Raw genomic sequence first — 52,896 nt, 5'->3', positions numbered from 1 at the left:
GTCTGAGTATGAAGCTGATATGGCCCGAAACATCAGGGCTGCGGTTGCGACAGACAGCAATGCAAAAAATATTGCCTTGGTTGGAAACTTCCATTCTCGTCGGATTTCTGATGTTAGTGGATTGAAGGTCGTTCCAGCCGCTAGTTTATTGAGCGATCTGAAGGTCTTTTCATTCGTCTCGTCTGCCCTAGCAGGTGAAGCGTGGCAATGTCGGCAAGATGGCTGCGGAGTTCAGCAATTGACTGGGACAACAGAGCCTCCAAAGCGCGGCGTCCGCGCCTTCCCAACCAATATGTCCGGTTATGATGGCGTGTTTTCAGTCGGAACCCCATACACTTACTCAAAGCCCGCGGAGTAGTTTCATAGTTGTCTTGCCTTTCCTGACTTGGCTATCAGGAAGCAAGGCATGCAGCATTCTGGATGGCATTAGACCCGCATGGCGCTTCTATTGGTTGAAGTAAGTCGCCTGGCTGACGCTAGCTTTGCGATGTATCTGTACCTCCCGCGCTCCTTCGTCGACTCGCTTTGCTATAAACGCCTGCTCAGCGTTCTTCAGCTTCAATGGTTTGATTCCAAAGCTATTCATCCGGCCAAGGATAACCAGGGCAAGAACGCTCCAGTTCAGATTAGTCCAAATTTCAATCAGTAGGGCAAATACGTCGTTTGGGCGATTGAACACCTTCATCAAATTTGTTGCTAGGCGAGAGGTACTTTGAAGCCTTTAGAGTGAGCATACCGCCGATGAAGTCTCTTCATCAAAAGTGAATTGAGTTCGACTAGAAGGATACAATTCCCAAATTGCCTCCCTGTCAGCGGCGGTTTCAGGAAACCACAATGTCCCGAACTGAACGCCCTTTAGGCAGTTTAGAACATTGCTGCGACTTGGGATGACCATTGCTCCCCTAACAAGGGGAAGCTGGTGACGCTTTCGCATTTCCGTCAAATCATACCACCCTGAATGAACATTTAGGGACATCGCTGCAAGCTGGTGCATACCACTATCCTTACGGAGACCGTCGATGCTCGCTTTCAAGACTTTTTCCCGATCAGAATCAGCGATCTGAGAGGTTGTCATGATTTGCGCTCGAAGCTCATCTTCCGCCTCTTGTGATGCTAAGGCAGGTGCTCCGTGAAGCCCTAGAACGGAGAACTAACTGATGGAAAGCGTATTCGCGGCAGCGGCAATGTAGTTTGCGCAGCTCGACATACAAAAGCCTTCAATTTGCACATTGATACCCCACTTCCGTATATACATTCCGGCCACGATCGCCGGTGTCGTGATGCCGCCTTGCGATGTGATTTGAAGGGTGTCATTTGGACCTAAACGATGAGTCGTCAAACAAGACGGGAGTAGGTCAGTCGACCCTTCAAAAGTGAGCCACTTACTTCCACCTTGAACCCTTACTTCGCATTTGCTGTTTGAGTTTTCGAAGGCCCTTTCAAGCAGTTGCCGCAGCTCGCTTCGCCTCGAGTCAGATAGCGCCAATCTTTCGATCCTATCTTGTGACCAAGCCCGCCCCATCGAAGGAGGCCATGCAGTTATCGCAGCAAAGAGCCCGATAAGGTGCGCGGGCAAATTCCAATGACTTCTTCTCATAAAAATCCGATCAAAGGTCTTACAGGTGTCAGCGCCTAGCTCAGTCTTGAGATCGTCGCGTAAGTAGATTCGGCTGATTATCGAAGCGCATCTTTTGATCTACTCAGTCGGATGTAGCTATCTTGGACTATCATCCGCCTTTGCATCCAGCTGCCTTGGAGTATTTCTGAGCAAGGAATCCAGTCGAATTGAAATCTCGCTGTTGAAGCGTTTATCGCTTGGTTGGCTCAACTTCAAATCCTCGGAGTCTTTTGAATACTGGAGGGTGCGCGCGGTTTTTCCCGGCATTTGCCCTTTAAGTGCTTAGGCGATCCAAGTGGAGGGCCATTTGAGGTCGGCACTTACTCAAGGCCCACATGAAGCAAGGCAACCTTAACAAACGCCATGCTTTACCCAGCGTTATCGTGGCGGGGATTATTGTGAATAAGATAGAGGAGCAGTTTGGCGCGGCGCATTCGGAAGAAGTTAGCCCGGTCTCCAGACTCGCAGCACTGGAGGTTTCAGGCAGTTTCGACTTCATCGAATTTCATATTTTATGATGAATTCGTATTTTGAGTACGAATTGAGCGTTCAGAATACAAAAAATCCGAGATGAATTTGCTGGTTCGAGACTTGTCACTGAAGGGCGTCGGCAAGCGCCTTCGAGGCGCGGTGGCAAATGTTCCCCGGCACTTCGCTACTTTGCTGATCCGACCACCTCTTTGGATGGAAACATTGACATCAAGTTGTCGGCGAACGCCCGATCCCACTGATCGGGATTATGGCCATCGCTAAACCATCTTGCCACGACATCGCCTCCTGAATTCTGGATAGCACTGGTGGCTAGCTGTGAATTTACCAAAAAGGTCTCTTCATAATGACCGGCGCTAATTCGAAATTTTGACTTCATTACTGGGTTAGCGAAAGTTCCGAATTCTGGATTTGTCCCCGCGATTGACATCGGCCATGAATGCCCAAAGATGTCCGGGCGCTCAAGAGCCGCATTTAGTGCCAGAGCACCGCCTTGCGACGCGCCTGTAACCACCCAATCTATTCGTTGTTCAGACGCGGAGAACCGGTCGATCAACATTGGCCGCACCGTTTCTACCAGAAAGCTCATGTACTGTTTGAACGTACTATCAGGTCTATTGGGACTATAGTCCTGCGCTCTCGCAATATGTTGTGGGACGGCCCGAGGTGGACCTACTATGCCATCATTCCCGGCAACTACCCCAACCAAAATGACTGGCCGGATCCTCCCATCTTTCACCAATGCTTCGGAAATCGAAGCAAAGTTTTCAACATCACCGCCTTCGGAAATCACGACAGGAAAGGGATAATCTTGATCTTCGCGTGGAGGCACATAAACAACCACCGACCTCGTTTCATTGAGTTGCGGGCTAAAAACCTCATAACGCTCAATCTTACCTTTTAAGGTTTCGACTTTAGCTGGACCAGCCGGAGCGAGGTCGCCGCGGTATGTAAATGAGGTGCTGGGAGTAGGATCCAAACTTCGACTCGTTTGTTGGGAAATGGTTGCATACCGAAGCCCCTTTAGTCGAAGCCGCATCACCCAAAGATCGGTACCTTCAAACCGACGCCATACTCCATTTTGGATGCTGCAGCATGTTTCCGGCCCTTGAGAAACGCCCCGCATTCTGATGATTTCAGGATCGTCGACTGGACCACGCTGGAAGATTGTAAAGCTTTCGCCGTTAACTTTAAAAGCTATATCACGATCCTTGAGTGCGCGACGAATGTCAGTGGATGACACGTCGGTTGTTGGAAGGTTGCAGAATCCTCTCATCGCATTGAGCAGCGTCCTAGCATCGGCGGTCAGGTTGAGTGACGCTAAACGGTCTACATCAGCACACATCCTTTCCCCGGTCGGAGCCTTTGGTAACATCGCCCGCAATGCCAAGGTATCAATTTCCGGCTCTATTTGGCTTGATTGAACGGGATTGGTTCGAGGGGCCTCAACGGGTGGCTTCACTTCACGACTGGTCTGCCAGTTAGGGGGCAGCGGCTGGGATTGACCCAATCCTGCAAGGCAAACGTTTCCGAGTACGGCCAAAAAGGCGGCTAAAGACAGGGACGCTTCCAAGTCACTTCCTCGATCAAGCAAAGGCTATATTAAACTTTAAGTCGGCTGCAATTTGAACGAAGAGTCAAGCGTTGGGGGGCAAATTGGTGATTGCCTCAGTTGGTTAATACACAGTGGCCGAACGCAAAGGGCTGCTTCAGAATTGCCGTTGAACTCGTCCAACTGTTTAGTCCAAGCCCCGTGTTCGACCTGCCGGAGGCGAGGTCGAGGGGTGGGGACGGGACGCGCCCCGCGTCCCGACACCTAATGGTGCGCCGGAGCGCAATGGGCGGGTCAAGGTGGGCAGAGCCCCCTTCAAGAAGGTTGCCTTGACGCGCCCAAACGCTCTGGCACTTGGCGATGATTGGCAATGCAAGAACTTACCGCCCATATTGGCTGGTATTGGCATACAGGCGATCCAACGCCCAAGCATCAAGCGCCGTGACAAGGTAACGGACAAGCCGGGGGCCATATTTGATGAAGGGAGGGCCTTCACCGGTAACGCGCCAGCGGTTCAACGTGTGCTTGGAAATCTTTAAATGGGCGGCGGCATCTTCGACTGTAAGTAGTGTGTCGGTATTCATGGGGCTAATCCTCCATCAGGCTCGACAAGCATCGCGGAACTGCGATCTCGCCAGACCAAGAGAACTCATAAAAACCAAACTAATCCAGCATGTTCACCTAAATCGGGAAGCTCAAAAAGTACCAATGATCCACCTGATATCCACAGATGGATCGATCGGTTTCAATCTGTTCCAGCACGCACCAGCTTAACCAAGTATGCCCCGCAATATCCCATCGCTACAATGCTCGCGATTGGGGAATCTAGAGGGCCAGTAGGCACCCAACCGCCCAATCAGCTGCATAAAAATTCTGCGCCAAAGAAAAAATCAACTGATCCGAGCGGCGATCCAGTCCGATAAATCAGCACGGCGATAGCCAATAGCCCGTCCACCTAACCGAACAAAGCGAGGCCCAACACCTTCGGCTCGCCACTTCTTCAGCAAGCTCAATGACACCGAAAGAACCAATGCTGCTTCTGCGGGCCGGACGACTTCGGAGGGTAGGGTGCCGAGGCTCTTGCGCGGGACTGGTTCGACTTTGGCAGATCCGGTGGAGTGCTTGTGAAAAGCCATCGGTTTCGGAATTTGGCTGGGCCGAACAGGCAGGGCCTTCTCGGCCTTTGGCTTCTGGCCGAGCGCCAAACTCTCGCCAAACAAACCAAGCTGGCGCTGATCCACATCCGCCCTGAGCCGTTTTCCCATCAGACATCTCCGCACTTAGAGATGGGGGTGGAGCAAGTTTTGGGCCAAGTTTATGGGTCAGTGACGTGGTGTTGGTAATTACTTGCTACTATTTAATGGCTGAGATGCAATTGTTAGCGTTGGCGATATCATCCGTCCTTAGGACGGATGATATCGCCAACGTTTGAGAGAGTCAACCCACCACGGGTGGCTGGCACATCCTCTGCGCCCTTGACAATTACCATGGTGACCTATACAATATGTCCTTAGGACATATTGTATAGGTCACCGAGTTAAATGGCAGAAGTGCTTCGCCCATTTCAGCAACGAAAGCGGATGACCCTTGTCGCCGATACCCTCGCCCGCGCGCTCAATAGTCAGTCCAAGCCCGTACTTTCTAACTATGATATATTCCGGGAGTTATGGGTAATCTACAGATCTGGAAAGGTAAAATACTTACGGGGCGACACACCGAGCCGTGACCTTTTCCGGCGGACACGTATCTTATTACGCAATGAGGGGATCATTCGCCAAGATAATGACTATAACTCACATTGGCGATTGGTAGATAAGCCCGAAGCATCAGCGGAAGATATAGTTTGCTCGGTCGATCCTTTCTGCCACATTGCCCATCTATCTGCGCTCCAACGTTACGGACTTACCAATCGGCGCCCTGAACATCTAATGCTAGTGGAGCCCACGCCAGTGCTGCGGCGGAAGCTATTCCGAGAGATGATGGACCGTGACTATTGCGACGTTCCGGAATATCCTAGCATCGACATTGAGCCAGCCAAGGCTGTGATGCATCCACGAAAGGTTCGTGGTCGACCAGTCTGGATCGACACGACCAAGTTCTCATCTGATCAGGTTCAAATAAAGGGGAGTTTGTCGCGGATCGCCTCTATTGGCCAAACTTTCCTCGATACAATAGACAGTCCCGATCTCAACGGGGGAATGTCCCATGTCCTAGACATTTGGGCGGAGCATGCCAAAACCTATCTTGAAGAAATTATTGAACGCATTACTCGCGCTGAGAAGGGCATCTGCAAAGTTCGCGCAGGTTACATCTTGGAGGAGCATATCGGCATCATCGATCCGCGCGTCTCGGCATGGGCAAGCTTCGCCCAACGTGGCTCCAGTCGCGTGCTGGACCCCGGCAAGCCGTTTGCTACAACATTCTCAGAAAAGTGGATGTTGTCTCTAAATGTCTAAAAGTGTCAAAATAGGGAAACGGATAGCCGTTGATATTAGCGAGTGGATCGAAAAGGCCAAGGCCGATCCCCAGGCGCATCTAGAACGCCAGATTACTGAAATCTTCCTTGCAGCGCTGGCTATGAGCGAGCCGTTCGCAAACGAGATCTTCCTCAAGGGCGGGATTTTGATGGGAGTAGTCTATAAAAGTCCTCGCCAGACCGGAGATATAGACTTCACCGCCATCAGCGAACCTAGCAAAGAGATGGCCGAAGCGTTTAAAACCGAATTGAATCGCGCCTTTCCAAGGGCAGCGGCAATACTTGGATATCCAGACTTGGTTTGCAATGTTCAGTCTTCACGCTATGAGCCAAGCGCGAAGTTGTTCACTAAGGCAACAGGCCCACTTCTTGCACTGCGCGTCGGCTATGCAAGGCGCGGTTCTCCTCAAGAGCGGTTGTTTAACTCAGGGAATGCAACCCATGTTCTGGATGTGGACATCGCATTCCGAGAGCCGGTCAATGCTATCCAGATTGTTAGTCTAGGTAACGAGGGAATGACGGTCCGCGCATATTCGTTGCTCGACCTGATTGCGGAAAAGCTGCGTGCATTACTCCAGCAACCGAAGCGTAATCGCAACCGCCGCCAAGACATTTATGATATCGCATGCCTACTAAAACAATTTCCGTTAGATTCCGACGAACGCGCCCAACTTTTAGCGCTGCTTCACGAGAAATGCCGAGCCCGCGACATTGAGCCGACACGCGAGGCGTTAAGCCATCACGAGGTGCGAGACCGCGCTGCAAAGGACTGGAATACACTTGGTCTTGAGCTTGAAGATTTACCCGACTTCGATAGCTGCTTTGAAATCGTCGATGGCTTTTACCGCTCGTTACCGTGGCAGTGAAACCGAACCCAAATTGCTTTTGAAACACTAAAGGTATGGTTTAAGCTGTAAGTTCTCATTTCAAAGCGTTCTCAGAATACAGAGCGTGAATTCTAGGCCTAAATTACGCGCAAAGCAGACCCCCTACCTTCCCAACCCATACCCAAGGCTTAGGTCCTGCACCACCTGCACGGCACCGCCGCGCCCGAGGCTACTGAGGCTGACATTGTCACCGATATTGATCGCGCTCTCGATGGGTGTAGGGACCATGACCACGTGATTGCCCATGCCAGAGGCACGTTCCAGGAGTGCGACCCGGCCAGCGTGTAGCTCCTCAAACGATCCAACCCGCCAGCCGTCATAGACGGTGTGACCGGGGGCGGTGAGGGTGCCTCGCCCTTGCTCAGCGAGGGTTTCGCTGAACGCATTAATCTCGGCTGCTTGAAGGGCATCCTTTGCCCCGTCATGGAACGAGAAGACCCCGTCTTGATCGCAAGCCCCAAGCCCTGCCCGAACATGATCTTGCGCCCTTGAGGCAAGGGCCTGATCGATGCGACCATCACCGGTAAATAAGCGCTCCTCGCCATGACCGATCCGGTCTAGCTCCCGATCAAGCGCGGTAAAAGCCGTTGCCTCTAATTGCTCTTCGAGCGGGTGATAGGAAAGACGAGAGAGTTGGCCTGCCTCATCGACATGAACCCATGATCCCTTTTGAAGATGATCGACCAAGGGCGACTTGGTGTTGACCATGGTTTTGGTCTTGTTGCCGGTATCAAGGATCAGGACAGTATTGCCGCTGGAGCGATGCTCAAGGCCGACAACCTCACCAACCACTTCCTCACCCCGTTCATGAAGTTTGGTCGTGTTACGCGTCTTGGTGATATCGACGCGTGACCTCTCCGCTAACGTCTCAGTCCAGCCATCTTTGAACGCCATCACATTGCGGCGCACCTCTGTGGCAAGACCGCGTGCCTCCAGCTCGCGCGTCCGAGCACGAAGCGCATTGCCCCAGATGGCTTGATCAGGATCTCGCCCGCCCAGATCTTGGAGGCGAACCTCTCCCCGTCCATCAAGCTCTGCCGCAAGGGCCTTATCCAGACGACTAAACCCCTTGGCATGGATATCCCGGTCAAGGGCCATACGCTCATCGAAGATCGAGCGCTCTCCAAGTTCTGCCGTCGCGCGTTCCCGTGCCTGATGGCGAAGACCATGAGCGAGATAATCGCGGGGGATACGTAACTCATGACCTTCACGGGTTCTGCCTCGTAAGATGACATGGGCGTGGGGATTATCCGTATTCCAATGATTGATTGCGACCCATTCTGTCCCAACACCGAGGTCGCTTTCCATCTGGCCCATCACATCCCGCACATATTCCTGAAGATCTTCCATGCGCGAAGCACTCTCTGGCGCGATCATAATCCGGAAGTGGCGCGGGTCTTCCTGGGTCCAGTCATCAAGCTCGCGGGACAGGCCCTCAACCTTATCCCGATAAGCATCATAGAACTGTCCCTGCTCGTCCTCACGCGCTGCCCCGTCCCGACCAAGATAAGCAGCATGGGCTGCAAGCTTCGCACTACCCGCGCGATGAGCCGAGAAGGACACCTTGATCACAACGCGTTGGCGTCTGTCCGAGCTAAACCCTCCACCAACCCGAGCGCCACCCCGGAACGAAACACCTGCCCCACCAATCGCTTTACTCAAGCGGGCACCCAAGGCCCCAGACCGTGCATCCCCGCGACGCCCGACAGCAAGGCGGATGTTCAACTCCTCAGATCCGCGCTCTGCCATGCTTGGGCTCCTGAATGACCATGCGTTGTCACGCCATGTGACACACAAGGAAGTTGTGACTTGCCACCAACAACTTCCATAAAACATAGCACATACAGGCCCTTGAGCAAGTGAAAACTTGCTCTTTATCTTGCTGTATTCAAATATTCGTGCTTATATTGGTCGTAACTTCAAATGGATACAAGCTATGATAAAGCATTATACTACAATACAATCTGTGTGTAGAAGTTTCTGGCTGCAAATTCTACATGGCGACAACTCGGGCTGGGGCCAAAGTCTTGTCTGGTTGCTCAAATCGAGCGCCATTATGTTGGTCTGGCTTGAGTTCCTCACACTTTTTGCAGCTTGGCCCGGAACAGTTCCGCATGAGGACTTGGGACCAGTGTGGCTGAACCTTCTGGGCATAGAGTTTCGGGCACCTTGGGCGGGCATCGCCTATGTCTTTGCACCCGACGGGCGGACAGGTGGCTGGCTTCTGCTAATGCGCATATGCGGCGTAATCCTGACCCTGCCGGGGATAGGGCTAGCCCTTCTCTTCGCGGGGCCTTTGCCCAAATGGCCAAAGAAGCGCGACCGCTATGCCTACGGTGGGCATTTGCTCGATCAGGCTCGGTCATCAGGGGTCATTGTGGGTCACGCGAAAGCCTTACCTTGGCAGAAGATGCCAGACCTTGTCAGGCTTGGTCCGTCTACGGACATTCTGGTTCTTGGCTCGGGGCCGATGGCAACAGGCGTGTTCCAAGCAGCGCTAAAAAGCTTTGATGGCGCGATCCTGCGCTTTGGTAAGGAAAGGCTCTTGGGGGGCCTGATTGATGACCGTGAGGTCTTGCGCGTGGCTGAAGGCGCTATCGCCAACTTCCCGCTTGATCCGTTGCGGCAGGTCCGTACCGGAGTTCTGGCATGGGGGGATGTCTGGGCGATGCTGTCGCCGTGTGGCTTCACAGAGCGCCAGCGACTTTTAGCAACGGCCCTTCTGGTTCATGGGCTTGAGACAGCTCCACCCTATGAGCGGACCTTTGTCGGGGTAATGGCAAAGCTTCCTAGCCCCGATCAGCTCTATGCGCGTCTCCATGGTTGGCTAGCCGGGACAGAGATCTTGAAGCCTGCCGCCTATGATCAAGTGACAGCCTTGCTCGCCTTCTGGGCACAGTCTCAAGAGCAAGTGGCTGGGGATCTAGCGCTCATCCCCGAGCGCTTGTGGACCACGCAGAAGGGGTGGAGCTTTAATCTGGGCTGGGCAACCCTGCCTACACTGGCCAACATCTGTGAGTATGGCCCTCGCGTTCTCTCCATCGAGATTAGGTCTCGGAACAAGCGGGACGACCTAGACCCTGTGAGTCTGCCCATGATGCATGCGATCACGCAGCTTCGTATCTTGTTCCGCGAAGCCCTGACGTCTGGCAATCGCCCTATGTTGATCGCCCTAGAGCCTGACATGCCCGATGATCTGGCTTGGATGATCAAGGCGGTCCATGCTGATCTCAAGCGAAGCGGGGTATCTTTCCTCGTGCACGCGAGAGCGCCAAGGGACATTCGTGCTGCCTTCAAGCTGGGTGTCCAAGAACCCATGTGCTCCGTCTTCGATACCGTCATCATGACAGAGCCTGACTACATGACCTTTATCGAGGTGGTGGATAATCGCGCGATCTCAAGCGAAGGGGTGAGGCATGTTCGTCTTGGTGAGATCCTGATCGCCGAAGCTGGTCGTCAGCCGGTTCGGTTGCACCCGGCTGAGCCCGATATGCTTGCGATGGCTTCCTATACCCCGACCGAGCCAGTCCAAAGGCCAGAGCCTTGGAGTGAGCCTGCGGTCACCTATCCGCTGGGCGCAAGTCTGCCCAAGCAGGTGGTGGTGAAGATACCCAAGCAGAAGGTGACAAAGCGACAGGAGATAGTGCCTGTCGCTGTGAGCCCGAACGCACCACCCAAAGCGTCAAAGTCCGAGCCGCTGGTGACCAAGGATGATCTCACTTCGGGGACAGCGCGGCTGAAGCGCGCGTTGGCGAAGCGCACTGGTGGCACGTCCTCTAATCAAGCTCGCCTGATTTGAGGGCACACCCATGACCACACGCAAACAACTCACCCTCCACCTCGATGACACCACAGCCCGCGCACTTGACCACGAAGCCAAGCTGCGCGGCCTTACCCTCTCACGCGCCGCCAATGACGCTCTCAAGCGCGTCCTCATCCATGACCGAGCTGACGCCATCGCCGATACCATCAAGGCGCGGCTTGATCGATTGGATCAGCGCGATCTGGCGCGGGGGCGGGAGTTGGCTATCCAGCGCGAAACCCTCCTCGCGTTCGTCCGCGTCTGGTTCGCCTATGCAGGGCCACTCGAGCGCAACGATGACGATGATCAGGCAGAGGCGTTGTTTGATGCGTTTCTTGATGAAGTCGCGCGTGGGGTGCAGGGGTGAGGCCTTGGATGTCGGAGAATTATGGTCAGTTTCCCCCCGGGCGTCGCCAGTAATGGTATGGTCGGGGTCTTCCTAGAACGAGAGTTTTCTTGCCGAAGCCATAGCCTTCTGAGAACTTGGTCTGGTGTATGAAACTGAAGTTTCCAAGGCCTAGTGCTTCGCGCCCATACATTCGCTTTAGGGCAATCCGCTGCGGGCAAGCCAATTATCATACAGAGCTCGCCGCCAGCTTTTCCAGTTGGGTGCCAACATCAGCCCTTGAAGGCTGTTATCTCTATTTCAAACTTCAGCTCGGGATAGGCGAGACCGGCAACCTCTAGATATGTTGCAGCGGGACGAATTTCGCGGAAATGCTTGCCAAATAGCGGTGCTAATCGGTCGTGTATGCCAGCTTCCGTCACATAATAGGTAACTCGAACAGTGTCTGCGAGGTCGAAGCCCGCTTCATCCAATGCACGCTTGACCGTTTTGAAGGCATTAGCGATTTGAATCTCAATATCGCCGGGTATTTCCTTTGTCTCAGGATCAGAACCGGTGGTGCCTGCGAGGAAGCACCAAGGCCCAACTACAACGGCGCGGCTATAGCCTGCAATTTCCTCAAGTGCTCCCCCAAAGGAGATATTCCGCCGCATAGTTCTCATTTTTCCCTACCGAACAATTAACTCAAGCGGCTCGATCGCGAGCCTTAAGACTTTGGAGATATACCTAATCTTACTCATACTTCTCGGCAAAAGCCAGGGCAAAGTAAAGACAGCGAGAAGGGCTCATGAGGCTCACTTGAGTATGCCGCTTTGAGCGTTTCCAAGCAATATTTCAGTTTTTTCAAGAGAGGCGATTAGGCCAATCACAATTCAGATGGCTGCTTCATTTTGGCACTCGCGCTTGGATGCTGCTTGGTCCGCGCTCGTTCAACTGTTAGCGTCTTCGAACAGGTCCCCTTGCTTTTTCAACCAGCTTCGCAGCGCTGCGACTTTAGGGGACGTCGCCGCACTTGGCAGGCTAACGAGGTGCCATCCTTGGTTGAGTTGCATCGTCGGCAACACGAATGGCCGAACAAGTAGCCGGGTGCGTAGATCATGATCAACTAGTACACTACGGCAAAGACCCAGGCCTTGACCGGCGATCACAGCCTGAATCACGGCCGCGGACGAATTGATCCGCAGTCCCCTTTCTGCATCCACGCCTCTCGCGCCAGCGGCAGATAACCAGTCAGACCAGCTGGGGAACTCTCCGCCGCTCGCTGAGACACTGGTGTCGTGGATTAGATCATATCCCCGAAGATCATCAGCGGTCCGGAGCGGTGGCCCGTTAGTGAGGAGTGCAGGGCTGCAGACAGGAAACACTTCTTCATTCAGCAGCTTTTCAGAGACCATTCCAGGCCAGTCGCCATCGCCATAGCGGACCGCAAGGTCGACTCCAGCTTTTGCCAGATCAATGAGACGCTCACTTACGTCGAGCCTTAGCTCAAGCTCAGGATGCGCGGCCTGAAAATCGTCGATGCGCGGGAGCAACCACTTGCTAACGAAAGCGGGTGTAGCTGTGATTGTCAGCCTACTGCTTGGGTTATTCTCACTTAGGCGATGCAATGCAGCAGCAACCCGGTCGAAACCGGCTTGAAGATCGGGCAGCGCCTCGTTCGCACGCTCCGTCAGCGTGAGACGGGTGGGCCCAGCGTTTGAACGGTGAAACAGAGTTAACCCAAGCCAATCCTCAAGAACTCGAACCTGTTGGCCGACGGCTGCGGGCGTTACGTTTAGCTCGCGGGCCGCTGCAACATAGCTGCCATTGCGTGCAGCGGCCTCAAATGCCTTCAATGCGTTTAGATAAGCTAGACCGCGCATTGTCACCCAAAAAGAAATTCTTGTGCGCTAGCATACAACTTCTCATTTGCTGAGCAAGAGTGTCGCTGGCATCAGGACCGCCGTGGCGGGGATGATCGCCAAGTAGGAGACCAGACGATGCATGCACAAATCATTACTTACAAGCTCAACGGCATATCGAACGCTGAGTACGCCGCCCGTATGGTCGAGCCGGACGCACCAATTCTAGCCGAGGTGGCAGCTCTACATTCGAAGGTATGGCTAGCTAACCCCGAAACAAATACGTTTGGCGGTTTCTATCTTTGGCATTCGCGCGCAGATATGGAGGCTTTCATGGCCTCTGAGTTAGTGGCAAAAGTCGTTTCCCGCCCGTTCTTGAGCGATATTGAAGTTCAGGATTTTGAGGTGCCCGAGGCACCGAGCAGAATCACACGCGGCCTTGCGGCTGACTGACAGGGAATCCGCCCTATGGTCTAGGGCTGAAACTTCATCGACATTCGAATCAAGGAAGAGCAAATGACATCTCAACTCGAAGGTAGGACCGTGTTGGTCGTAGGAGGCAGTAGCGGCATCGGCTTCGCAACGGCTCAACTATGTGCCATGCAAGGAGCCAGCGTTGTAATTGCGGGGCGGCGCGGCGGGAAACTCAATGACGCGCGTAACATGCTTTCGCGGCACGGCGATGTAGTCTCGTGGCAGGTAGACTTAAGATCCCACTCCGAAGTGCAAACTTTCGCAGATCGGATCGCGGAGGAATTGCCAAATGTGGACGGGCTGGTTAACGCGGCTGGCGTTTTCAACCCTAAGCCCTTTCTTGAGCATACCGGCGAGGACTATGATGGATACCTTGACCTGAACCGCGGCTTATTCTTCGTTACACAGCAGGTCGCGCGCAATATGTCTGATTCCGGCAATGGCGGCTCCATTGTCAACATCGGCTCGTTCGGGGGACAACAGGCAACGTTGGCCACACCTTACTCCGCGTACGCTATGCAAAAGGCTGGGCTCCACGTTCTCACAAAAGTACTTGCGCTGGAACTGGCGGGAACGAATATCAGGGTGAACACAGTATCTCCGGGCATCGTCGAGACTTCAATCTATGAAGCCTTCATGGAGAAGGAAGAGATTCACGCGAACTTGCAAGGGTTGAACGGGTTCCACCCAATCGGACGCGTTGGCCAGCCGCTCGATGTAGCTCAAACTGTTTGCTTCTTGCTTTCGCCGGCGACCGCGTGGGTGACCGGCGCGAATTGGGATGTGGACGGCGGGATCATGGCGGGCCGCAACTGAGCGCCTCAATTACTTCAAGAACTAGGAGACAATTATGATGCAGGATTGGTCAGTATACCGGAAGCAATTGGCAAGCCGGGTTGGCGAGATTGCGAAGCTCAGCCCCGACACATTACGAGGTGAGCAATTATTGGCTGGTGCCGGCCAAAAAGCGGATCACCTCGGAGCGAAGACAAGAGAGTTAATCGCGCTGGCTGTCGCCGTGACGACCAGATGCGACGGCTGCATCGCTTTTCATGCGGAGGCGGCCGTGAAGCACGGTGCCACGAGGGAGGAAGTCGCCGAAGCGTTAGGTGTGGCGGTAGCACTCAATGCCGGGGCAGCTCTTGTGTATTCTGCTCGGGCCTTGGACGCAGTTGAAGCAAGTTATGTCGCCTAGAGTTGAGCTTTAAGCTGCCATTTGGAGCAGAACTATGGGCAAGCGGGTAAGTTAGTGCAGAACTTAGATGCGGACACGCATTCTAAGTTGCGAGTTTCACTGTGTACTCGGTGGTCCTGAAGTTTAGCCTCTGGGTGAATATCCTAGTGCGCTAAGAGTCAAGAATGTCTCCATATTCTGACTTTTGCCTCGACCGTGCTCGATTGAGGGGTTGGCGAGACAACTTATTACGAATGCAAAGGTCGCGCTCATGGAATGTGAGGAAGTGAGTCGAACGGCTAAAGTCTACTTGGAAATCGACCCTAGGTCCCGGGGCGCCGTTGGCTACACAGCATCGGCGACCGGGGGCGGGTAGAGATTTTGTGCCGATCAGATTTCCGATTGGCTTTGTAGTCCCGTGAACCAAGTTGCCGCATGAACGTCACGCCCCAGATGTCCTGTCGGACAAGAGCCGTTCGGTGGACGCTTCTGCGGATTGGGTCCTTAGGCAAGGCATGGCCCAGCAGCTACCCTCCGGGGGCAAGTAAACAGCGTGGCGGGTGTCGGGCAAAAGCTAAGTTGGCATGATGCAGCAAGCTATCGCTAGTTCGGGCCTTCGCTGACGGGAAACGGCCAAGCTTGGGGCATCAACCCACTGCGCAAGCGCTAAAAAAGAGCGGTCCCCGAAGCTCGATACGCTTCTGCCCTGACCCTTAGTTCTTGCAGCCTACTTGTTGAAAGCCGCGCATTTCCGCGCTGACTGTCCAAAAAGGCGGGTAGCCGCCCTCAAGATATGTTCCTGGCTCGCAACCGCTGATTTGCGCCTAACATTTCGGCCCGTCGCCAACCGCCCAACATCTGCAGCCATCAATTTCCAAATTTGGCGTTTGGTTTACTTCACGCCGATTTTTTCAGTTAACAGTGCTGATTGAATTTTTCTTTAGCGGACAACGGTCGGCCTTTTGAGATATGCCTGTGGGTTTATGACCCACCGTGGCAGATCGCAGCTTTGGTTGAAATGAAAAGAAAACTTGGTTCGGACGACTATTTGGAAATTCAAAAATGAAGCTGCTTTAACCATAATTCCAGACATTTATTGGCGCTATTTGCCAAAGTGGTGCTGAGAGAGGCATTTTCATCGCGTAAAGCACATACGTCGAGTTCTGCGACCGATAGTTCAAAAGCATGTCCAATCAACCATCGCTCGAAGCCGGGACCACCGGCTTCGGGATGAAACTGTACCGCCAGCACATTGGGGCCATACGAAAAGGCTTGGTTCGAGCAAATCTCTGTCGACGCCAAAAGTGTTGCGCCTTTTGGTAAATCAAAGGTGTCGCCGTGCCAATGCAAAACTGGGCTCTCGGCAAATTGGGCTAGGCAGCTCGCCTTACCATTCTCCGTCAAAATGATTGAGGCAAACCCTATCTCTTTGGCGGGGGCCGGATAAACACGCTCGCCCAAGGCTCGTGCTATCAATTGCGCGCCAAGACATATGCCAAGTGTTGGCTTGGATCGGGCCAGTCTCTCATGTAAAATCCCCACTATTTCGCTCAAATGCGGATAAATGTCATCCTCATAGGCACCAATGGGGCCACCGAGCACGATTAGGAGGTCAGCGCTTTGACCGTCAGCCAGACAGTCGACTCCGACGTCAAGGTAGCGAGTATTGTAGCCAAACGCGCCCAGAACTGGAGCGAAGGCACCAAGGTCTTCAAATCCCAAGTGGCGGATTGCGATCGCGGTCTTGCTCGGCATCGTTACTTTACTCCGTGGGGACCGCACACCCTGCGTCGTCGCAGTTGCTTTGGCCCGTCTCATATAACCGCTCATGAGGTTCAAGAATTAGAGACATAATTTCAGCCCCCAACACAAGGTCAGCTTCAAATCCGAACTTTTGTTTGCGCAAATTGCCGCGTCGATCAATCAGGATTGTGGTTGGTGTACCTTGTAGCCCATAGCTAGCCATGGTTTGCGGAAGCCGACCCGACGCATCGGGGGAATCGATGCCGACGGGAAAGTCAATTTTATACTCGTGCAAGAAAGCGGCTAGTGTCTCTTTGCTACCTTGGGCGTTATGATTTTCGAACACGCTGTGAAGGCCGATGACGGCAATGTCGGCGGGATTAAATGCTTGTGCAACTCGCATTGCTTGGGGCAGGGCGTGGCTTACACACCCGGGACAAAGCATCTGAAACACATCGAGCAGAACAACTTTGCCAAGCAAGCTTTCTTGGGTGATGGGGTTCCTTGTATTCAGCCAGTGCGAGATTTGCCATGGTTTGGCTAGTACGAGGCGCATGGGTATAAACTCCTATGAACGCAAAGATCCGCAGCGACGCATAACTGGCATCGCTGCGGTTTTGATTTTAGCGATTTACTTTGCCCGGCAATGACAAATTGCCTGACGCCACATCAAACACGTTTACGACGCACAAGAGCGGCGCATGAGCGCTAGCATTGACGCGCAAGCCAGCTGTCACGCCGTCAAAGCCGGCGGCTTCGACAACGGATATGTCATCGAATGGTACGCGAACTTCCACGGTGTCTTGACTGATGGACGGCTGCCAACCCGGGCTATCAATCAGAATCGGTGCACCAGGCCAAGTACGGGGTAAGCGGGGCTTTGTTCCAGCGGGAATATCTATGACCTTCAAGGCACCGGGTCCGCAGACTTCATCAGGTCCTAAAACCACCCAATGCATATGCCACAAACCGCCATCATTGCCTAAGTTACCATCGCGATTTTCGTCAAACAACGGGGTGTCATCAAAGTCAGGATGTGATGTCACTGCCAGTGCTAAAATGCCGCGATCACCCTCAAAGCCGACTTCAGCCGGATTTATAGTTGTGGGCCAAACGTAAGAGAAGACCTTGCTGCCGGCAAACTTCCCTGTTGAGGTCGGCTTCACGCTTCCTGCGCGGCCTGTGACTGCCATGTGGAAGATTGCAACATTGCCTTCGGTTTTGATTTTGGCATGGACGATGTCAAATGGAGCCAAAGCTTCACGGGTGATAGGAGCCGTTATGCCGCCGGTGTGTACATGGTTTGCATGACTATTGGATTGGGGCTGTGGCTGGGCCTGCGGGCGCGTATGGGCGTTTGCGTTAGTGGCGCACAGGCCAACCAACAGCGCCGCTGATAAAATTGAGGCGCGCATAATCAGCTACCTTTTACCTCAGCCATTGAGGCACCAAAATTGATGTGAAACGGTGTGCCGTGAATCACAAAGGCAGGCACAGACACCACGCCAGCCGCTTCAGCTTCGCCAATACGCGCCGGACTCTCGGCGAAATTGACGACCTCGACGTCAAAACGGGCTGGATCAAGTGAACCCGCGAAAGCCTGTTCTGCGCTAACGCAGACTGTGCAGCCCGCATGATAAAAAATTGCTTTGGTTTTCATGATGCTTCTCCATTGATTGATATTAGTATCGAGTCGATACATTTATCTAGCCGCGTGCAGGGCGCTTGTCAATATGGTATTTGGTCGATACAATATCAGAATGACAGTAAGCCGCGACATCGACATTCTGAGCCGCTTTGCACGCATTATTGCTGCGGAGGGTTATACTCATGGCTTGCAACCCGTTCAGTGGCAGGCTCTGCGGTTCCTCGATACGGCCAACCGTTTCTCGCGCACCGCCAAGGGTTTGACCGCGTGGCTGGGGCAGACGAAGGGCAGTGTCTCACAAACCCTTATCGCGCTGGAATCGAAGGGCTTGATTGAGCGCGAAATCGATTGTGATGATGCGCGCGTCTTGCGTCTCAATCTGACCAGAACGGGTCGCGCCTTACTGGCGGATTCACAAACAGGTTTGCCAGAGCGAATGCTGAGCCATTTATCAAGTGGCGAGCACGCACAATTTATAATTTTTGTTCAAACCATGCTGCTGGCTGAGTTGCACAAAAGCGGCGGCACCCCTTTTGGTCTCTGCCGCGATTGCCGCCATTTTATAAGTGATAGCAATGGGCGACACCATTGCGCGTTACTCCAAGTTCAACTCAATGATCTCGACGCTGAAATGATCTGCATCGAACAAGAATCGTCTCTGGTTGACGCTTGATCGCAGGCCGCCCACTTGCCTTAAGCTCGAGAAATCTGCTTCCCCCTTTTCGCCATCTGAGACATTCTGACTTTGGATAAAGCTGGCCGTTTGCCCGCTTGTTGCGGGTCAGAAGGTGGCCGGCGATTAATTCGGCCATATTGAACACGCCGTGGCAGGCAACCGCCCCGAAAAGCCCAAGATTATTGCGAAATCGCAGAAAAACTGACATTATACTGATTATGACAGAGCCAATCGCAGTCTTTGTACTAGCCTCCAGATGTCTCGCGCCGAACAAATCTGCGACCAAAACAATCCTAGGCCAAGGAAAATTACTGCAAAGAGTTCTAATTCCAAATGGTCCAAATTTCAGGTGGCAGAGCAATTCTACTTGGGCGAAGTTTGTTGAGGCGCTTTCATTTGAAGTTTGACGGACCAGCCAACGAGTTTTCACTAACGTTGCCGTAACCTTTAGCCAAAACTTCCTCCTTTCTCCACAACAACTTGCTGCCCGCTAAGTCGAAGGAGGCTGTCGCAACCACTCTCTTTACGACAAGGCAGATCGAGACACCTTGCTATTTTGTAGTGAGTCATGCCCATCGGGTTCGGGGACGACATCGATACACCAAATTCTCTGCGCGATTACTCATTAATTGATTGCAGCATTTTCTTGTATTTGGTGCCTGTTTTGGGGTCCTCGCCGTTAAGCTCAAGTGCTTTGAGGTGATATCTGTGTGCCATATTCAGGTCTGGCTGACTTCCTCGTCCAATTAGAAGCATCTCGGATGCAGCTTCACAGCCTGCAAAATCTCCGAGTTCACACCCCTTGCGAAACAATCCCAACGCGACTCCAAGTTCGCTTTGGGTAGTGGCATCGGAACGGTTGATAGTGGCGGCCCAAAAACTGCAACCAGCACCATCACCTAAATCGCAGGCACGCTTCATATACTGAACGGCTAGCTCCTTGTTGTCGCTAACCTTGCTCGTGTAAGCGTTGAGGCCCGCCGAGAAACAATAGACACCATTACCAGCCATACACGCTTCATGTGCATCCACTTTGGGCTTCTTAGCGTCACAGGAAATCAACATAGGCATAAGCGCCAAAAGCATCAAAAATGGCATCTGCTTCATTTAAAGTGCCTCCTCGGTAAAGTTAGTTAAGCAAGCAAAGATTGGTTCGGCAAACCGAACGACCGCTTCAATGCGATCGGGTGCTATCAGCTGCCGTACCCAGCACTCAAAAACTTCGGGTTCATTGGCATGGTCTAAACGATTCAAATAGCGACTAATGACCATTGTAACTAGATCTTGTCTGGCCATTATCGATGATGGTTTGAGGTTCCCGATAATGATGGCTGGCTTACCAGTCTGCAGGGCGGCCCTGAAACGGATATTTTTCTCAACTTGATGGTAGGTGATCTCCCCGCCCCAATTTCTGAAAAAGCGATGAGTCGCTGATGCATCACACAACAGTTTTGGGCTGATGCAGAAGTATATGCATGGATCATCGAGTTCATGGCGCTTTTCTTCTGCGCCAATGAAATTCATCATGGCTTGCTTCGTGGAGCTCTCTGTAAACTGCAGAGCCCCTATCTTTTTATCGAGGAACTGACGAGTTGGAAGTTGCAGGCCATTACTTAGGATATCTGCAATTTCGACGTCCGTAATCCGCGTGCAATGAAAGCATTGAATTGTGCAGTCCTCAATGATTCTTTCGACCTCTTCAATTAAGGGCAAATATGGGATAAATTGCTCCGGGAATTTTAAAAGTTTTGGAGCTTTGTAAATCAGGCTAACCGAATTTAGTTTACGGGCGAGTTCTACATTTTGATCCAAGTAGTTGAGTAATGCATCGGGCCAAGTTCGAAAATCGTCAAAATTTATGCTATTCATGGTTTTATCCAAGTTTCGCGATGAGGCAGCTTTCTAATTTGCGGGTCGTGAAAGAGCCCGCAGAGCTCGCTAAATTCTGTAGGTGACTGCATAAGCTAACTCGAACAAAGTATCGATAGCACCAAGATTGGCAACCGTGACTTGGAGCTTCTTGGCGACCGCCAACTTTTTGTTCTCTGTTAGCCCTAAGACCAGACGACAGATTTATCCACAGCCGCCTTCATCTACTGAAGTCCGCGAACCTTGGTAGCAAATTGGTAGCAAACCCAAAATAGGTATCTACTTCGACCTATTTCGAAGCTTGGTCCCTGCTGTAACTAATTGATTTTTAAGAAAAAACTGGTGCCGCAAACAGGATTCGAACCTGCGACCCCATCATTACGAAAAGTCGGGTCTTGGTGTTTCCGCTGATGGGCTGGTCTTTCCGCAGTTATCTAAACCATTGTTTAAAATTGATTTATGCCGACTCCGGGCTTTCCCGAATAATCGGGAGGCTTCCATCTTTTCCGCATTTGTGGTGACTATTTGGTGACTCGTTCTGAGGGAAACCGAAATGCCAAAGCTGACGAAAGCAATCGTTGAAGAGGCACTGGCCAAAGAAACCGCGTATTTTATTTGGTGTGATGGCCTGACTGGCTTTGGCGTTCGTGTCCTGCCGACTGGTTCGAAGAAGTTTTACATCGATTATCGAAATGCTGACGGCGACCGTAAGCGGATGAAGATTGGCGACTTTGGCCTGATGACGCTGGATCAGGCGCGCAAAGAGGCGACAACGAAACTCGGTGACGTCAATCGCGGAGGCGATCCAATCGAAGAGCGTCGCGCCAAGAAGAACGAAAAGACTATTGCAGAACTTTGCGATCTGTATCTGTCCGAGTCATCGAAAGGCACACTACTAGGACGGCGCGGCAAGCCGAAGAAAAAGCTGAGCCTTGAAGCTGACGAGACCGCCATTCGTGCGCACATAAAGCCTTTGCTTGGAAAGCTGCGAGCCGATGCTTTGAAGCGCCGCGACGTCTATCATTTCATTAGCGACATCACCGACGGGGAAACCGCCGCCGTCATCGTCACCGGCAAGCTGCGAGGCAAGTCTATCGTGCAAGGTGGGCCGAGCGCAGCATTGCGGGCGGTCAATGTTCTGAGTGGCATCATGTCCTTTGCGGTCGACCGTGAAATCATCCAAGCAAACCCCGTCCTTGGCGTCCGGAAACCCGCACCCGGCAAGCGTGACCGCCGCCTGTCGCCAGACGAATATGCGCGCCTTGGCGCTGCCTTGATTGAAGCGGAAAGCGAACGCTGGTCGGATCAAGGCATTTGGGGCTGCAAGCTGCTTTGTCTTACTGGCGCGCGCTTGGAAGAAGTTATGGCGCTGAAATGGTCTGAAGTGGACTTCGACCGGAAGTGCTTAGTTTTAGAAGACTCCAAAACGGGCCGATCTGTTCGCGCTTTAGGCCAGCCTGCAATCGAACTGTTGCAGGCCATTCGGCGGCAAAACACAAGCAATAACTATGTCCTTGTTGGAACTCTGGCCGACTTCTTTTCGGGATGGAAGGGCTTCAAAGCGCGACTTATGGAGCGCGCCAAGATTGAAGGCGCGAGCGCTCACACTTTGCGGCATAGCTTCGCATCAGTTGCGGCTGATATGGGATTGGCCGATTCCACAATTGCGGCACTGCTTGGCCATTCGTCAAAGACCGTCACCGGCGGCTACATCCATCGCCTTGACGCCACACTGAACGCTGCCGCCGACCTAGTCGCTCGCGAAATTCAAAATCAGATGACCGCCAAGAAAGATCAAGAGAAAACGTAGGAGCCTTCTAAAAACTTGGTTACATTGGTTACACTGGTTACAGCATTGAAAGAATTGGCTTTTGTTGTAACCAAACCTCTATTTTTCTTGGTTATATTGGTTACAACATTGTTTTTAATAGTAAAAATCAACCTGACTGTGGAAGTCTAATAAAAGGAGCCTGAAAATGGAAAAGCTGACGGAAAAAGTAGAGGTAATTGGCGATATGATGTTTCACGAACTTCCCGAACGCTACTGGCTTGAAGTCACCGGTAATGCCTTGGAGCCAACATTCTCAAACGGGTGCAAGGTGCGCTGCGAGCGCGACGCTAGACCAGAAAACGGCGATTTTGCGACCGCTTACATTCTTCAGCGTGGCGAATTGAAACAAGTCTTAGGAAAGGTCATTTTTGGACTACCAAAAGAGTTTGAACTTCCATTTGAGGGACATCCGGGCGACACTGTTCGGCCAATGGTCGTAATGGCGCAATCAAACCCTGCCCGACAGTGGTCCCTACCCGCCGAAAAACTGATGGGCCTTCATAAAGTTTCTGCGATTGCGGGCGAACTATGACCGAACCAGCCTGCATTGAATCCGAACGCTGGGCGAAGAAGTTAAAGCGATGGGAACGCGAGCACGACAAAGCTGTAATTGGCGCTCTAATCACTTTGCGGGGATACACTGCTAGCGACTATTTCGAAGAAGTTTCCAAGATGGGCTTCCAGCCCTGCGCAATCGCCAGCCGATCTAAACCAATGCGGTTCATCGAGAGGCCGCCCCCAATGGGTGCGGCTTACGACCGCGCCAGATATCGACTATTGACGCTGTGGGCTTGCGCGCATCGTAACCTAATAAACGCCGAAATAATTCAGCGTGAGGCAATCTTTGTTAACACTAGGCGCGGGCCGTGGGATACCCGACTAAGGCATATTGGCATGAACTGGCCAGCTGCAAGGCGGTTTCGACTGCCGTCATTTTGACTTTCTGAATAGCGACATAGGAGTTTACAAATGAACGATTCCGCAAAATTCACCAAGTTGGATTGGGTCGAACTTACCCCCGCCGACAAAAAGGCGCTTAAGATTTTTGCCAACTATGCGACAGATTTTGAGCCGCTCGCGAAGCTGGCGGGCGTTGGCCAAAAAAGCATGGATGAGCTTATCCGCAAGGAGCTTGCGGTGGAAGGCGAAAAGTCCATCCACGGACGTAGATTCAAGATTACAGAAAAGGGCTGGCTCGCGCTGAGTTGGATACAAGGGCGGCGAATTGAGCGCTTCTAGCTGAATCAAGTTTAACCGCATTCCTAAGATACCTGACGGGCGCACAGGGGGCGGCAGAAAGAAAAATACAGAAACCCCACAATATGGGGTTTACAAACCCCATAACGCGGGGTTATAGGAACCCCACAAGATGGGGTTTTGAAAATGGACAAATCTGAATCACCTGAGCCTCGCTCTCTCCACGACGTGTATGCGGAGGTAAAGGAACGCGCGGCCATTTGGGAAACGCCACAGTTTACCCTTGCTGACGTGAGTTTGGTCACGAGGGCTACACCAAAGGCAATTGAGCACTTTATCAACCCAGCTCGCGATTTGGTGCGCCTTCGTGGCTCACACGTAAATCCCGGTTCTGGGAAGCGTCGACTATTCACCGGCGTTCAGGTTGTGATGATTAAAGCTGCTTTTGTTGTGAGCTCGTTGGGCTTCCCGCAAAGATGGTCGCCTACGCTTACGCAGCTAATCGAGCGTCGCACTGACTTGATGAGCATGATGAATGCTGAAACCGAGGAACAAGTGCTAATCACTTATCCCGCCGAAGAGGGTAATGATTGGATATTTACAATTTGGGGCAGCTCGAACCTTGAACGCCCCCAAATTCCCACAGGGTTTATCTTTCTAGAGATGGATCGACTGATTCTTGAAACAAAGAAGCAACTTGAGGCAATTGTTTCAGGCGTCGAACCACCTTCGTTTCGTCCGCCTGAGCCACCAAAATTTGAAAACCCTTACTCACCAAAGGTGAATTTCTTCAAAGCGTGGTCAAAAGACGAATTGGGGCGCTGGGTTTATGTTGGCCTTAATCATGAGGAAACATTGATCCTTCTGAAGAGCCAAGACTCGCATCTTGAAGGCGATGAGCTTGTCATTGACTTCAATCCTGCCGAAGAATTTTATGATCCAGAACTTCGCCGCCTTCGTGTGGAACTGCGAAAAAAGCATGAGCAAGCCCGCGCCGAGGTGCTCGCTGCGTTCTATCGCCAGCCCGACACCTCATAAGCCGCACGCTGAACCAAAACTCTAATCTTCCCCAAAAAAACGGAGCAATCCAAATGATCGAAGAAACCAAGGCTTCCGAGCCAACAAACGAACTTTGCCTGCCGCCAGCCCTTCGCAAGCCGCGTTTGCGTCGTTGGGAGGCAAGCGAATATTTGACCATTGTTTACGGCATGACCGTCGCAACTGCGACGCTCGCAAAGCTTGCCTCAATTGGTGGCGGTCCGCTTTTCCAGCACGCAAATCGCACGCCGTTGTATCCAAAAGTCGAACTGGACGCTTGGGCGCTGGAGCGCCTTGGCGTGCTGAAGCGTTCGACATCAGACAAGGCGGCTTAACATGGGCGCGCAACAACAAGCGACTTCGCGAGCGCATGAAGTTTCGATTTGCCGTTGTCCGTCTCTAGGCGGTTGGCTGGTTCTGAGTGTCAGCCCGCATCAGGACTCTTCCGGGCTTCATGGTCGCTTCAAATCGCGTGCAATCGCTTCTTGCGTTGCTGACGCTATCGCCGGGCTTCCCGGTTATCGCCGCTCTGAAACTGACGATGAGAGGACCGCCCAATGAATGCGTTCACACCCGTTGCACCCCGCCTCGCAAAGCTGCTGCCAATGCTATCTTCAAGCCACGATGGTGAAAAGCTGGCGACTTTGGCGGCTATTTCGCGCGCATTGGAAAGCGCTAACTTAAGCTGGCACGACTTTGCGGCACACTTATCGGCTGAAAGCCAGATTGAAGAGGCCAGCCCGCGCTTCACAAATCTTGACCTTAACGGGCCAACCCATGCAATCGCCCGTTGGTGCATCAATAATCAAGCGGGCGAACTCAATGCAGTGGAAGGCGACTTTCTGCGCCGTTTTGCCTGCAATCCACATTGGACCGCGACACCAAAACAACGTGCTTGGCTTGTCCAGATTGCCCTGAAGATTGGGGCCTAAAATGACGATCTTCAGCTACGCCCCTGCGCCCGTGTCAAAGCCAATCAACTTTGCGGCCATTAACGCCGCCGCGCTGCCGCATTTGCACGTGCTCTGCCAGCGTTGGCTGCCTGATGGCAAACTCTGCAATTCCGAATGGGAGGCGATCAACCCAACGCGAGATGACCGCAGCCCCGGAAGCTTCAAGGTCAACATTCGGACCGGAAAATGGTCCGACTTTGCGACCGGCGACCGTGGCGGCGACGTCGTGTCGCTGGCCGCATTTTTGGGCGGAATCCGACAACACGAAGCCGCCTTGGAACTCTCAAAAATGTTGGGGATCGAAACATGAAGCCGCAAAAACTGTTTGAGCCGCTGACACCCGAAGAGCGATTGGCCGCGCCGCCTGTCGCAAACGATTCACCTGACTCGACCGTGATCTGGCCAGTGCCGCCTGACGCGCCAGCGATGCAATGCAAACATCCGAAGTATGGCACGCCAAGCCAGTCTTGGGCTTATCGAAGCGAGGCTGGCCAGCTGCTTGGCTACATCGCGCGCTTTGACTATTTTTCTGAAGACGGCAAGCCAGCGAAGATTTACCAGCCGATCACATTTCGGGATTTGGGCAACGGAAAACGCGACTGGCGGTCTAAGGGCTTCCCGACGCCGCGCCCGCTCTACAATCTTGACCAGCTAGCCGCTCGCCCTGACGCGCCGGTCATGATCTGCGAAGGCGAGAAAGCCGCTGACGCTGCCGCGATCCTGTTTCCTGACTTTGTTGCCACAACGTCGCCGAATGGCTCTAACAGCGCGGATAAAGCCGACTGGACGCCGCTGAAGGGCCGTGACGTTGTTTTATCGCCCGACTATGATGCACCGGGACAAAAATTCGCTGACGACGTTTATGCACATTTGAAACAAGTCGGGGCCGCGTCCATCAAGCTTTTGTCTGCCGACCGGCTGACGTTTAATCCCGCAGCTGGCTATGATTTGGCCGACGCTCTTGCCGATGGCTGGACGGCGGAGCGCGCCGCTGAAAAGCTGACCGATCCTGCTTTTGTGCGGCTGTATCTGGACCAGATTGGACGTGCTGCGCTTCAGGACGATCTTGAAGCCTTGGCCGGATACGAACGCGGCGAAATGCCAATGGAAGCGATAAAGGCCGCCTTTGAATGGCCGTTTCGGCTGACCAAAAAGGGCGTTGAAAAACGGATCGAAAAGAAAGACCCCGACACTGGCGAACTCGAACAACGCTGGCTTTGGTTTTGTTCATATCTTGAAGTTGCTGCCGATACGCGTTCGGGCGAAAACGATTCTTGGGGCCGCCTTTTGCTCATACGCGACCGCGATAACCGGCTGCACGAATGGCCCATGCCTATGGCGATGCTTGCAGGTGATGGCTCTGCTTATCGCGAGCGACTTCTGTCGCTTGGCCTGACGCTCTTGCCAAGCAAATGGGCGAAAGACGCGCTTGGAGAATACATCCAAACCGCACGCCCGCCAGAAAAGGCGCGTTGTGTTTCTCGCCTTGGTTGGACCGGTCGCACTTTCGTTTTTCCAACTGAAACCATCGGAGGCTGACACATGGCCGAACGCATCATTTTTCAATCCGCGAGCAATAACCCTAACCCTTTCAAACAAGCTGGCACACTTGAAGACTGGCAGGCAATGGCCGCGCTTGCCGTAGGTAACTCACGCCTTGGGCTGGCGCTTTCAGCGGCATTTGCGGCAAGCCTTCTCTATCCAACCGGTATGGAAGGTGGTGGCTTTCACTTTCGGGGCAATTCATCATCGGGCAAGACAACACTATTGCAGGCGGCTGGTTCTGCTTGGGGCGGAGGCTCTAACGGCTATGTTCGCACTTTGCGCGCAACCAGCAACGGGCTTGAAGGCGTTTGCGCTTTGCACTGTGACAGTCTGCTTTGCTTAGATGAATTGGGCATGATCGACGGGAAAGAGGCCGGAAACGTCGCTTACATGCTGGCAAGTGGCGTTGGCAAAATGCGCGCCGGCCAACGTGGCGAAGCGCGCCCGCCAGCCGAATGGCGCATCTTGTTTATTTCATCGGGCGAAATCAGCCTTGCCGACAAAATGGCCGAAGACGTGCGCGGCATTCGGGCCGCCGCTGGCCAGCAAGTGCGCGTTTTGGATATTCCTGTTGACGCTGGTGCGGGCTTAGGCGCTTGGGAGAACCTTCACGGCTTTGCGAATGGCGACGCATTTGCCCGACATATCAAGGCGGCTTCGCTGGCGAATTATGGTCATGCTGCCCGCGCATTTCTTGTCGCGATCACAAAAGACTTCGATAACATCGCGCCGCAGCTAAAAGATGATATGGACGCCTTTTACCGGGAAGCCTTGCCGCTCAATTGCGACGGCCAAGTAAGCCGCGCAGCGCAACGCTTTGCCCTTGTTGGCGCAGCTGGCGAGATGGCCGCCAGACTGGGCATCCTGCCTTGGCCTGAAGGCGAGGCGATCAACGCCGCCAAGCGATGCTTCAAAGACTGGCTTGCTGGCCGTGGTGGCATCGGTTCTGCTGAGAAATACGACCATCTTGCGACCGTCCGTAAATTCATCGAATTGCACGGCACATCGCGCTTTGAGCCGATGGGGAGCATGTTTCCGACTGATGGTGCGGGCGAACCGCTTGGCCTGCGCATCGTAAACCGTGCTGGCTACCGCCAATTCCGGTCTGACGCTCGCGACTATGAATATCTAATAACGCCGGAAGTTTGGAAGTCGGAAGTCTGCAAGGGCCTTGATGCAAGCGCCGTTGCCAAAACCTTGGCAAATCTTGGCATGATGGATACCGAAAAGGGCCGATGGACAAAGCTTGTCAGGCTTCCGGGCAATGCCACGGCGACACGCGTTTACGTCGTGACTTCGAAGCTGTTCGAGGACGCATAAGCAAAGCGGACAACCGAAGAAAAGCCAAGTAAATCCGCGCAAAATTGAATAGATAAAATCTATCGAAAATGCTTGATTGATTGATCTAAACTATGAACATGTTCCGTATCACACGCGGGGCCGCATGTTCAACCGACTTAAATCGCTATTTGCATCTGAAGAGAAATCGACCTTGGCGAATCCATCGCCGGAGTTGATTGCCCTATTTGGTGCGGCACCGACCGCTTCGGGCGTTAGCGTCACGGCTGAAACTGCGCTGAAGAATTCGACCGTTTACGGCTGCGTCAAAATCCTTTCTGAAAGCGTCGCGCAGCTGCCGCTTCACCTTTATCGGCGCACGCCCGACGGCGGCAAAGAACGCGCGACCGATCACCCGTTGTCAGCAATTCTAAATGGCCAGCCAAATGATTGGACGTCTAGTTTTGAGTGGCGATTGTCGATGCAATCCGCGCTCTGCCTGCACGGCAATGCGTACAGCTTTATCAATCGGGTAAAGGGCGAAATTGCCGAACTGGTCGCGATACCATCCAATCAAGTCAGCGTGCTTTCAAATCCGTTGACGATGGAGCCAGCATATCAAGTCACAACCAGCGCCGAAACACGCGTTTATGACCGCTCGCAAATCTTTCATTTGAAGACACTAGGAACCAGCCCGCTAGTTGGTCTGTCACCGATTGAACAAATGCGCGAACCGATTGGCGTCGCGCTGGCTATGGAGCAACACGCCGCACGGCTGTTTGCCTCTGGCGCGCGTCCCGGTGGCGTCTTCAAATATGCCAAGACGCTGGGGCCTGAAGCCATGAAACGGCTTCGAGACAGCTTTACAAGCGCTCATGCTGGCGGTTCGAACTCTGGCAAAACTCTAATTCTTGAAGACGGCATGGACTTCACGCCGCTTCAATTCACATCAGTTGATAGTCAATTCTTGGAAACAAGGCGGCACCAAGTTGCCGAGATTGCGCGGGGCTTCCGTATCCCGCTGCATATGCTTCAAGAGCTGGAGCGGGCTACCCACAACAACGCCGAGAGCATGGGCCGCCAGTTTGTCGCCCTGACGCTGTTGCCTTGGCTGAAGCTTTGGGAAGGCGCTATCTCGCGATCTTTGCTTAACCCTGAAGAGCGCGCCGAATACTTCGCCGAATTTTTGATTGACGATTTGGTGCGCGCTGATTTGGCGCAGCGGTTCGCGGCTTACAGCCAAGCGGTCACGAACGGCATTCTAAGCCCGAACGAAGTGCGCTCTGCCGAGAACCGTTCGCCCTATGATGGCGGCGATCAATTCCGGCTTCCACTAAACACCGAAGACGCCAGCGCGCCTTTAATGGGGGGCGGCGATGGAGCGGCTTAACCTAGAAGTCAAACTTGCTGCCAATGACGTTGAAGGCACGATCACCGGCTATGCAAGCCCGTTTGGTGGCGAGCCTGACTCTTATGGCGACATCATCGCGAAAGGCGCGTTTGCCAAGTCATTGGCCAATCATAAGGCCGACAACACAAACCCGCTGATGCTTTGGCAACACAACCAGGCGGAGCCGATTGGCGTCTGGCTTGACGTTCATGAAGACGCATATGGTCTTGCCGTTAAAGGCCGCCTGATCCTCGACACGCAACGCGGTCGCGAAGCTTACGCGCTTCTAAAGGCCGGGGCCTTGAATGGCCTAAGCATTGGCTTTCGCACAATTGACTTTGACCGCCGAGCCGGTGGCGGGCGCGTGCTGAAGACCATCGATCTAATCGAAATCTCGCCTGTTTCTGTTCCTGCTGCATCGCGGGCGCGGATCACAGACGTGAAGACGGCGCAAGCCGACAACCCCGCCGCATTGGGTGCGGCTTTTCAAAGGAGCAAAGCCGACATGGCTGTTCAAACAAAGGCACCCGCGCCTGAAGCGGAAACTGAAGACGTAACTGCGCGCGTTACCGCGCTTGAAGAAACCGTGACGGGCATCGATACCCGATTGCAGGCGGTTGAAGCGAGCGTTGGTGACGTGGCTAAATCCGCTGCCCGAATCGAGTTGAAGCTAAACCGTCCGGGCGCATCAACCGAAGCCGCTGCCGATCCTGCCAAGTTTGAGGCAAAGGCATTCGTTAGCTTCTTGCGCTCTGGCCGTGAAGCCATGTCGCCTGAAGAAGTCAAGGCGCTATCAGTCGCGCCAGACACCGCTGGCGGCTACCTTGCACCGGCTGACTTTGTTGCTGAAGTCGTGAAGGGCATTGTTGACTTCTCGCCTGTTCGCCAAGCCGCAAGAGTTGGTCAAACCGCTGCCGCTGAAGTGCAACTGCCACGCCGCACTGGTCGCCCGACTGCGCGTTGGTCTGGCGAGACTGAAGACCGCGTTGAATCCAGCTCGACCTATGGTCAAATCGAAATCGCGATCAACGAAATGACCGCCTTCACAGACGTTTCGCAACGCCTGCTTGAAGATTCGGCAATCAATGTTGAAAGCGAAGTTGCCTTCGATTTGGCTGAAGAATTTGGCCGCCTTGAAGGTGTTGCGCTCGTGAATGGCGATGGGGTGAAGAAGCCTTTGGGCTTCATGACCGACAGCACTGTTACGGCAATCAACTCTGGCGCAGCTGCAACTCTTGGCACCAATCCAGCCGACACGCTGATTGGCTTCCTTTATGCCCTGTCGCCCTTCTATCGGGCCAATGGCGCATGGATGATGAACGGTTCGACGCTGGCAACCATCCGACGCCTGAAGGACACTACCGGTCAATATCTCTGGCAACCGTCGCTTCAAGAAGGCCAGCCCGAAACAATCTTGGGCCGTCCTGTCATCGAAGCGCCTGACATGGCTTCGATTGGCGCGAACGCCGAGCCGATTGCCTTCGGTGACTTCAATCGCGGTTATCGGATTTATGACCGGGTTTCGATGAGCGTCATGCGTGACCCTTACACCGTCGCGACCAAGGGTCTTGTCCGCTATCACGCCCGCCGCCGCGTCGGTGGGGCCGTGGTCTTGGCTGAAGCAATCCGCAAACTTCGCTGCGCAGTCTAAGAAAGGGCTTTCACTATGGCTGACATTCACTCCAACATCGGGCCGGTTACTGCAATCACGCCCGCCGTCATCACCGCGACAACGACCGGCAATGGTCTTGATTTGGCTGGCTATGCGACCGCATCGCTGGTCATTTCAACCGGCGCAATCGTTGCTTCTGGGAACTTCACCGCCAAGCTTCAAGAAAGCGATTCACAGGGAAGCGGCTTTGTCGATGTTCCTGCCGCTGGCTTGATTGGCACTTTCCCGGCCGTCTTGGCCGCCGATTCCGTCGTGAAGGTCGGATACCTAATGAACCGCCGTTACGTGCGTTGCGTGGTCACTCTTAACAGTGGCACATCCATCGCGCTTGCGGCTGTTCTGGTTCGCGGCAACCCACAAACCGCCCCCGTGTAACCGCGAACAAGCCCGGCTGGGAAACTGGCCGGGCTAAACCGCTTGAAAGAGATAATCATGGGTTTGACGCTTATAACGCCACCGCTACAAAGCGCCGTCTCTCTAGATATGGTGAAGACGCATCTTCGCGTCGATCACAATGAAGAAGATGCAATTATTGCCGCGTATGTGGAAGCCGCAACCCAAAGCCTAGATGGGATCGATGGCGCGCTTGGCCGCTGCCTGATTAACCAGACTTGGAAGCTGACACTGGATAGCTTCCCTGAATTCATCGAAATTCCGCTGCCGCCCTGTCAGTCGATCACTTCTGTGACTTATGTTGACGTAGCTGGCGCAGTCCAAACGCTTGCACCAATAAACTATCAGGCCGTTGGGCTTGGTGGCGTTAGTGCGGCTTCGATCCATCCCGCTTATGGCAAGTCATGGCCAACCGCTAGAAGCCAGCCTGAAGCCATTTCTGTGACCTTTGTGGCCGGTTATGGGCCGTCCTACGCTGAGATTCCAGAACCCATTATCGCACGGCTGCTTGCCCGTGTTGGTGCGCTCTATGCTCACCGCGAGGGGCTGCCGACTCCTGATGATGACTTCCTAATCAACTACAGAACATGGGCGTTTTGATATGCCTTGGTCTGTCTTGAAGCACTGCCCCAACGCTCACCCGCTCTATCATGGTGCAAGGTGTCCGCTGTGTGCCGCAGCTGGTCGCGCGCGACATGACCTTGCTCGACCATCTTCAAGCGCTCGCGGTTATGGCGGCGCTTGGGCAAAGGCACGATCATCTTTCTTGGCCAGTCATAATTCATGCAAATCATGCGGCAAGCCCGCGACCGTGGTCGATCACATAAAGCCGCACAAGGGCGATAATGCGCTGTTCTGGTCTAAGGACAACTGGCAACCGCTTTGCACGCCATGCCACAATCGCAAGACCGCGACGCAAGACGGCGGCTTTGGGCGTCCAAGCGTGGCGGGGGGCGCAAATAATTTAGACGCTGCTGCCTCTGGACCGGTGGGAAAAAAACAAACGCAATATCGCGAGAATTGGGGGTTCTGGTCATGAAGGGCCGCAAGCCGCCTTTAACCGTGATCGATGGCGGCTTCATGAAGGGCCGTTGTCCGTCTGCGCCTGACTGGTTCACGCCACAGGCCAAGGCCGAATGGCAAAGGTCTGCGCCGCACCTATTCAAAACTGGCCGGCTGCACCCTGACACGATGGCGACGCTTGAAGCCTACTGTGTGGCGGCTGGCATGGTGCGCGAAACCGAAGAAATAATGGGCCGTGAAGGCCGCATGGAAGCGACCGACAAAGGTCAAAAGCCGCACGCGGCATTCAAAATTCAAAGCGCAGCTATGCGCGAAGCCAGACTATTGGCTGCTGAATTGGGGCTGACGCCTCACCGGCGGCGCATGGCTGGCGAAAACGAAGGCAAGCCAACAAATGACCAATGGGATTCCGAACTTCTCGCCTGATCCAGCGCTCTATGAAGACTCAACAGGACGCGCTGACAAGGTTTGCCGATTTGTGCGCCGCCTAAAGCTATGGGAAGGCGATTTTGCGGGCAAGCAATTCAACCTTCACCCATTTCAAGAGGCGACCATTAGGCGCATTTATGGGCCGTCAAAGCCTGATGGTTCACGGCTTACCAGAACCGCTTGCATTTGGATTCCAAGAGGCAATGCGAAGACAACGCTGGCGGCCGCACTTGGGCTTGCACATTTTATGGGGCCAGAAGCCGAAGCTGGCGGGCAGGTGGTCATGGCCGCAGCGGATAGAGAGAACGCGGGGATTGCCTTCAATTCTGCTCACCAATTCGTAGGCCAGGACGACGAATTATCGAAGCGGGTTCGACCAATTGAGAGCCGAAAGACGCTTATACATCCCGGCACCAACTCGACCCTGAAGGCCATTTCATCGGAAAGTTACTCGAAACACGGCTTGAACGTGAGTTTCTTTCTTGCCGATGAAGTCCATTCTTGGACGCTTGGCGAAGGCCGCAAGCTGTTTGGAACCGTCAACGACTCTATGGTGAAGCGATCAAACCCGCTGACGATTATCATTTCGACAGCTGGCGCTGGCATGGGCGGATTTGCTTATGATCTTTGGCAATACAGCCTGAAAGTGGCTTCAGGCGAAGTCGAAGATCCAAGTTTTGCACCAATTATCTTTGCAGCCGATCCTGAAGCCGATTGGCTGGATGAATCCGAATGGCACAAGGCAAACCCTGCAATCGAAGCGGGCTTTTGTTCGCTTGAGGAATTGCGGATCAAGACCCGCCGAATTCAGCACTCGCCAGCCGATGTTTCCGACTTCAAGCGCTTCCATCTAAATATCTGGCAAGAGGGCGCGGCGCTTCCGTGGTTGCCGATCGATGTTTATGACGCCGCTGAAGCACGCACGCCACTAGAAGATTTGATTGGTCGCCCGTGCTTTGTTGGTGTTGATCTTTCAAGCGTTGAAGATTTGACTGCCGTGGTCGCAGTCTTCCCGGACAATGAAGCGGCTGGCACTCGTTATGACGTGCTGCCGATGTTTTTCTTGCCTGAAGCCAACATCGCCAGAAAGGCCGAAAAGGATCAAGCCGACTATTTGAAATGGGCGAGCGAGGGACTTTTGACGCTGACGCCCGGCAACGTGGTCGATCAAGAAGCGGTCATGGATTACATCATCCATCTTGCTCAAACCTACGCGCTTCAGGAAGTCGCGATTGATCGATGGAACTCGACAGCGGTCACAACGCGGCTTTCTGAAGAGGGTATCAACGTCAACCAATTCGGCCAAGGCTTCGCCAGCATGTCAGCGCCGGTGAAAGAACTGAAGCGGGCGATCCTTTGCGGTCAATTCCGACACGGCGCTAGTCCGCTTCTGAGAATGAACTTTGCCAACGTGGTCACTGAGAAAGACCCGGCTGAAAACGAAAAATTCACCAAGGAAAGAGCGCGGGGCCGGATCGATGGCGCTGTTGCATCTGTCATGGCCATTGGCCGCATTATCGCAAACGAAGTGACGACGTCACCTTATGAACAACGTGAAGAGGGCTTTCTGTATGTCTAACCACCAAATCAACCCAAATGCCGTGACCGTTATTGGTCTAACCCGTGTGCTCGATCCTAAGCCAAACAAAGGCGGTAACTCCATAATCGCTTATTTTGACGCTGAAGCACGCGGGTTCATCCTTTGCGGCTGCGCTTTCGTTCGAACCCCGGCGAATGGTTTGACCGTGTTCATGCCGAAGCTTAGCGATGAAGCTAAAGAGCGCCGAAGTGTGAAGCTGGTCGACGATCAATTGCGCACTGCCTTTGTTCGCGCCGCACAAGCCGCTTATCGGGCTATGGGTGGCACAGATGGCGAATGGATACCGTTAGAGCGTAATAGCGGCGATGCTGAGGGCATTAGTCGGCTGCTGAACCGGTCTGGCTCAAAAGAGCCAGCCAGTTGAGCCGGTGTTCTATTCTTCCTTTTTGCGCCATTCCCGCGCCAGTCTTTGGGCTTCCGCAATTTGGCCGGGGCTCATTTTTTTGGCTACAAGGTTACGAGTTCCCGGCGCCATCGGATCGCCGTTTGCTGCTGCAAGATTTGACCATTTATGCGCTAAAACAAAGTCTTGTGGTACACCAAACCCCATGTAATATAGGTGACCAAGGGAGCGTTGTGCGCTGCGATCACCTTGTTCTGCAGCCCTGCGATACCACATTGCTGCGGACTCATAGTCTTGCGGCATTCCCTGGCCGACGTAATACAAACCGCCAAGGCCTCTTTGCCCGCTAGGGCTCCCTTGTTCTGCAGCCCTACGATACCAGATTGCAGCAGTTGCAAAGTCTTGCGGCACACCATTGCCCAGATAGTACATCACGCCAAGTTTGTACTGCGCGTTGGGATCGCCTTGAATTGCATATCGCTCAATTACTCGAAATGCCGCTTTGTAATCACCTTTCTCGTATGCCTCCAAAGCCCCAAGATACTCCGTCATGGCAGCGCTCTTCGCACTTGGGCGCTCTGAAACTGTTTGCGCAACAGCTGTCGGCGCATAACCAAAAATGCCGCCAACAAAACCCAAGGCCAATGAAAATCGATACAGCGACAAGATGATAATCCCTTATAAAAATAACACTGTAACCAGTGTAACCAGACATTTTGGGTCTTTGGTTACAAGTTATATCAATGAAAACAGAGTTGTAACCGTTGTAACCAGTGTAACCAAGCAAAACAATAGATACAAGACTAGGTTTTGATTGCCGCGTGACCCGCCAAGTGACCGTGGGCCACGTTGGTGACTATTTGGTGACTCGAATTGTTTGGCTTCTTTGAAATATAGAAAAAATCTAATAAAAACTGGTGCCGCAAACAGGATTCGAACCTGCGACCCCATCATTACGAATGATGTGCTCTACCGACTGAGCTATTGCGGCACGTTTTCGATGTGGGTGGACCCACGTCTTGCTGTCGCCTTTTGGGGCGAAAGATGGGGCCTGATACAACGACGCAGGGGATTGAGCAACTGTTCGTGAACACGTTCTTGCATGCAGAGCTTGCTCTCCCAATCTATGAGGCATGGCTTGGAAATGTACCTGGCCGCCAAGGAGAGTTGACGAATGTTTGACGCAAATAAGATTTTCGCGGCGCTGCAAAGCGAATTGCCCAAGGCTATCTCTGCTATCAAGACCGAGGGGCAGGCCGGTGTTGATCGCGTTAAGACAGACGCGGACTCGAAGAATATTGCCCTAGGTGCCGGTGCTGCTGGCGTATTGGGTGGCCTTCTCTTGTCTGGCGTCGCAGGCAAGTTTGGTCGCCAAGCAGCCACGCTCGGCGGTCTCGCGGCTTTGGGCACGCTCGCCTACAATGCTTACCAGAAGCATCAGGGCCAAGCGGGTTCTGAAACAGCGCCGAGCGGTGTGTTTTTGCCGAGTTCGACACAAGATCAAGAAGCTGTGGGCAAAGCGACCATTCGCGCGATGATCTCTGCCATGAAGGCCGATGGTCAGATCGAAGCGGCTGAAAAGGCCAAATTGTTTGACCATCTGGCCAAGATCGACCTGTCGGACACCGAGAAAGCCTTCTTATTTGATGAATTGGCCAAGCCGCTGGATATCACTCAAGTGGTGGCTGACGCAACTTCACCGGAATTGGCGCTGGAGATTTATGCGGCCTCTTTGGTGGCGATCAATACCCAAGGCCCCGCAGAAAAGGCCTATCTGGCTGATCTGGCAACCCGCTTGAAGTTGGATACGGCTTTGGTCGCCAAATTACATGACGAGGCCTTATTGCCTGCTTAAAGCCTATCGATCGGCAAAAATTGGTCGGCCTAGCGCGCGCTATGGCCGACCTTTTTTATGCGGCTTCAGAGGTTGAGGTGTGACTGGTAAACGCGTGGATAGCAGCAGCCGACCGCGCGGCACGTAGGCCATCGCGCATATCCTGACGGCGCAATAGACGGGAGATCCGCGCCAGCGCTTTTAAGTGATCAGCCCCCGCGTCTTCGGGCGACAACAAGAGGACGACAATGTCGGCAGGCCGACCATCTGGCGCTTCAAAATCAATCGGCGGGTCCAGCAAGGCCAGAACGGCGGCAGGAGCCTTTAGGCCTTTCAGTCTGGCATGGGGAATGGCCACGCCTTCACCCACGCCGGTACTGCCCAAACGCTCTCGCTCCAATGTTGATTCAAGCGTCGCTGACAGGTCTACGCCATAGGCAGACACGGCTGCTTCAGCCAAGGCCAAAAGGACTTCATTTTTCGTCTGCGCTTTGATCCGGTACACGATGGCGTCAGCGCGGATAAGGTCTGCAAGATCTGGCATAAGGTCTTTTCTCGAATCGACCTGCGCCCCCGCACAGGCCGACTGGTTTGAAAAATACGGCGTCGTAATCAGCCCGATACACTAGGGGCTGGATCAATCCAACCAATATTCCCATCTGCACGCCTGTAAACAACGTTTAGTGCACTCGATCTGGGGTTTCGAAACATCAAAAACGGCGCTTCACCCAGCTCAAGCTGCATCACCGCGGTTGCGACGGGCATGGTTCGAATCACCGTCTTGGTCTCCGCAATTACGGCAGGGCCGGCAGGGACGCTGTCATCTTGCCCGTCATCTGCCTCATCCACATCATCGGATTCGATAACGTTATAGGAGGCCTCTTCGCGCGGCATCGGCGCATGATGCTTGGCGTGATGATCTTTCAGGCGGCGCTTGTAGCGGCGAACACGCTTTTCAATCTTCTCTAAAGCCGCAGCAAAAGCGGCATGAGGCTCTGACGCTTCACCGTTGGCCTCGAGGGTAATGCCGGAATCTAAGTGGACGATGGTTTCAACATGATAGAGGTGGCGCTGCTTGTCTAAAGTCACAATGGCCTCGCCGTCGCGCGAAACATAACGGCCGACACCGATCTCAAGATCTTCTTGGATTTTGCCCCGTAAAGCTTCCCCGACATCGATGTTGCGGCCTGTGACTCTGACTGTGAGATTGCCCATCTGAGGTGCCTCCATGTACCTGGGTGCGGTGGTTATCCACCGTCACATCAGTGTTGCACTGGAACAGTGCTTTGGGAAGATGATTTTGCGCTGAAGTATGGCCGCATCAAGGCAAATTGACCCGTTAGGTCGACATAAACAATATATTTATCAAAAGATTATCGGGTTCGATCAACTAAACCGTCAGTCGAACAAGCGGGTCAATTAGCCGACTCGGCTCATGGTCCTACGGCGCTGGACAGATGAGGGAATCCGCAGCGCTTCGCGGTATTTGGCCACCGTTCGACGCGCAATATCGACGCCCGTCTCGCGCAGGATTTCCACGATGCGATCATCCGACAACGGCGCTTCCTGCATCTCGCCGTCGATGAGGCTTTTAATCCGATGACGGACGGCCTCGGCAGAGTGGGATTCCCCACCGTCAGAGGCATGAATCGCGGTGGTGAAGAAGTATTTCAGTTCAAACACGCCGCGTGGGGTCGAGATAAATTTATTGCTGGTGACGCGTGACACCGTGGACTCATGCATCTCAATCGCGCGCGCCACATCCTTCAGGATCAGCGGGCGCAAGTGGGCGACGCCATAGGTCAAGAAGCCATCTTGTTGGCGAACAATTTCTTTGGCTACTTTCAAAATCGTGCGGGCACGCTGGTCGAGGCTTTTGACAAGCCAATTGGCATCGGCTTGCGCTTCGGCCAGATAGGACCGCTCATCTTGGGAGCGGGCTTGGCGAGACACACTCTCCGCATAGGCGTTATTGACCAGCACGCGGGGCAAGGTGTCGGAATTCAATTCGATCAACCATGTGCCCATCGGCCCTTCGCGGACAAAGACGTCTGGGATAATGGCGCTTGATTCAGCGCTGCCAAAGGTCGCGCCGGGCTTGGGTGTTAAGGCACGGATTTCGGCGATCATGTCGGCCAGATCAGCCCCATCGACGCCGCAAATATCATACAGGCTCTTGAGGTCATGCCGCGCCAATAAAGGCAGGTTCGCCAAAAGCGCTTCCATAGCGGGGTCATACCGGTCGCGCTCTTTGAGTTGCGCGGCCAAGCATTCTTCCACACTGCGCGCACAGACACCGGTGGGGTCAAAGGTCTGCAGGGTTTGGACCACAAGCTCCAGCGCGTCGTGGCCAATGCCCAAGCGCTCAGCTACTTCGGTCATGTCTGCGCGCAAATAGCCAGCATCATCGACGTGATCGATCAGATAGCTCGCGACCATGCGATCAACAGGGGACGAGAAGGCGAGGACGGCTTGGCTCTCCAAATGATCGCGCAGCGACACGGTTTGGGTTAGGCGGCTTTCAAAGTCTTCTAAGTCCTCGAACCCACCCCGGCCGTCGCCCGCTTTGCTCCAGTCCACAGTCGAGCCAATAGCCTCGCTAGCCGGCATGTCGGCATCGCTGTGAACGTCCTCATAGCTGGCATCTAGGGCGGACTCAGCGTGAGGATCAGGTCCGTCGCCGTTGGCGCACAGCTCTTGTGGGCCGTCGGAAGTGGCTACCGCATCGCGGGGGTCGACATCGGGTGTATCTTGGATGCCGAAATCTTCGGCGTCATCGACGCGCTCTAGAACCGGGTTGCGCTCTAATTCCTGCTCGACATAGACGGCCAGTTCAATGGTGGACATTTGCAACAGCTTGATCGCTTGCTGCAATTGGGGCGTCATAACAAGGCCTTGGCCCTGTCGAAGCTCCATGCGCGGTGCGATAGCCATCCAACTCGTCCCCGTTAGGCCTTAAAGTCCGCTCCAAGATAAACACGGCGGACGTCGGGCTGGTGTAACACTTCGTCTGGCGAACCCTCAAACAGGACCTCGCCGTCGAATATGATAGTCGCACGATCAATAATATTCAGTGTATCTCTGACATTATGATCAGTGATTAACACACCAATGCCGCGTTGCTTCAAAAACCCAATCAAATCACGGATGTCGGCAATCGCCAGCGGGTCAATCCCGGCAAAAGGCTCGTCCAAGAGGATAAAGGAGGGGTCGGTTGCGAGGGCTCGGGCGATTTCTAAGCGGCGTCTCTCCCCGCCAGAGAGCGACGTCGCGCGCTGTTTGCGCAGGCGATCGATTCGCAATTCGGTCAAAAGTTCCGTCGCGCGCGCTTCGCGGGTGACAGCATCGGACTCAATGGTTTCAAGCACGGCCAGAACATTGTCTTCCACACTCATACCACGGAAAATCGATGGCTCTTGCGGCAAATAGCCTAGTCCCAAGCGTGCCCGCACATACATGGGCAGCAATGTCACATCTTGTCCGTCGATTGAAATATCGCCGAAGTCGGGCTGAATCAGGCCCATAACCATATAAAAACAAGTTGTTTTGCCCGCACCATTGGGCCCGAGCAGGCCCAAAACCTCCCCGCGCTTCAGGCTCAGCGAGACGCCATTGACGACTTGACGACCCTTATAGGCCTTGCCGAGGTCGTTTGCGATCAAGCCCATTTCATTGGGCGGTCCGGAATTGGCAGAAGTATGGGGTCGGCTCATGGTCGAAAATCCCTCAAGCGTCTGGCACGATCGGGTTGCGAACTCATTTGGAGGCTGGGCCGCCTTTGGTCGCTTGGCCATTGTTCGGGAAAATCACGGCCCGAACGCGACCATCCATCCCGCGCATGGTCGACGCCCGTGTCTTAGTGTTCAGGGTCAACATCGAGCCTTTCAAGACGCTTTGGCCTTGCACAGCGACAACATTTCCGAAGAATTGCACCGTATTGGCCGGCGCATCGAAGATCGCCCGATCACCGCGGATTTTTTCGGTTGGGGTGACATAAAATGTCTCCCCTTCGGTATAGACTTTGTCAATGTCGCCGTTGGAACCATTGGTTCCGCGCAAATAGGTGACGCGGATCCGCGGTGCCCGCAGCACGGCCCCATCTTGCGCCACCGATGCATTGCCAACCAAGGTGCTGACGCCCGCTGCCGGATCATACACCAAATCATTGGCAGATACTTCAATCGGGCCATTGCTGCTGGTCGACTGCGCCAAAGCCGCGCCACCCACAAGGCCAAGGCCGAGTAGGATTACAAAACTGGGTGCAGCAAGCTTTTTTAACTGGGTCATATCAAGTCCATTGATAGAGATTCGTCACTTCTAGCCACCAGACGCCCGAGCCAGACATCAAAATTGTCAGTTGAGCTGGGCGGTCACGTTACCCGTCAGGCGCAGCCTCCGGCTTTCGGTATTGTACTCATAGCGGTCGGCGGCCCCCGTGCCTAGCTCCGATCGAATACGGATTGCGCCCATGCCGGTCAAAGTTCGGGTTTCCTTGTCGAAATAGGCACGCTCTGAGGTGGCTTCGCCATTGTTGAAAGTCACGCGCGCATTTCCCAACAGCGCAACCGCCCCTTTAGCTTCATCCCATTGTAAGGATTGAGCGGTTGCGGCCTCGCCGCTTGGCAAAACGATCTGCGTGCCGCCTTCCAAGGTTAGAACGGATGGGTCAGAAGTCCACATAGCCGAAACTCCAGTTGCCCGTTCACCGGTCTTGCGCGAAAAAACGACATTGCCCTTCAAGGACAAGGTTTGAACATCCTGCGACCAAATGCCCTCGTCTGCGGTTGCGACACTGCCATCCGCGGTCTCAAGCTTCGGCTTTTCGAGACGCACCGCCCCGGCGGGGTCGGAAATACTGCGCGTGGCTTTCAGGCCGGTGACTTTAAGCCGCTTGCCTTCACGCGTATTGCCAACGAATTCCGGTGCATCCATGACAAATTGGTCGCCTTGAACCAGTTTGCTGGTGTCAATCGCGGCACCTTGTACCCCCCGCACAATCACGCTGCCGACCAAGAGCAAAGTCGATAGAGCGGCGCCTCCTAGAAACACCAAGCGCGTCGTTTTCACGCGGATGGTGCGCAGACGCGCATCATTCGGCGTCATGCGGCGCCGGGCAGCGTGGATTGCGTGGGTGTCGAAAGTTGTCATGCGTGGGAAAAGATGTCTGACTCAGACCAACCCATCAAGTCCAAATCGGCCCGAACCGGCAGGAATTCAAAGCAAGCTTGGGCAATTTCATGCCGCCCTTCGCGCTTCAACATCTCAACCAGACGGGTTTTAGCGGCGTGGAGATACAGCACATCAGACGCCGCATAAGCCAATTGCGCATCGCTCAATTGGGCAGCACCCCAGTCAGAGCTTTGTTGCTGCTTATTGAGTTCAACACCGACGAGTTCCTTCACCAAATCCTTCAAGCCATGGCGATCGGTATAGGTGCGCACCAGTTTAGATGCGATTTTGGTGCAAAAGATTGGGCCGACTTCAATGCCCAGATAGTGCTTGCACATGGCCACATCAAAGCGGGCAAAATGGAAAAGCTTCTCGACCTTTGGATCGGCCAGCAAGGCCTTCAAATTCGGACAGTCATAAGCCGGCCGATTAAGGCGGACGATATGTGCATTGCCGTCGCCAGAGCTTAACTGCACCACGCATAAGGCATCGCGCACCAAGGAAAGGCCAAGGGTTTCAGTGTCCACGGCTACAACCGGCCCTAAATCCAAGCCATCTGGTAAATCGCCCTCATAAGAATGAATCGTCACGTCTAAAGCCTCGTCTGGTCACAAATTGCGGGTCCTGACGCGCCGAAGATGGGCTACGTCAAGCGTTGCCGTCTTCTCTAAGCCTTTTTCTGCTGCACCGCAAAAGATGTTGAATGTTGATTACAGGTACGGGTAGGTCTGCCTCTTTTAGAACCGTGCGAGTTCGAGCATAGAGGCGGAGATCATAGACCTTTTGGTGCGCCGTAGCGGACTTGATAGATGTGGGTTGAGACTGGATGAGTAGCGAACGCGATACCGACTCTGATTGGAACCAGCTTGGTGCAGTCGACCCCTTTTGGGCCGTGATAACCGATGAGCGCTTTCGCGCGGACAAGATGGACACCACCACCCGAGAAGCCTTTTATGAAAGCGGATTTGGTAATGTCGATCAGTTCCACACCGCCCTAAAGCACTATTTTTCGGCTCCGGATCATTTTGAAGCCTGTTTGGATTTTGGTGCGGGCGTTGGGCGCTTATTGGTGCCTATGGCCAAGCGTGCGAACCACGCGGTGGGCGTGGACATTGCCGATTCCATGCGGGCGGTTTGTCAGACGCGCTTGGATGAATTAGGCCTTACGGCGGTAGAACTTGTCGCCACGCCCAAAGCTGCGGCAGCGTTTGGCCCGTTTGACTGGATTAACTCCTTCATCGTCCTCCAGCACATTCCCCCTGCCCGTGGCATGGAGCTGATGGCAGACCTGCTCGCCACGCTCAGGCCCGGCGGCTTCTTGTCTCTGCAACTGACAAGCTTTCGCGACGCGCATTTGATGGCGCAAGACACAGCAGGGCCTGTGCGTAAGCTGCTACGAGAGGTCCGGGCCAGTTTGTTTCCAGATCCGCAGCTGGGGCAGATCAGCATGTTTGACTATGACTTGGGCCAAGTCCTCGCCCTTCTGACCCGAGCCGGCTGCCCCCGTTTCGTCTTGGAGCACACCGACCATGGCGGCCACCACGGCTTTATGATTTATGCGCAGAAAGTGGCGGGGTAGGGGGCTCGATATCCTCTGAATTAAGCCCAAACAATTATTTGGAAAACCCGCAAAGAGGCTGATTTTTGGCTAAAGCCTGTTGGGTGTGGCAACTTCTTTCAGAATGCGCCATAGTTTGTTGGCAACACCACATTCATCGGTTTGGAACACGATATGCTGACGCAGGGTGACGACTATCCAATTCATCAAACCGCTGAACCGATTGCCTTTTCGGGCACGGATCGTAATTTTTACGACCGGTATTTCTTCAACGGCTATCAAGCCGATGGCAGCGGCTTTTTCGCCGTAGCCTTTGGCGTTTACCCGCACCTGAATGTCGCGGACGCGCATCTTTCCTTCATCCGCGATGGCGTTCAACATTGTCTGCATGCGTCACGGCTTTTGGCGATGGAGCGGATGGATCTGTCGGTAGGGCCGATCCGGATTGAGATTGTCGAGCCCCTAAACATTCTGCGCATTGTCGTCAGCGAGCATGAGGGCATTAGCGCCGATTTGACCTTTACGGGCCGCGCCTTTCCGGTTGAAGAGCCACGCTTTACGCGCCGGATCGGGCCGCGCACCTTCATGGACTATACGCGCATGACCCAAAACGGGCATTGGTCTGGCTGGATCGAGAAGGATGGCGTGCGCGAGGATGTTGGCGGCAGTGTCGGCACGCGCGACCGTTCTTGGGGCGTTCGGCCTATTGGTGCCAGCGACCCCCAGCCCAACGTACCCCAACAAGTACCGCAATTTTTCTGGCTATGGAGTCCGGTGAACTTTACCGACGCCAGCCTGTTCTTCCACATCAATGCCGATGCAAGCGGCAAGCCGTGGAATAGCAGGGCGGTCTGGTGCCCAGACAAGGCGGGTCCGGCTGATAGAGTGGAGACCGAGCGCGCGTCCATGTCTCTCACCCTGATACCCGGCATGCGTCATGCCAGTTCGGCCAACTTGAGGATCGAAGCCGAAGGCCAACCAGCACGCGAAGCCGCGTTCCAACCCCTCACCACCTTCCTGATGCGCGGTCTTGGCTATGGACATCCCTCTTGGGGGCATGGCGGTTGGAAGGGCGAATTGGTCGTTGAACGTGAGGATATCGACCTGTCTAACATCGTGCCGGGCCGCCCCGACCACCTGCACATTCAAGCCGTTTGCAAAGTGACCCTGTCGACTGGCGGTGAAACGCACGTCGGAACCGGCATCCTCGAACAATTCATCATCGGCGCCTATGCCCCCTTGGGACTAACAAGCCTTGTCGCAGATTAAGCCCATTCCCACGCCGACCGACATCACTGCCGACTGGCTGGCCCAGCATTTGGGCTGGAATGTTTCTGGCGTCTCCGCAAAAGCCGTCGGGACAGGCCAAGTTGGCGCGACCTATCGCTTTTCGCTGACCGATCCCGATCCAGATGCGGCCCAGAAGGCTTCGCTAATTGGCAAATTCATGTCGGAAGATCCGGTCAGCCGGGCCACGGGCATTGCGCAATTAAGCTATGTGCGAGAAGTCAAATTCTACCAGAACTATGGCAACACCAAGCCACTGCCGATCCCAACAGCCAGATATGCGGTGGTGGACGAGGCGACCCACGACTTTGCCCTGCTTATGGACGATTTTCCAAGCCACCGCCCAGGCAATCAGCTCACGCCTGCAACTTTGGAAGAAGCCAAGCTTGCGATGGGTGCGGCGGCTAGCATCCATGCGGCTTGGTGGGGGGACAAAGGTCTAGACACCCATGCTTGGCTCAACGGATCGCAAGCTGCTTCTGGGATGAATGTCGACGGCTTGTTTGAGATGTTATGGCCCGCTTTTTGTGCGCGCTATGGCGACCAGATTAACGACCAAATCCGCGCGACGGGCGAGGCCTATTTGGGGCGGATCAATGATTGGATCACCCAACGCCCTGGGCCTAGGTGCCTCACCCACGGTGATTTCCGCCCCGATAACATGCTGTTTCTTGAGGGCGACCCTGCCCACCCGATTGTCATCGTGGATTGGCAAACGGCTGGGGTAGGAAATGGGGCGACCGATATTGCCTATTATCTCGGAACCGCCCTGACGCCAGAGATGCGGCGTACCCATGAAATGTCCTTGATTAATCTATGGATCGACCATTTGGAAAAGGCCGGGGTGCCACAGGCCGACACCCAAAACCTATGGGACATTTATCGCCGCGACGCTTTAGCAGGCTTTCTCATGGGCGTTCTCGCCTCCATGATCGTCGCGCAAACCCCCCGCGGCGATGCCATGTTCCTAGCCATGTGCGCCCGCGCCGCCGCCATGGTAAGCGACCACCGCTCCTTTGAGCTGATTTAGCAAGATAATCTGCGCACTGGAAAGTGCCTTATTTTTCTGTTTTTATTGGTATTTTGTACTTTCTCGGACTTCGTCAAACAAGAAAGTGGTGCCCAGAAGAGGACTCGAACCTCCACGCCTCGCGGCGCTGCTACCTGAAAGCAGTGCGTCTACCAATTCCGCCATCTGGGCAACGGAAGCGGGGATTTAGAGGACATGGGGGCGGGCGTCAATTGGCTTATCATTGAGTTAGGTGTCATTTCGCCCTGTGCGGCTGACTTGCTGGGGCGGGGGTGGTTCCGCTAAAGGCGGGGCCATGGCGAAACTGGTGATCATGGGCGTCTCTGGCGCGGGTAAGACGACATTGGGCACGGCCTTGGCGGCACGGCTCGATTGGCGGTTCTTGGATGCCGATGATTTTCATTCCCCAGAGGCCAAGGCCAAAATCGCTTCTGGTGTGACCTTGGATGAGACCGACCGCGCGGCGTGGCTTTCTCGGATCAAGCCGGTATTTGACGAGGTGGGGGTGTCGACGATTTTGGCATGCTCGGCGCTCAAGGCCGTGCATCGGACCAGCTTGTCGCCGGATTATCTGGTGCATTTGGTGATCGGGACTGACCTTGCCCACACGCGCCTGTCGACCCGCCAAGGCCATTTTGCTGGGCCCAGCATCCTGGCCTCACAATTTTCGACGTTAGAAACGCCCGATGAGGCGCTGGCTGTCGACGCTGCACAGCCGACGGCTGCGCAGGTCGATCAGATTATCCAGACGTTTGCACTCAAATCTGTGTGAGCGATCAGAACGGGATGGCGCGACGGCGCTTGGAGTAGGCGGTGTAGCCAGCGTTCACCCCTGCGCGGAACCCAATTCCCGTGCGCATCGGGGCCAACGTTACCCCTTCAGCGCGCTGATAGGTTACCGCAATGCCGGCAATAAAGAAGGCCGCGCCTTCGACTCCTGGATAACGGCGGTAAATGCCGTCCGGATTTTGCAAATTATAGACGAGGGTGAAGACTTTGCTGGCATTGCCGCCAGTGTCGAGGCCGATGGATGGGCCTTGCCAGAAGATTTTCCGTTCTTGCCCGTCCTTCATCACCAAGGTGCCTTGGCCATAGCGCAGGCCAAAACCGACTGCTGCGGCATATTCATCGCCGCGGATATAGCCAACCGGGCTGCCTTGGTCTTGGAACACGCGCTCTACCGCTTGGCCAACGCTGCCAGAGGTTTTGCCAAAGAAAGTTCCGGCCGCATCGATGATTTCCTGCTGGGTGAAGCCGTCAGGATTGGCCTTTTTGGTAGCGGTCGCAGCACTTGATGACGTCGCCGTGTCATCGGGTGTCGGCCCTGTCGTTTGCGCAAATGCAGGCGTGCCCATAGTCAGGGCTGCCGCGCAGAGAATAGCAAGTTTTCGGTCTAACATGATGTGGCTCCAAAATCGCCCCTTGGCTTGTTAAAACCAAACATGGTTAGTTTGGCGTTAAAATGGCTAAGCCGTGTTCAGACCTTGGACATGTTTCCGATCACGCCTCATCGGCATGCAAATCATAGGGGATGAGAACGGGCGGATCGTCCAACTCGTCGTACAGGGCCTGGTCGCGTGTGACCAAAGTCCGCCCGCTGGCTTGGGCCGTGGCCACAATCAGCGCATCAGCCAAGTCGAGCCGTCTTTCTTGCCGCAGGGCCGCGGCATAGACGGCAATGTCGGCGTCAATTTGGATCAGATGGAAACGGTCAAGCCAAAGGCGCATGGCATCTTGTTTGGCAGACGGCACGCCAGACATGATCTCCACCCAAGTGATGACAGAGATGGCCGCACCGCTATGGCCGGCAATGGCTTCAGTCGCGGCGCGGTGGCCTTGCAGATGGTCGATCAGAATATTCGTGTCGAACAAAATTTTCATCGAACCTACCCTGTGGTTTGGGTTCACGCGCACCTGCTTTCCGATAGACATGCACCTGCGGCAGCACAAGTCCCCCGCATGGCGCACCCTTCCCCTTCGCCCTCGGGTCAGCTAAAAGCCCGGCCAACTCCTCATTTGACCGACAGAAAGACACACACGTGGCACATCAGCATATCTTCCAAATGCAAGGCCTGACCAAAGCCTATCCAGGCGGCAAGAAAGTATTCGAAAACATCTGGTTGTCCTTCTACCCAGATGCGAAGATTGGTGTGGTCGGTGTCAACGGTTCTGGTAAGTCCAGCCTTTTGAAGATTATGGCGGGTCTGGATAAGGACTTCACAGGTGAAGCACGCCCCGCCCAAGGCACCAAAATGGGCTATTTGGCTCAGGAACCAGATCTCGACCCAACCAAGTCGGTCTGGGAAAATGTCATTGCGGAATGCCCTGAGAAGATCTTGTTTGATCGGTTTGGCGAAATCTCCATGAAGATGGCCGAAGATTATTCCGACGAGCTGATGGAAGAAATGACCGCCCTGCAAGAGCAGATTGATGCGGCGGATGCTTGGGACATTGATGCTAAGATCGAAATGGCGATGGGCGCGCTGCGCTGCCCCGACAATGATGCCGATATCTCCAAGCTGTCGGGCGGCGAAAAGCGCCGCGTTGCGCTGTGCCGCCTCTTGCTGTCCAAGCCCGACATGATGATGCTGGACGAACCAACCAACCATTTGGACGCAGAATCCGTGGCTTGGCTGCAGCACCATTTGGAAGAATTTCCGGGCTGCGTCATTCTCGTCACCCACGACCGCTACTTCCTCGACCAAGTGACGAAGTGGACGCTGGAACTCGACCGCGGCAAGGGCATCCCCTACGAAGGCAATTATTCCAGCTGGCTTGAACAAAAGGCCAAGCGGATCGCGCAGGAAGAGCGCGAGAGCGATGCCAAGTCCAAGATGATGGCGAAGGAATTGGACTGGGTCCGTCAAAGCCCGAAAGCTCGCCAAGCCAAGTCGAAAGCCCGTCTGGCCCGCTATGAAGAAATGGCGGATGCGGCCGAGCGCGAAAAGCAGAGCTTTGCCACCATCCAAATCCCACCTGGACCCCGTCTGGGCACCAATGTTATTCGCTTTGACGGTCTGTCCAAGGGCTATGGCGACCGCATGTTGATCAGTGACCTCACCTTCAAATTGCCGCAGAACGGCATTGTGGGTGTGATCGGTCCAAACGGGGCGGGTAAATCCACCTTGTTTAAAATGATTACCGGTCAAGAAGTGCCAGACTCGGGCTCCATCACCGTGGGCGAGAGCGTGAAGCTGGGCTTTGTCGACCAAAGCCGCGATCATTTGGATGATAATAAGAACGTCTGGGAAGAGATTTCCGGCGGGCTGGACATCATTGATGTTGGCGGCCGTGAAGTGCCGTCGCGTGCTTATGTCGGCACGTTCAACTTCAAAGGTGGCGATCAGCAAAAGAAAGTCGGCCTATTGTCGGGTGGGGAGCGTAACCGCGTCCATCTCGCCAAGACATTGCGGTCGGGTGCCAACGTACTCCTGCTCGACGAACCGACCAACGATTTGGATGTGGAAACCTTGTCGGCACTGGAAAATGCGTTGGAAGTTTGGCCCGGTTGCGCCGTGGTCATCAGCCACGACCGCTGGTTCCTCGACCGTCTGGCCACCCACATTCTCGCCTATGAGGGCGACAGCCATGTGGAATGGTTTGAGGGCAACTTCCAAGCCTATGAAGAAGACAAGAAGCGTCGTCTGGGCCTGACCGAAATCATCCCAAGCCGCATCAAGTTCCAGAAGTTTGCGCGGTAGATTTCCGTCTTTTAGTCCGTATCACCCCTGATCCGCTGCAAGAGCGTTGTCAGCGGAAGGGGTGGTAATTCTAAACGGGATTGAGCGGCGAGGTTTGCGACATGGGACCGGAAATACGGCCAAACCGCAAACTTCGCTGTGCTTTCAAAGAATTTTGTGGCCTCATCTGACGTGAAAGTCTTGGGGACATCAAAAGCGACAATATAGGTGGCTTCACAGAAAACGGCAGCTTGGCTTGTTTCTGTCTGAGCTTCCACGTCCGGCTCGTCTGTCGCCGGGTTAGGTGTGATCAGCAAGTTACATACGACCTTACCGAATAGCCGGCCGTTCTCTGGAGAAAAGTGTGGCGCATCCAAAATTGATTGATTGGTAAATTTTTGAAGTTGATCAATTTCTCGCAGCTTAGACAGATCAAATTCCCAATTTGACTCTGTAAGCCTAATATCGAGCAATTTAGCCTCTTTGACGGCTTGGTTGTAACTCTCTTTAGAGGATGGGTGGGCTGCTTTGGCCATTGTTATGCCGCAGCCTCTGCCGGCAAATATCTGGATTCCGCGCCATTGGCCGGTTCAAGTTGGGATGACTTGATCCAACCATAGGAATCCAACTTGACCTCACTCAGACTTGCCAGCTCTCGATTGCGCTTTTCAGCGCGCGCGTTCATTTCATCGATTTTTCTGCAGCTGATGACGAGTTCCTCGCCCATCGCGAAAAACAATTGCGCTGCCTTCTTGATGGTCAAATTGCTCGGATCACCGCCGAAAATTTGCGAAATCCGGGCTTCAGAGACATTGAGATCTCTTGCCAATTGCGCCTTTCGGATCTTCTTTTCTTCCAAAAGCCTGATCGCCATTGCCTGAACGTTGGCGATAGCCCGCTCTTCGGCCAAGATCATCTCATACTCTTTGTTCTTCATTAGGTTCTCCTAAACCCTCGCACCCACCACAAGCCGGTTTACCTTCTGTGCCAATCTACTGGCCTTTGAGAGGTCGCCGGGATCGGCTTTTTGCGTTTTCTTCACGGCAACATTGGTTGCGAAGAAAGTTCTCTTTGCATTGATGGAGCCTTGAACGCCGTACACCCGGGATTGTTTCTCTTTGAAGGCCCAAACTTGCAATCCGTCATGACGCCCTTCATCGAAGTTCAGTTTCTTGGGCGGAATTGAAACGTTCTCCATCGTGCAATACATTTTTTCCATCGTTGCCTGAATCTTAGCTTGATCTCGAAGTGGCAGCGTCAAAAACGCTGCTAAGCATTGTTTGTTCATCCAGATCGAAGCAACCGGTCCGTCGCAGAACATCTCCCACACGTCATCATCGGCTCGCGCTTCAGACATAGGCCACAGACCTTAACATATAACTTAACTCAAGGGCTGTGGGATACAAGATGCTATTATGCCACAGGCGCACGCGCATTCGATTTTGGGCAATTTCGCCCCCTTTTGATTAGTTTTCTGAATTTATGGAGGAATAAGCACACAGACTTACAATTTTTAAATCATAAGCACTATTTTTATCAAATTCAATCACAGCAAGATTTTTAAAGCACGCAAATATGATCCCGCTCCGCAGAAGCGGGTTAAGTGGCGACAAATTTACAAGTGGATCCGAAAAGCCCTATAACACAAACCGGCTGAGATCGCTGTTCTTCGACAAGCCTTCGACCTTTTCGCGCACGTAAGCGCCGGTGATGTCGATGGTTTCGCCGCCGCGGTCAGTGGCGTGGAAGCTGATGTCGTCTAGGACGCGTTCAAGGACCGTATGCAAGCGGCGCGCGCCGATATTTTCCACGCTGGTATTCACCGCCACGGCCACATCGGCAATGGCATCCACGGCGTCTTCAGTGAAGGAAAGCGTAACGCCTTCAGTGCCCATCAGGCCGACATATTGTTTGACAAGGCTGGCTTCGGGCTCGGTCAAAATGCGGCGGAAATCATCGCGGGTCAGGGCTTGTAGCTCAACCCGGATCGGCAAGCGGCCTTGTAGTTCAGGCAATAAGTCTGAGGGTTTGGCGACATGAAACGCACCAGAGGCGATGAAAAGGATGAAGTCGGTCTTCAGCGCGCCGTGCTTGGTCGAAACGGTGGTGCCTTCAATCAGTGGCAACAAGTCGCGCTGCACGCCTTCGCGGCTGACATCTGCGCCCTGACGCTCTGCCCGCGCGCAAATTTTATCGACTTCATCGATAAAGACCACGCCTTCGGTTTCGGCCAAAAGCAAGGCCTCTTGCGTGATAGAATCCTTATCCAATAGCTTGTCGCTCTCCTCGGTCACCAAGGGCTCATAGGCTTCAGCGACCGTCGTTTTTCGCGTGCGCTTCTTGGAGCCGGACAAGTTTTGCAACATGGTGCCTAAGTCGATCATGCCGCCGGGCGCACCTGGGAATTCCATCATGGAAGCGGCAGGCGAACTCACGTCAAAATCAAGCTCGATCTCTTTGTCGGCTAACAGGCCGCCACGCAATTTCTTGCGAAATGCTTCCCGTGTGCCTTGGCTAGCCTCAGTGCCAACGAGGGCGTCTAATACGCGGTCCTCGGCCATGGCTTCGGCCTTGGCGCGCACGTCTTTGCGGCGGCGGTCGCGTACCAGATGGATGGCGGCCTCTACCAGATCACGGATGATCTGATCCACATCGCGGCCGACATAGCCCACTTCGGTGAATTTGGTGGCTTCCACTTTGACAAAGGGCGCCCCAGCCAGTTTGGCCAGACGACGCGCAATCTCCGTCTTGCCGACGCCCGTTGGCCCGATCATCAGAATATTCTTTGGCGTGGTCTCTTCACGCAATTTCTCCGGCAAGCGCTTGCGGCGCCAGCGGTTACGTAGCGCGATGGCAACGGCACGTTTGGCGTCAGACTGGCCGATCACATGACGGTCGAGTTCAGAAACAATTTCACGGGGGGAAAGGTCGGTCATTCTACGGTCGCCAATTGTTCAATGGTCAGATTTCCATTGGTATACACACAAATATCGGCCGCAATCGCCATGGCTTTGCGGGCAATGGTCTCAGCGTCGAGGTCTTGATCATAAA

General features: G+C 54.1%; 57 protein-coding genes, 2 tRNA genes and 2 pseudogenes. 32 read left to right on the top strand and 29 right to left on the bottom strand.

Annotation, left to right across the window (positions count from 1 at the left end; translation table 11 throughout):
- Positions 1–358, top strand: a 358-nt coding sequence (locus tag ACOVRA_RS10490) for a hypothetical protein (RefSeq protein WP_421720251.1), incomplete at its 5' end; no start/stop codon positions are given.
- Positions 359–1,953: 1,595 nt separating this feature from the next.
- Positions 1,954–2,136: a hypothetical protein gene (locus ACOVRA_RS10485; RefSeq protein WP_421720250.1), complete on the top strand. Its 183-nt coding sequence runs from the start codon at positions 1,954–1,956 to the stop codon at positions 2,134–2,136.
- Positions 2,137–2,273: 137 nt separating this feature from the next.
- Here ACOVRA_RS10485 and ACOVRA_RS10480 read toward each other — a convergent pair whose 3' ends face one another.
- From ACOVRA_RS10480 to ACOVRA_RS10470, 3 genes are all read right to left on the bottom strand, one after another.
- The gene (locus tag ACOVRA_RS10480; RefSeq protein ID WP_421720249.1) at positions 2,274–3,680 is read right to left on the bottom strand and encodes an alpha/beta hydrolase; all 1,407 of its coding nucleotides are present in this window, start codon (positions 3,678–3,680) and stop codon (positions 2,274–2,276) included.
- A 359-nt stretch (positions 3,681–4,039) separates the two neighbouring features.
- The gene (locus ACOVRA_RS10475) at positions 4,040–4,243 is read right to left on the bottom strand and encodes a helix-turn-helix transcriptional regulator (protein WP_290813094.1); all 204 of its coding nucleotides are present in this window, start codon (positions 4,241–4,243) and stop codon (positions 4,040–4,042) included.
- 306 nt (positions 4,244–4,549) lie between these two features.
- The gene (locus ACOVRA_RS10470; RefSeq protein WP_421720248.1) at positions 4,550–4,924 is read right to left on the bottom strand and encodes a helix-turn-helix transcriptional regulator; all 375 of its coding nucleotides are present in this window, start codon (positions 4,922–4,924) and stop codon (positions 4,550–4,552) included.
- Between the two features lie 276 nt (positions 4,925–5,200).
- Here ACOVRA_RS10470 and ACOVRA_RS10465 point away from each other — a divergent pair, with 276 nt between their 5' ends.
- Entirely contained in the window at positions 5,201–6,115 is a 915-nt protein-coding gene (locus tag ACOVRA_RS10465) for a hypothetical protein (RefSeq protein WP_421720247.1), read from the top strand.
- Positions 6,108–7,001 carry a nucleotidyl transferase AbiEii/AbiGii toxin family protein gene (locus ACOVRA_RS10460; protein ID WP_421720246.1) on the top strand — a complete coding sequence of 298 codons (894 nt, stop codon included), beginning with the start codon at positions 6,108–6,110 and terminating at the stop codon, positions 6,999–7,001. Before ACOVRA_RS10465 ends, ACOVRA_RS10460 begins: the two co-directional genes overlap by 8 nt.
- 123 nt (positions 7,002–7,124) lie before the next feature.
- On the opposite strand, the gene ACOVRA_RS10455 is transcribed toward ACOVRA_RS10460, so the two are convergent.
- Positions 7,125–8,771 carry a hypothetical protein gene (locus ACOVRA_RS10455; RefSeq protein ID WP_421720245.1) on the bottom strand — a complete coding sequence of 549 codons (1,647 nt, stop codon included), beginning with the start codon at positions 8,769–8,771 and terminating at the stop codon, positions 7,125–7,127.
- A 307-nt stretch (positions 8,772–9,078) separates the two neighbouring features.
- On the opposite strand from ACOVRA_RS10455, the gene ACOVRA_RS10450 reads away from it, so the two are divergent.
- Together ACOVRA_RS10450 and ACOVRA_RS10445 are read left to right on the top strand one after the other, a co-directional pair.
- Positions 9,079–10,821, top strand: a complete 1,743-nt coding sequence (locus ACOVRA_RS10450; RefSeq protein WP_421720244.1) for a hypothetical protein — start codon at positions 9,079–9,081, stop codon at positions 10,819–10,821.
- Between the two features lie 10 nt (positions 10,822–10,831).
- Entirely contained in the window at positions 10,832–11,191 is a 360-nt protein-coding gene (locus tag ACOVRA_RS10445; protein WP_421720243.1) for a hypothetical protein, read from the top strand.
- A gap of 251 nt (positions 11,192–11,442) precedes the next feature.
- Here the strand turns inward: ACOVRA_RS10445 and ACOVRA_RS10440 are convergent, their stop codons facing one another.
- Entirely contained in the window at positions 11,443–11,823 is a 381-nt protein-coding gene (locus ACOVRA_RS10440; RefSeq protein WP_421720242.1) for a RidA family protein, read from the bottom strand.
- A 276-nt stretch (positions 11,824–12,099) separates the two neighbouring features.
- Positions 12,100–13,032 carry a LysR substrate-binding domain-containing protein gene (locus tag ACOVRA_RS10435; RefSeq protein ID WP_421720241.1) on the bottom strand — a complete coding sequence of 311 codons (933 nt, stop codon included), beginning with the start codon at positions 13,030–13,032 and terminating at the stop codon, positions 12,100–12,102.
- Between the two features lie 117 nt (positions 13,033–13,149).
- Here ACOVRA_RS10435 and ACOVRA_RS10430 point away from each other — a divergent pair, with 117 nt between their 5' ends.
- The 3 genes from ACOVRA_RS10430 to ACOVRA_RS10420 all read left to right on the top strand — a co-directional run bounded on the left by ACOVRA_RS10430 (position 13,150) and on the right by ACOVRA_RS10420 (position 14,680).
- Positions 13,150–13,464: a YdhR family protein gene (locus ACOVRA_RS10430; protein WP_421720240.1), complete on the top strand. Its 315-nt coding sequence runs from the start codon at positions 13,150–13,152 to the stop codon at positions 13,462–13,464.
- Between the two features lie 63 nt (positions 13,465–13,527).
- Positions 13,528–14,301 carry an SDR family NAD(P)-dependent oxidoreductase gene (locus ACOVRA_RS10425; RefSeq protein WP_421720239.1) on the top strand — a complete coding sequence of 258 codons (774 nt, stop codon included), beginning with the start codon at positions 13,528–13,530 and terminating at the stop codon, positions 14,299–14,301.
- Positions 14,302–14,338: 37 nt separating this feature from the next.
- The gene (locus tag ACOVRA_RS10420) at positions 14,339–14,680 is read left to right on the top strand and encodes a carboxymuconolactone decarboxylase family protein (RefSeq protein ID WP_421720252.1); all 342 of its coding nucleotides are present in this window, start codon (positions 14,339–14,341) and stop codon (positions 14,678–14,680) included.
- Positions 14,681–15,715: 1,035 nt separating this feature from the next.
- Here the strand turns inward: ACOVRA_RS10420 and ACOVRA_RS10415 are convergent.
- The 4 genes from ACOVRA_RS10415 to ACOVRA_RS10400 form a co-directional block, all read right to left on the bottom strand.
- A complete protein-coding gene (locus ACOVRA_RS10415) occupies positions 15,716–16,414 on the bottom strand; it encodes a glutamine amidotransferase (protein ID WP_421720238.1) in 699 nt (232 codons plus the stop codon).
- A gap of 7 nt (positions 16,415–16,421) precedes the next feature.
- Entirely contained in the window at positions 16,422–16,958 is a 537-nt protein-coding gene (locus ACOVRA_RS10410; protein WP_421720237.1) for a TlpA disulfide reductase family protein, read from the bottom strand.
- Between the two features lie 67 nt (positions 16,959–17,025).
- A complete protein-coding gene (locus tag ACOVRA_RS10405) occupies positions 17,026–17,817 on the bottom strand; it encodes a hypothetical protein (protein ID WP_421720236.1) in 792 nt (263 codons plus the stop codon).
- 2 nt (positions 17,818–17,819) lie between these two features.
- Complete coding sequence (locus ACOVRA_RS10400) at positions 17,820–18,062, bottom strand: thioredoxin (protein WP_346383710.1); 243 nt, start codon at positions 18,060–18,062, stop codon at positions 17,820–17,822.
- A gap of 100 nt (positions 18,063–18,162) precedes the next feature.
- On the opposite strand from ACOVRA_RS10400, the gene ACOVRA_RS10395 reads away from it, so the two are divergent.
- Positions 18,163–18,723, top strand: coding sequence for a MarR family winged helix-turn-helix transcriptional regulator (locus tag ACOVRA_RS10395; protein WP_346383709.1), 561 nt, complete (start codon positions 18,163–18,165; stop codon positions 18,721–18,723).
- A 621-nt stretch (positions 18,724–19,344) separates the two neighbouring features.
- Here the strand turns inward: ACOVRA_RS10395 and ACOVRA_RS10390 are convergent.
- Both ACOVRA_RS10390 and ACOVRA_RS10385 read right to left on the bottom strand, forming a co-directional pair.
- A complete protein-coding gene (locus ACOVRA_RS10390) occupies positions 19,345–19,833 on the bottom strand; it encodes a hypothetical protein (protein ID WP_421720235.1) in 489 nt (162 codons plus the stop codon).
- Positions 19,834–20,595: a hypothetical protein gene (locus ACOVRA_RS10385; protein ID WP_421720234.1), complete on the bottom strand. Its 762-nt coding sequence runs from the start codon at positions 20,593–20,595 to the stop codon at positions 19,834–19,836.
- 553 nt (positions 20,596–21,148) lie between these two features.
- Between ACOVRA_RS10385 and ACOVRA_RS10380 the strand changes: the two genes are divergently transcribed.
- The 16 genes and pseudogenes from ACOVRA_RS10380 (at position 21,149) to ACOVRA_RS10305 (ending at position 35,308) form a co-directional block, all read left to right on the top strand.
- Entirely contained in the window at positions 21,149–22,405 is a 1,257-nt protein-coding gene (locus tag ACOVRA_RS10380; protein ID WP_421720233.1) for a tyrosine-type recombinase/integrase, read from the top strand.
- 166 nt (positions 22,406–22,571) lie between these two features.
- On the top strand, positions 22,572–22,958 hold the full coding sequence (locus ACOVRA_RS10375; protein ID WP_421720232.1) for a S24 family peptidase: 387 nt from the start codon (positions 22,572–22,574) through the stop codon (positions 22,956–22,958).
- Between the two features lie 437 nt (positions 22,959–23,395).
- On the top strand, positions 23,396–23,665 hold the full coding sequence (locus ACOVRA_RS10370) for a hypothetical protein (RefSeq protein ID WP_421720231.1): 270 nt from the start codon (positions 23,396–23,398) through the stop codon (positions 23,663–23,665).
- Between the two features lie 144 nt (positions 23,666–23,809).
- Positions 23,810–24,661, top strand: coding sequence for a hypothetical protein (locus tag ACOVRA_RS10365; protein WP_421720230.1), 852 nt, complete (start codon positions 23,810–23,812; stop codon positions 24,659–24,661).
- Between the two features lie 53 nt (positions 24,662–24,714).
- Positions 24,715–24,996 carry a hypothetical protein gene (locus ACOVRA_RS10360; RefSeq protein WP_421720229.1) on the top strand — a complete coding sequence of 94 codons (282 nt, stop codon included), beginning with the start codon at positions 24,715–24,717 and terminating at the stop codon, positions 24,994–24,996.
- 222 nt (positions 24,997–25,218) lie between these two features.
- Positions 25,219–25,593, top strand: coding sequence for a hypothetical protein (locus tag ACOVRA_RS10355; RefSeq protein WP_421720228.1), 375 nt, complete (start codon positions 25,219–25,221; stop codon positions 25,591–25,593).
- 1 nt (position 25,594) lies between these two features.
- Entirely contained in the window at positions 25,595–25,924 is a 330-nt protein-coding gene (locus ACOVRA_RS10350; protein WP_421720227.1) for a hypothetical protein, read from the top strand.
- Positions 25,921–28,479: pseudogene (locus tag ACOVRA_RS10345) on the top strand (DUF927 domain-containing protein). The gene ACOVRA_RS10350 and the pseudogene ACOVRA_RS10345 overlap by 4 nt, the downstream one beginning before the upstream one ends.
- A 172-nt stretch (positions 28,480–28,651) precedes the next feature.
- Complete coding sequence (locus ACOVRA_RS10340; RefSeq protein WP_421720226.1) at positions 28,652–29,827, top strand: phage portal protein; 1,176 nt, start codon at positions 28,652–28,654, stop codon at positions 29,825–29,827.
- Positions 29,814–31,478, top strand: coding sequence for a phage major capsid protein (locus tag ACOVRA_RS10335; protein ID WP_421720225.1), 1,665 nt, complete (start codon positions 29,814–29,816; stop codon positions 31,476–31,478). Before ACOVRA_RS10340 ends, ACOVRA_RS10335 begins: the two co-directional genes overlap by 14 nt.
- Before the next feature lie 15 nt (positions 31,479–31,493).
- A complete protein-coding gene (locus ACOVRA_RS10330; RefSeq protein ID WP_421720224.1) occupies positions 31,494–31,874 on the top strand; it encodes a hypothetical protein in 381 nt (126 codons plus the stop codon).
- Positions 31,875–31,931: 57 nt separating this feature from the next.
- Positions 31,932–32,492 (top strand): head-tail connector protein, encoded by a 561-nt coding sequence (locus ACOVRA_RS10325; protein ID WP_421720223.1) that lies wholly within the window; start codon positions 31,932–31,934, stop codon positions 32,490–32,492.
- A gap of 1 nt (position 32,493) precedes the next feature.
- Complete coding sequence (locus ACOVRA_RS10320; protein ID WP_421720222.1) at positions 32,494–32,931, top strand: HNH endonuclease signature motif containing protein; 438 nt, start codon at positions 32,494–32,496, stop codon at positions 32,929–32,931.
- Positions 32,928–33,341, top strand: a complete 414-nt coding sequence (locus tag ACOVRA_RS10315; RefSeq protein WP_421720221.1) for a phage terminase small subunit P27 family — start codon at positions 32,928–32,930, stop codon at positions 33,339–33,341. Before ACOVRA_RS10320 ends, ACOVRA_RS10315 begins: the two co-directional genes overlap by 4 nt.
- Positions 33,310–34,923, top strand: a complete 1,614-nt coding sequence (locus tag ACOVRA_RS10310; protein ID WP_421720220.1) for a terminase large subunit — start codon at positions 33,310–33,312, stop codon at positions 34,921–34,923. Before ACOVRA_RS10315 ends, ACOVRA_RS10310 begins: the two co-directional genes overlap by 32 nt.
- Positions 34,916–35,308: a hypothetical protein gene (locus ACOVRA_RS10305; protein ID WP_421720219.1), complete on the top strand. Its 393-nt coding sequence runs from the start codon at positions 34,916–34,918 to the stop codon at positions 35,306–35,308. The genes ACOVRA_RS10310 and ACOVRA_RS10305 overlap by 8 nt, the downstream gene beginning before the upstream one ends.
- A gap of 9 nt (positions 35,309–35,317) precedes the next feature.
- On the opposite strand, the gene ACOVRA_RS10300 is transcribed toward ACOVRA_RS10305, so the two are convergent.
- Both ACOVRA_RS10300 and ACOVRA_RS10295 read right to left on the bottom strand, forming a co-directional pair.
- Complete coding sequence (locus ACOVRA_RS10300; protein WP_421720218.1) at positions 35,318–35,953, bottom strand: tetratricopeptide repeat protein; 636 nt, start codon at positions 35,951–35,953, stop codon at positions 35,318–35,320.
- 249 nt (positions 35,954–36,202) lie between these two features.
- A tRNA-Thr gene (locus tag ACOVRA_RS10295) sits at positions 36,203–36,278 on the bottom strand.
- Between the two features lie 183 nt (positions 36,279–36,461).
- Between ACOVRA_RS10295 and ACOVRA_RS10290 the strand changes: the two genes are divergently transcribed.
- The gene (locus tag ACOVRA_RS10290) at positions 36,462–37,142 is read left to right on the top strand and encodes a tellurite resistance TerB family protein (protein WP_421720217.1); all 681 of its coding nucleotides are present in this window, start codon (positions 36,462–36,464) and stop codon (positions 37,140–37,142) included.
- 55 nt (positions 37,143–37,197) lie between these two features.
- Here the strand turns inward: ACOVRA_RS10290 and ACOVRA_RS10285 are convergent, their stop codons facing one another.
- The 7 genes from ACOVRA_RS10285 to ACOVRA_RS10255 form a co-directional block, all read right to left on the bottom strand.
- Positions 37,198–37,665, bottom strand: coding sequence for a PTS sugar transporter subunit IIA (locus ACOVRA_RS10285; RefSeq protein ID WP_421720216.1), 468 nt, complete (start codon positions 37,663–37,665; stop codon positions 37,198–37,200).
- Between the two features lie 68 nt (positions 37,666–37,733).
- Positions 37,734–38,336 carry a ribosome hibernation-promoting factor, HPF/YfiA family gene (hpf, locus tag ACOVRA_RS10280; RefSeq protein ID WP_421720215.1) on the bottom strand — a complete coding sequence of 201 codons (603 nt, stop codon included), beginning with the start codon at positions 38,334–38,336 and terminating at the stop codon, positions 37,734–37,736.
- Positions 38,337–38,540: 204 nt separating this feature from the next.
- Positions 38,541–40,055 carry an RNA polymerase factor sigma-54 gene (rpoN, locus tag ACOVRA_RS10275; protein WP_421720214.1) on the bottom strand — a complete coding sequence of 505 codons (1,515 nt, stop codon included), beginning with the start codon at positions 40,053–40,055 and terminating at the stop codon, positions 38,541–38,543.
- Positions 40,056–40,069: 14 nt separating this feature from the next.
- On the bottom strand, positions 40,070–40,834 hold the full coding sequence (gene lptB / locus ACOVRA_RS10270; protein ID WP_421720213.1) for an LPS export ABC transporter ATP-binding protein: 765 nt from the start codon (positions 40,832–40,834) through the stop codon (positions 40,070–40,072).
- Positions 40,835–40,877: 43 nt separating this feature from the next.
- On the bottom strand, positions 40,878–41,408 hold the full coding sequence (locus tag ACOVRA_RS10265; protein WP_421720212.1) for an LptA/OstA family protein: 531 nt from the start codon (positions 41,406–41,408) through the stop codon (positions 40,878–40,880).
- A 66-nt stretch (positions 41,409–41,474) separates the two neighbouring features.
- Complete coding sequence (locus tag ACOVRA_RS10260) at positions 41,475–42,269, bottom strand: hypothetical protein (protein ID WP_290801472.1); 795 nt, start codon at positions 42,267–42,269, stop codon at positions 41,475–41,477.
- Complete coding sequence (locus tag ACOVRA_RS10255; RefSeq protein WP_421720211.1) at positions 42,266–42,880, bottom strand: ribonuclease D; 615 nt, start codon at positions 42,878–42,880, stop codon at positions 42,266–42,268. Before ACOVRA_RS10255 ends, ACOVRA_RS10260 begins: the two co-directional genes overlap by 4 nt.
- 236 nt (positions 42,881–43,116) lie before the next feature.
- Between ACOVRA_RS10255 and ACOVRA_RS10250 the strand changes: the two genes are divergently transcribed.
- From ACOVRA_RS10250 to ACOVRA_RS10240, 3 genes are all read left to right on the top strand, one after another.
- Positions 43,117–43,869: a class I SAM-dependent methyltransferase gene (locus tag ACOVRA_RS10250; RefSeq protein ID WP_421720210.1), complete on the top strand. Its 753-nt coding sequence runs from the start codon at positions 43,117–43,119 to the stop codon at positions 43,867–43,869.
- Positions 43,870–44,022: 153 nt separating this feature from the next.
- Positions 44,023–45,117: a hypothetical protein gene (locus ACOVRA_RS10245; protein ID WP_421720209.1), complete on the top strand. Its 1,095-nt coding sequence runs from the start codon at positions 44,023–44,025 to the stop codon at positions 45,115–45,117.
- A complete protein-coding gene (locus ACOVRA_RS10240; RefSeq protein ID WP_421720208.1) occupies positions 45,104–46,165 on the top strand; it encodes a phosphotransferase family protein in 1,062 nt (353 codons plus the stop codon). Before ACOVRA_RS10245 ends, ACOVRA_RS10240 begins: the two co-directional genes overlap by 14 nt.
- A gap of 86 nt (positions 46,166–46,251) precedes the next feature.
- Here ACOVRA_RS10240 and ACOVRA_RS10235 read toward each other — a convergent pair.
- Positions 46,252–46,336, bottom strand: a tRNA-Leu gene (locus ACOVRA_RS10235).
- A gap of 124 nt (positions 46,337–46,460) precedes the next feature.
- On the opposite strand from ACOVRA_RS10235, the gene ACOVRA_RS10230 reads away from it, so the two are divergent.
- The gene (locus ACOVRA_RS10230; protein ID WP_421720207.1) at positions 46,461–46,937 is read left to right on the top strand and encodes a gluconokinase; all 477 of its coding nucleotides are present in this window, start codon (positions 46,461–46,463) and stop codon (positions 46,935–46,937) included.
- A gap of 4 nt (positions 46,938–46,941) precedes the next feature.
- Here the strand turns inward: ACOVRA_RS10230 and ACOVRA_RS10225 are convergent, their stop codons facing one another.
- The gene (locus tag ACOVRA_RS10225) at positions 46,942–47,565 is read right to left on the bottom strand and encodes a DUF1134 domain-containing protein (protein ID WP_421720206.1); all 624 of its coding nucleotides are present in this window, start codon (positions 47,563–47,565) and stop codon (positions 46,942–46,944) included.
- Between the two features lie 100 nt (positions 47,566–47,665).
- The gene (locus ACOVRA_RS10220) at positions 47,666–48,046 is read right to left on the bottom strand and encodes a PIN domain-containing protein (RefSeq protein WP_421720205.1); all 381 of its coding nucleotides are present in this window, start codon (positions 48,044–48,046) and stop codon (positions 47,666–47,668) included.
- A 158-nt stretch (positions 48,047–48,204) separates the two neighbouring features.
- On the opposite strand from ACOVRA_RS10220, the gene ettA reads away from it, so the two are divergent.
- A complete protein-coding gene (gene ettA, locus ACOVRA_RS10215; RefSeq protein WP_421720204.1) occupies positions 48,205–49,866 on the top strand; it encodes an energy-dependent translational throttle protein EttA in 1,662 nt (553 codons plus the stop codon).
- An 11-nt stretch (positions 49,867–49,877) separates the two neighbouring features.
- Here ettA and ACOVRA_RS10210 read toward each other — a convergent pair whose 3' ends face one another.
- From ACOVRA_RS10210 to ACOVRA_RS10190, 5 genes and pseudogenes are all read right to left on the bottom strand, one after another.
- Entirely contained in the window at positions 49,878–50,381 is a 504-nt protein-coding gene (locus tag ACOVRA_RS10210) for a hypothetical protein (protein ID WP_421720203.1), read from the bottom strand.
- Positions 50,382–50,383: 2 nt separating this feature from the next.
- Complete coding sequence (locus tag ACOVRA_RS10205; RefSeq protein WP_298226135.1) at positions 50,384–50,782, bottom strand: hypothetical protein; 399 nt, start codon at positions 50,780–50,782, stop codon at positions 50,384–50,386.
- Between the two features lie 9 nt (positions 50,783–50,791).
- On the bottom strand, positions 50,792–51,202 hold the full coding sequence (locus ACOVRA_RS10200) for a hypothetical protein (protein ID WP_421720202.1): 411 nt from the start codon (positions 51,200–51,202) through the stop codon (positions 50,792–50,794).
- 280 nt (positions 51,203–51,482) lie between these two features.
- Positions 51,483–52,781, bottom strand: a complete 1,299-nt coding sequence (gene hslU, locus ACOVRA_RS10195; RefSeq protein WP_421720201.1) for an ATP-dependent protease ATPase subunit HslU — start codon at positions 52,779–52,781, stop codon at positions 51,483–51,485.
- Positions 52,778–52,896, bottom strand: a pseudogene (locus tag ACOVRA_RS10190) (hypothetical protein); the annotation flags it as partial. The pseudogene ACOVRA_RS10190 and the gene hslU, both read right to left, overlap by 4 nt.

The sequence above is a fragment of the Aquidulcibacter sp. genome, assembly GCF_049239865.1.
Taxonomy (GTDB): Bacteria; Pseudomonadota; Alphaproteobacteria; order Caulobacterales; family Aquidulcibacteraceae; genus Aquidulcibacter.
The sequence above is the reverse complement of the archived record's forward strand: the minus strand, read 5'-3'. Positions and strand labels throughout refer to the sequence as shown.

What these genes read in the sequence shown, in the direction of transcription:
- ACOVRA_RS10485 (WP_421720250.1), top strand. Translation starts at nt 1,954, where the DNA reads ATGAAGCAAGGCAACCTTAACAAACGCCATGCTTTACCCAGCGTTATC.
- ACOVRA_RS10475 (WP_290813094.1), bottom strand. Translation starts at nt 4,243, where the DNA reads ATGAATACCGACACACTACTTACAGTCGAAGATGCCGCCGCCCATTTA.
- ACOVRA_RS10470 (WP_421720248.1), bottom strand. Translation starts at nt 4,924, where the DNA reads ATGGGAAAACGGCTCAGGGCGGATGTGGATCAGCGCCAGCTTGGTTTG.
- ACOVRA_RS10465 (WP_421720247.1), top strand. Translation starts at nt 5,201, where the DNA reads ATGGCAGAAGTGCTTCGCCCATTTCAGCAACGAAAGCGGATGACCCTT.
- ACOVRA_RS10460 (WP_421720246.1), top strand. Translation starts at nt 6,108, where the DNA reads ATGTCTAAAAGTGTCAAAATAGGGAAACGGATAGCCGTTGATATTAGC.
- ACOVRA_RS10455 (WP_421720245.1), bottom strand. Translation starts at nt 8,771, where the DNA reads ATGGCAGAGCGCGGATCTGAGGAGTTGAACATCCGCCTTGCTGTCGGG.
- ACOVRA_RS10450 (WP_421720244.1), top strand. Translation starts at nt 9,079, where the DNA reads ATGTTGGTCTGGCTTGAGTTCCTCACACTTTTTGCAGCTTGGCCCGGA.
- ACOVRA_RS10445 (WP_421720243.1), top strand. Translation starts at nt 10,832, where the DNA reads ATGACCACACGCAAACAACTCACCCTCCACCTCGATGACACCACAGCC.
- ACOVRA_RS10440 (WP_421720242.1), bottom strand. Translation starts at nt 11,823, where the DNA reads ATGCGGCGGAATATCTCCTTTGGGGGAGCACTTGAGGAAATTGCAGGC.
- ACOVRA_RS10435 (WP_421720241.1), bottom strand. Translation starts at nt 13,032, where the DNA reads ATGCGCGGTCTAGCTTATCTAAACGCATTGAAGGCATTTGAGGCCGCT.
- ACOVRA_RS10430 (WP_421720240.1), top strand. Translation starts at nt 13,150, where the DNA reads ATGCATGCACAAATCATTACTTACAAGCTCAACGGCATATCGAACGCT.
- ACOVRA_RS10425 (WP_421720239.1), top strand. Translation starts at nt 13,528, where the DNA reads ATGACATCTCAACTCGAAGGTAGGACCGTGTTGGTCGTAGGAGGCAGT.
- ACOVRA_RS10420 (WP_421720252.1), top strand. Translation starts at nt 14,339, where the DNA reads ATGCAGGATTGGTCAGTATACCGGAAGCAATTGGCAAGCCGGGTTGGC.
- ACOVRA_RS10415 (WP_421720238.1), bottom strand. Translation starts at nt 16,414, where the DNA reads ATGCCGAGCAAGACCGCGATCGCAATCCGCCACTTGGGATTTGAAGAC.
- ACOVRA_RS10410 (WP_421720237.1), bottom strand. Translation starts at nt 16,958, where the DNA reads ATGCGCCTCGTACTAGCCAAACCATGGCAAATCTCGCACTGGCTGAAT.
- ACOVRA_RS10405 (WP_421720236.1), bottom strand. Translation starts at nt 17,817, where the DNA reads ATGCGCGCCTCAATTTTATCAGCGGCGCTGTTGGTTGGCCTGTGCGCC.
- ACOVRA_RS10400 (WP_346383710.1), bottom strand. Translation starts at nt 18,062, where the DNA reads ATGAAAACCAAAGCAATTTTTTATCATGCGGGCTGCACAGTCTGCGTT.
- ACOVRA_RS10395 (WP_346383709.1), top strand. Translation starts at nt 18,163, where the DNA reads ATGACAGTAAGCCGCGACATCGACATTCTGAGCCGCTTTGCACGCATT.
- ACOVRA_RS10390 (WP_421720235.1), bottom strand. Translation starts at nt 19,833, where the DNA reads ATGAAGCAGATGCCATTTTTGATGCTTTTGGCGCTTATGCCTATGTTG.
- ACOVRA_RS10385 (WP_421720234.1), bottom strand. Translation starts at nt 20,595, where the DNA reads ATGAATAGCATAAATTTTGACGATTTTCGAACTTGGCCCGATGCATTA.
- ACOVRA_RS10380 (WP_421720233.1), top strand. Translation starts at nt 21,149, where the DNA reads ATGCCAAAGCTGACGAAAGCAATCGTTGAAGAGGCACTGGCCAAAGAA.
- ACOVRA_RS10375 (WP_421720232.1), top strand. Translation starts at nt 22,572, where the DNA reads ATGGAAAAGCTGACGGAAAAAGTAGAGGTAATTGGCGATATGATGTTT.
- ACOVRA_RS10370 (WP_421720231.1), top strand. Translation starts at nt 23,396, where the DNA reads ATGAACGATTCCGCAAAATTCACCAAGTTGGATTGGGTCGAACTTACC.
- ACOVRA_RS10365 (WP_421720230.1), top strand. Translation starts at nt 23,810, where the DNA reads ATGGACAAATCTGAATCACCTGAGCCTCGCTCTCTCCACGACGTGTAT.
- ACOVRA_RS10360 (WP_421720229.1), top strand. Translation starts at nt 24,715, where the DNA reads ATGATCGAAGAAACCAAGGCTTCCGAGCCAACAAACGAACTTTGCCTG.
- ACOVRA_RS10355 (WP_421720228.1), top strand. Translation starts at nt 25,219, where the DNA reads ATGAATGCGTTCACACCCGTTGCACCCCGCCTCGCAAAGCTGCTGCCA.
- ACOVRA_RS10350 (WP_421720227.1), top strand. Translation starts at nt 25,595, where the DNA reads ATGACGATCTTCAGCTACGCCCCTGCGCCCGTGTCAAAGCCAATCAAC.
- ACOVRA_RS10335 (WP_421720225.1), top strand. Translation starts at nt 29,814, where the DNA reads ATGGAGCGGCTTAACCTAGAAGTCAAACTTGCTGCCAATGACGTTGAA.
- ACOVRA_RS10330 (WP_421720224.1), top strand. Translation starts at nt 31,494, where the DNA reads ATGGCTGACATTCACTCCAACATCGGGCCGGTTACTGCAATCACGCCC.
- ACOVRA_RS10325 (WP_421720223.1), top strand. Translation starts at nt 31,932, where the DNA reads ATGGGTTTGACGCTTATAACGCCACCGCTACAAAGCGCCGTCTCTCTA.
- ACOVRA_RS10320 (WP_421720222.1), top strand. Translation starts at nt 32,494, where the DNA reads ATGCCTTGGTCTGTCTTGAAGCACTGCCCCAACGCTCACCCGCTCTAT.
- ACOVRA_RS10315 (WP_421720221.1), top strand. Translation starts at nt 32,928, where the DNA reads ATGAAGGGCCGCAAGCCGCCTTTAACCGTGATCGATGGCGGCTTCATG.
- ACOVRA_RS10310 (WP_421720220.1), top strand. Translation starts at nt 33,310, where the DNA reads ATGACCAATGGGATTCCGAACTTCTCGCCTGATCCAGCGCTCTATGAA.
- ACOVRA_RS10305 (WP_421720219.1), top strand. Translation starts at nt 34,916, where the DNA reads ATGTCTAACCACCAAATCAACCCAAATGCCGTGACCGTTATTGGTCTA.
- ACOVRA_RS10290 (WP_421720217.1), top strand. Translation starts at nt 36,462, where the DNA reads ATGTTTGACGCAAATAAGATTTTCGCGGCGCTGCAAAGCGAATTGCCC.
- ACOVRA_RS10285 (WP_421720216.1), bottom strand. Translation starts at nt 37,665, where the DNA reads ATGCCAGATCTTGCAGACCTTATCCGCGCTGACGCCATCGTGTACCGG.
- hpf (WP_421720215.1), bottom strand. Translation starts at nt 38,336, where the DNA reads ATGGGCAATCTCACAGTCAGAGTCACAGGCCGCAACATCGATGTCGGG.
- rpoN (WP_421720214.1), bottom strand. Translation starts at nt 40,055, where the DNA reads ATGGCTATCGCACCGCGCATGGAGCTTCGACAGGGCCAAGGCCTTGTT.
- lptB (WP_421720213.1), bottom strand. Translation starts at nt 40,834, where the DNA reads ATGAGCCGACCCCATACTTCTGCCAATTCCGGACCGCCCAATGAAATG.
- ACOVRA_RS10265 (WP_421720212.1), bottom strand. Translation starts at nt 41,408, where the DNA reads ATGACCCAGTTAAAAAAGCTTGCTGCACCCAGTTTTGTAATCCTACTC.
- ACOVRA_RS10260 (WP_290801472.1), bottom strand. Translation starts at nt 42,269, where the DNA reads ATGACAACTTTCGACACCCACGCAATCCACGCTGCCCGGCGCCGCATG.
- ACOVRA_RS10250 (WP_421720210.1), top strand. Translation starts at nt 43,117, where the DNA reads ATGAGTAGCGAACGCGATACCGACTCTGATTGGAACCAGCTTGGTGCA.
- ACOVRA_RS10245 (WP_421720209.1), top strand. Translation starts at nt 44,023, where the DNA reads ATGCTGACGCAGGGTGACGACTATCCAATTCATCAAACCGCTGAACCG.
- ACOVRA_RS10230 (WP_421720207.1), top strand. Translation starts at nt 46,461, where the DNA reads ATGGCGAAACTGGTGATCATGGGCGTCTCTGGCGCGGGTAAGACGACA.
- ACOVRA_RS10225 (WP_421720206.1), bottom strand. Translation starts at nt 47,565, where the DNA reads ATGTTAGACCGAAAACTTGCTATTCTCTGCGCGGCAGCCCTGACTATG.
- ACOVRA_RS10220 (WP_421720205.1), bottom strand. Translation starts at nt 48,046, where the DNA reads ATGAAAATTTTGTTCGACACGAATATTCTGATCGACCATCTGCAAGGC.
- ACOVRA_RS10210 (WP_421720203.1), bottom strand. Translation starts at nt 50,381, where the DNA reads ATGGCCAAAGCAGCCCACCCATCCTCTAAAGAGAGTTACAACCAAGCC.
- ACOVRA_RS10205 (WP_298226135.1), bottom strand. Translation starts at nt 50,782, where the DNA reads ATGAAGAACAAAGAGTATGAGATGATCTTGGCCGAAGAGCGGGCTATC.
- ACOVRA_RS10200 (WP_421720202.1), bottom strand. Translation starts at nt 51,202, where the DNA reads ATGTCTGAAGCGCGAGCCGATGATGACGTGTGGGAGATGTTCTGCGAC.
- hslU (WP_421720201.1), bottom strand. Translation starts at nt 52,781, where the DNA reads ATGACCGACCTTTCCCCCCGTGAAATTGTTTCTGAACTCGACCGTCAT.